Here is a 57,671-nt window from a genome sequence, read left to right as displayed (position 1 = left end):
TCTATTAAGATTGTATCGTGATACGTTTTATTATTAACCTGTTGATACGCGCTTTTTTAGCAACTGGTTTTTTATCATATTCTTATATTTTCTTATCTTGCTTTTACACTTCTATAGTTCATTGGCCTGTTTACAATGGCTTTTTTATCATGGCTTGTCCACAATAACTAGGGCAGCCTAAAATCTTAATGCTCCCTAGTTTACCCAACTGCTTAACACTTGACCACCCTTTACGTTACGGATAGCACTCCCACAGAGTACAGATTTGTTAAAGACCTCACGAGGTAAAAACAGCCTTTATTTAACGATTTATTGGTGCAGCACACGTTTGTCAAAGATAGCGTTATCCCTTATGATAAATGGGTTATCTATTTTTTATAAATTATCGCCTGTTAATTTTGTTACTATTTTGCCTCTTTCACTATTTTGCCCCTTCTAGCCAGCGGACCTTTTATGACCCAGCATTTTATCGTTATCGGCAATCCGATTGCCCACAGTAAATCCCCTGAAATCCATACGCAATTTGCAGCGCAGGCGGGTATCGAGATTAGCTATCAGCGTCAGTATTGTCCTGATGAGGCGGCGAGTTTTACGGCGGTGATTGAGGCGTTTTTTCAAGGTGGCGGCGTCGGTGCCAATGTGACCGTCCCTTTTAAACAAGTTGCTTATGATTGCTGCGTGGCGCGTGGCGGCTTGTCTGAGCACGCCAAGGTCGCTGGCGCCGTCAATACATTACTGCTCAATACAGCACTGTTAAAAACTGGCACGCCGATAGCTGAGGCCATATATGGTGATAATACTGATGGCCAAGGTTTGGTTAATCACATCACAAGCTTGGGCTGGCCACTAAAGGGTGCACGCGTGGCAATTATCGGCGCAGGCGGCGCGGCGCGCGGCGTTATACTGCCATTGATTGAAGCCGGTATCACAGAGCTAACCCTTGCCAATCGCACATTGAGCAAGGCGACAAACTTGGTCAATGAGCTTAGCGCAGCAAGTGAGACGATTGCTAAGCAGCAGATTAAAACCTGTAGCACCGATGGGTTAAGCGGCACGTTTGATATCATCATCAATGCCACCTCGATTGGTTTATCTGGCGATACGCTGCCGCTTAACGACGAGCTCAGCGGTCATTATGCTTACGATATGATGTATGGACGCGCGTTGCCATTTTTGCAGCATTTTGCCGAGCGCGGCGCACAAACATCAGACGGTTACGGCATGCTTATCGGTCAAGCGGCGTTAAGTTTTGAGCGCTGGACGGGACATACGATTGATGTGGTAAAAGTCACTAAAACCTTACAAGCACTTTGATTGCTATTTTTAAACGTTTTTAAAGTATTGAAGGTATTAAATGTGACGATTAAAAAGGCCGTATAAATATTACTTATACGGCCTTTTTTAATCATGTATATCTTCTTTTATAAAGGTATTTATTTAGCCAAAACGCGCCAATAACCAATCTTCCATCCGGCGCAGCGGCACGCGCAAATTGGTTGAATGCATCACCACGCCGCCGCTTAGGCCGACCAAGCAACCAATAATAGTATCAAACAAACGTGCCAAAATGACTTCTTGATAAGCTTGCTCAGAAAACGGTAAGCCACTGCCGTATTCAGCAATAAATATCGTCAGCGGCGTAATAAATATCACGGCTAAGCCATAATGGCGGTCAACCAAGGTTTCAATACACAGCATCAAGCCCAATATCGCCAGCGCCACGCCCCATATCGGCAAACCCCACGATAGCATCCAACCCGCCAGCCCCACGCCTAATATCGTCCCAAGCAAGCGATGTATCTGCTTAATCCACATGGTACGCAAATGAATACCTTGGATAATCAAAAAGCAGCTGACCGCCGCCCAATACGGATTTGATAAATTTAAAGTCAACGCGATAACTAGCGCTAAACTGACAAAACCGGCGACAATCACACTTTCCGTGATGGTATCGGGCTCATAACGATAAGTGGGCGTTGGGGTCGCCGGACGCGTTGCCAATAAAAACAGCGAATATAACAGCGACATCACTAAAGCAAAACCACTACCAAGCATCACCAGTCCCGTGGCGGGCATGATGTCTTCTAAAGGCAGCGGTATAAATAACGCAATCGCACCCGCCATCAGCACAAACAATCCTGCCGGCGGCGGCTGGCGATAATAACGCCCAAAAATCACGATACCAAAAGCCATCAAGGTAAATATCGGCAATTTTAATATTGGAATCTGCTGCGCTATCAAGCCGAGGGCAAAACACAGCGACATTGCAAAGCCCCACGCCATCACCGTCACCAACCGATACGGCAGCTTACCCACTAGCGGGGTATTTAAAATAACCATCGCCCCCAAAGACGCCTTGATACCGGACGGTAAGGCGTCAAAGTAAGCACCCGCAAACACAGGGAAGCTAATAGCAATCGCCGCGATAATTGGCATATGCCAAGGTCGCTTGCTGCGGTTTACAGTAAGTAAGTGATTGAGCTCACCGTCGATAAGGCTTTTGAGGCGAGCAAATAGTGCTGTTAGCCAAAATGCTGGCGTTGCCTTGCGCTTTGATGCGCTCATAATTGGCTTTCTTTTATTCATTCATCATTCATCTTATTCATTCATGTAAATCATATTCTTAAATATTTTTGCTACTATCATCTATCTTTAAACCCCATTATACGAGTTATAGACAGTTCAAAATAAAAAGGCTCATTCAAAACAATATTCTACACTTATAACCAAATGTTTTGTTTTTATTATCTAATAATGAATATTAGTTATTAGTTGTATATTTGTCGCTATAGAAGATTTATACTGACATCAATGCTACAACAGCTGTTTTTTATCAAGGACGCCTTAACGGTTCTCTAAATGGATAAGCTGTTCTTAATAAAACTGCATGACAATCTATAATCTTGTCAACCTTTACCCCAAATAATTGAACAACCGTTTACATAAGCCGTGGCTCACATATTGAGCTGACCGTCTATGATAGCGAATAACCAAAGAGAGCGACTATGTTAACTTACAAAGCACCTTTGCGTGATATCAAGTTTTTGATAAATGATGTTTTCGACTTCCAAACGCATTATAAAGATTTGGACAATGGCGAAAACGCTGACCCTGAAACGGTCGATATGATTTTGCAGGGCATGGCTGATTTTGCCGAAAACGTCCTTGCACCACTTTATCAGCCAGCAGATGCAGAAGGCTGTCATTTTGAAAATGGTGTGGTCACCACGCCAAAAGGCTTTAAAGAAGCTTATGATCAGTTCGTTGAAGGCGGCTGGCAAGGTATCTCGTACCCTGAAGAGTACGGCGGTATGAACTTACCGATGTCAATTAACCTTATTAAAGCTGAGATGATTGGTACGGCTAACTGGCCATGGGCGATGTATCCTGGTCTATCAACGGGTTGTATCAATACTTTACTACAGTATGGTACGGACGAGCAAAAAGCGACTTACTTACCTAAATTGGTTGAAGGCACTTGGGCCGGTACCATGTGTTTGACTGAGCCACAGTGTGGTACCGATTTGGGACAAGTTAAATCAAAAGCCATCCCGCAAGATGATGGTACTTATAAAATTAGCGGTACAAAGATTTTCATCTCAAGCGGTGAGCATGACTTAACCGATAACATCGTCCATATCGTTTTAGCCCGTCTACCAAATGCGCCAGAAGGCACGCGCGGTATCTCACTATTTATCGTACCAAAATTCTTACCAACTGCTGAAGGCGAATCAGGCGAGCGTAATGGTGTGGCTTGTGGTTCTATTGAACACAAAATGGGTATCAACTCATCATCAACCTGTGTCTTAAACTTTGATGACGCGGTTGGTTACTTAATCGGTGAGCCAAACAAAGGCCTAAAAGCCATGTTTACCTTTATGAACACCGCCCGTATCGGTACTGGTATCCAAGGGTTGGCGCACACTGAGCTGTCTTTCCAAAACGCCCTACCTTACGCAAAAGACCGTCGTTCTATGCGTACCTTGTCAGGTACCAAAGACCCTGAAAAAGTTGCTGATGCGATCATTCATCATGCTGACGTTCGTCGTATGCTATTGACCCAAAAAGCCTTTGCTGAAGGTGGTCGCTCGATGATTTATCACTCAGCGCGCTATGCTGATAAAATGTCGCAAGGCGTTGCCAACGGTGATGATGCTGAGTTTGAAAAATGGGATGATAAATTAGGCTTCTATACGCCTATCCTAAAAGGCTTCTTAACTGAGCTAGGTATCGAAGCGGCAAAACACGGTCAGCAAATCTACGGTGGTCACGGCTATATCAAAGAATGGGGCATGGAGCTTATCGCTCGTGATGCTCGTATCGCCACTATGTACGAAGGGACCACTGGCGTCCAAGCGCTTGATTTGCTAGGTCGTAAGGTTATCTTACAGTCTAAAGGTAAAATCATCCGTGATTACACCTCAAGCATCATGAAATGGTGTGGCGAGTATGCGCTTGATAAAGACATGCGTAAATTCGTTTGGGCACTGACCAAACTATGTGCTGAGTGGAATACTTTGACGGTACGCTTGATGCTGATGGCACGTAAAGACCGTGAAATCATCTCAGCGGCTTCAGACGATTTCTTGATGTACTCAGGCTATGTAATGATGGGTTATCACTGGGCGCGTATGGCGGCTGTCGCTTATGACAAGCTTAAAAATGGCGGCACTGAATCTCCAGAATTCTATAAAGCCAAAATCCAAACCGCTGAATTCTATTTCGATAAATTGTTGCCACGTACTTCAGGTCACGCTGAAGCCATGGTCGCACCAAGCGATAGCATGACAGCGATGAAGATTGAGAACTTTGCTTTCTTAGATTAAGATTGCAAACGTATTAATTGACTGATTAATTGCTTAATAATTAATAAGAAAAGCGCCTATTATTTAGGCGCTTTTTTATGTTTAATTAAAAGTCAGAATATCCTAAAACTGGAAATACTAAAGCTAGAAATACAGTCAATTCAAAATACAGTCAATTCGTTAATATCCTCGTGCTGTTGGGATAAATTTTTCTTGCTTGCTGTTCGCAAGCGTGACAGAGGAGAGGCTACAAAAAATTTATCCCACCAGCAGTTTGCTTCGGTTTTACATCGAATAGACTACAGCGAATAAACTTAGTTAGGAGACGACGATGTTTGCCATTAATAACAAAACTACTTTATTAAGCGCACGAGTGATAAAAACACTGTTGCTTAGTGTCACATTGATAGGCGTTAGTGCAAATAGTACGTTGGCTAAAAGTAGCGACAGCCCTATTCATTTTGCGAAAGGCGCTATTAGTAGTACGGTGACTGGTAAATTAAAACCCAATGAAAACGAACGCTGGTATCGCTTTGATGCCAACAGTGGGCAATATGCCATTATTAATATTGCGCCACTTGCTGGCACGCCTGAGACGGCCAATGTCGGCGTATTGCATATGCCAAACGGTACACAAGATGGCACCAAAGGCGGTATCATTTATCAAGGTTGCTTACCCACAACCGGAAAATATCGCTTACGTATCGCCCGTAATCTAATGGCCACTCAAGGTAAAACGGCAGGTTATAAGGTTGAGGTGATGATATTACCTAAATATGCCAGTGAATCCTTATGCGAGTCTTTATAAGTTTATCAAAATACTAACAATATACTAGCGACGGAAAAGCGCGTAGTAAATACTCGTAAACAGTCATAAGCAGCCATTAGTCATCAAGCATTTTCTTATGATAAATCGCGCTGATTTCTTCCACCTCAACACAGATCTGTATACCTACGCGCCCTGATTGCTCGGCATCTAATGCCTCTTCTATAGCAGCCGTTAATAACTCGGCGAGCTGATGGCGTATGACCTCGTCACGGCCGCTCATTATTTTTAGATACGCATAAACAAAACCATTAACTTGCTCATCGTCTGCAATACCAACCAAAAACGTCTCAATCGGTACGATACGCGCTTTGATATCAGCTGGCTTAGCAAAGTGCCCACTGTCCCATAATGCTTGATTTAATGCTTTAAGAAATGACGCTTCATGAGCAATCGTGACATTTGGCGTTACTTGAATGGTTAAATGCGGCATCGGTAAAATCCTTAAAAAAGTAGCAAAACTTGTTAAACACTAATCGTCAACAATATCCGCAAAGCGTGCCGCAAGGGTGGTTGCCAATTGCTCAGGCGGCAGTTCAATCTCCAAACCTCGGCGGCCGCCACTGACATAGATAGTGCTTTGCTCTTGCGCAGAAGCATTGATGACCGTTGATAGGCGCTTTTTTTGCCCTAAAGGGCTGACGCCGCCGAGCACATAACCAGTAGTTCGTTCGACTTGTTTGGGGTCGGCCATTTGCACTTTTTTGCATGCCAGCATTTTATGAGCAGATAGCGCCTTGGCCATTTTTTTGAAATTTAAGGTTTTATCCACGGGTAAAATAGCCACCGCCAGCACGCCAGTATCGGTTGTGACCACCAAGGTTTTAAACACACGCTCGGCAGCAATGGCCAGTTTTTCAGCGGCTTCCAAACCAAAAGACGCAGCATTACTGTCGTGAGTATATTCGTGTAATTTATAATCAAGGTGACGTTGTTTGGCAAGTTTGATAGCAGGAGTCATAATATTTTAGCTTCGATACAGAAAGGGTAAAGAATAAATTTTAAAAAGATTTAAACAACAATGTACGATTTCATTTTAATTCCGGCTTAATCTTATCGCTAGTTTAGCAGATATAGTATTGCGCGAAATGGCTGATATTTCTACCTATGACTTCAAATAATTGCGCCTCTTAATAGCTATCTTAGCTGATAAACTCTCTGGTGATATTATTAATATTAACAGTATATACAGACACCATATATCGCTTTGATGGCTTTTATGGCATCATAAGCGCAACACATTTGACTAATTTTGATACTCATTATGATACCGAAGTTCTTAAAAAAACGGATTTTTAAAGCGCCCGTAACGACTGGCGACACGGCAACTACTAAAGACTTAGACAGCGCTATCAGCCCAGTCGTGCCAAAGCCTTATTCTAATGCCCCGATTAATCAGCTATATCGCAAGCTCTCGGGGCAGATGCTTGATGTTGCCGTCAAGCCAAAGCTATTGGGCGAGTTGCCTGAGTTTGATGACGACGACAACATTCTCAGATTTTATGTGCTGCAAGACTATTCGCGCTCCAACAGTATTTTGATTGACCTGCAAACACAAGAGCATAATCTGCCACCAGCGTTAGTCGGGGTACAAGATATTGCTCACGATATTAAAGAAAACGCGGCGATTATATTTTTACATCATCCGCATGCCAAAGACAGCCAACTGTCACCTCGCCTATCGCGCTTGGTCTCTGCCGTTTTACAGCATCCAGAATTAAAGGTGCGTTTGGTGCCAGTCTCCATCCTGTGGGGACGCGCGCCAGAAAAAGAAGACTCGTTATTTAAGCTTTTGACTGCTGACAACTGGCAAGACCCTAGTATCACCAAGCAGTTATTTAATATCGGCGTGATGGGACGCGATACCTTTGTTCAATTCCATCCACCGCAAGATTTGCGTACCCTTATTAATGATAGTCTTAAAGGCGATGGCGAAGGATTCTCTGTCTTTGATTCAGTAGCCAGCGATTTAAAAGACAGTCTTGCACAAGATACTTTATTAAAAGACCGTTTATTAGACGACACTTTATTAACAGAAGGTGCTTTAGAAGATAGCGAATTAACAGCTAATATTCTAAATAACAGTGCTGCAAAGAATAGCAACAGTATCACAAATGAAGTCGACGAAGCGCCAAGCTATGCCATGGTTGCCGCAGCGGATGGCAACCGTGAACTGGTGCGCTCGTTGCAACAACAGCTTAATATCTATTTAGACAAACAGCGTGCCAGTATGCTTGGCCCTGATTTGTCAGACAGACGCAACTTGGTCGATAAATTGGTATATTCGCCAGCCATCAAGAACGCCATAGAAGCCGAAGCTGAGGCCTCTGGTATCAGCGTCCGTGAAGCCCGTGCCTTGGCAAAAGGCTATGCCAATGAGATGGTCAATGACTATTCGCACTCTATTGTGCGCGGTTTTTATAAGTTCCTTACTTGGCTATGGACGCAACTTTATGATGGCGTCGAAGTACATCATTTTGAGCGTGTACGCGAGCTGGCAGCAGATTACGAGCTGGTTTACGTACCTTGTCACCGTAGCCATGTCGATTACCTGCTGCTGTCTTATGTCATCTATAAGCGTGGCCTGAGTATTCCTTATGTTGCCGCTGGTGACAATTTAGATGTGCCAGTATTAGGGCCGTTATTGCGCGGCGCGGTTGCTTTTTATATTCGTCGTAGCTTCCGTGGCAATGCGCTTTATACCGCGGTACTCCGTGAATATATGCACACGCTGATTACCCGTAACACGCCGATTGAATACTTTATCGAGGGCGGACGCTCGCGTTCAGGACGTCTATTACCGCCAAAAATGGGTATGCTGGCGATGACTGTCCATAGTCAATTACGTCACTCTGAGAAACCGGTGGTATTTATACCGACTTATATTGGTTACGAGCGCATCATGGAAGGCGGCACCTATGTCGGTGAGCTAAAAGGTAAGCCAAAAGAATCTGAATCATTAATAGGCTTATTGAAAGTTGGGCGTAAGATTGAGCGTATCTTTGGCAATGTACATCTAAGCTTTGGCACGCCGCTGCATCTTAGCGACTTTATGCAAAAGTTTGACGTACCAGCCAATAGCTTGCCTGCCGATCGCACCGATACGCCGCTTGATGATAAAGCCAGCGCCATGGTCGATAATATCGGCGTCAAAGTCATGCAGCATATTAATAAAGCAGCGGTTATCACCCCTGTATCACTATTGTCGTTGGTACTATTATCCGCACCGAAATCGGCGCTTGACGAAGATATTTGCCGTGAGCAAATTGCCCTATATCAAGGTCTGGCTCAGCAGCTACCTTACTCAGCTGATACCGTCATCACCGATATGTCGCCGCAGCAAATCATCGATTATGGTATTAAGTTGAAGCTTATCGAGCGTAGACCGCATATCTTGGGTGATATTATTCAGATTGCCGGTAAGCAAGCTGCTCTGCTTAGCTATTTCCGTAACAATATCCTGCATGTCTTTATTTTATTATCATTCCTATCGGCCTTGGTAGCACGTAATGGTCGCATCGAACGCAGTCGTCTAAATAGCATTGCCGAACAATTATATCCGTTCCTTCAAAGTGAGCTGTTCTTATACTATCCAGCCCATGGTTTGACAGAAACGCTCAACAAGAAAGTCGATAGCCTGCTGGCAAATGGCCTGATTGTAGAATTGAGCGATGGCATGCTGAGCGTCCCTGAGACAAATAGTAAATGCTATCAGCAGCTACAAGTGCTGGCGACGCCTGTTGAACAAAGCCTTGAGCGCTACTTTATGACCCTTGCTTTACTTGCCCAGCAAGGCTCAGGCAATCTGACCGAAAATGAAGTCGTTGACCTTTGTCATCTGCTTGGACAGCGTTTGTCGGTACTGTATGCCGATGATATTCCTGACTTCTTTGACCGTGCTTTATTTACCAGCTTTATCAGTGCCTTGACTCGTCTTGACTACTTGCAGAAAAACGAAGAAACGGGCATCTTAACCTTTGATCAGCGTATCGACCTTATTGCCCATCATGCAAAATATGTATTAAGTCCTGATATGATGCAAATTTTACAGCAAGTAGCTAGCCTCAATGAAGAAGAGATTGCCCACGCCATTACTGAGATTAGTAATAAGAAGCAGCGTAAATTTGGTCGTAAGCGTTAAGTTATATCTCGCAACACTCAATCATTTAGCAAAAAAAAAGACCTCTAATCAATTAGAGGTCTTTTTTATATCAGTTTTAAATTCCTAAACAGCCAATTTTTTATCAGCTGTTAGATAGCTATCTGACAGCTGTCTTAGGTAGATGTTCTAGGTAGAAATTTTCTTATACTTCATACGCTTAGGACTGGCGTCATCACCCATGGTCTTTTTGCGATAGGTTTCAAACTCAGAATAGTTACCATCGAACCAAACTGGGCCTTCATCTTCGAATGCCAAGATATGAGTGGCGATACGGTCAAGGAACCAGCGATCATGCGACACCACCATGACGGTACCTGGGAATACTTGAATCGCATCCTCTAGCGCACGTAGGGTTTCGATATCCAAATCGTTTGAGGGTTCATCAAGAAGCAATACGTTTGCGCCCTGCTTTAGCGTCTTAGCAAGCTGCAAGCGGTTACGCTCACCACCTGATAATTGACCAACGTGCTTTTGCTGGTCTGAGCCTTTGAAGTTAAAGCGACCGATATAAGCGCGGCTTGGCGTCGTATAGTCACCAACGGTGATGATATCTAGGCCGTCAGACACTTCTTCCCAAACGGTTTTGTTATCGTCCAAGTTATCACGTACCTGACCAACATAGGCAACCTTGACACTTTCACCTAGATCAACTGAACCAGTATCTGGCGTATCACGTTCGGTAATCATGTTAAATAGCGTGGTTTTACCCGCACCATTTGGACCAATGATACCGACGATAGCGCCTGCTGGCACGTTAAAGCTTAGGTTTTCATAAAGCAAGCGATCGCCAAACGATTTAGAGATATCGTTGACTTCGATGACTTTATTACCTAGACGTGGACCTGGTGGAATGTAAATCTCTGAGGTCTCGTTACGCTTCTGGAACTCTTGTGAGTTCAATTCTTCAAAGCGCTGTACACGAGATTTAGACTTGGCCTGTTGGCCCTTTTGATTTTTACGAATCCACTCAAGCTCTTTTTTCAGCGCTTTAGCAAAGGATTCTTCTTGCTTATTCTGCTGCTCTAGACGGGTATTCTTTTGCTCGAGCCACTCAGTATAGTTACCTTCGTACGGATAGCCATGGCCACGGTCAAGCTCCAAAATCCACTGAGCAACGTTATCCAAGAAATAACGGTCATGGGTAATGGCAACGATAGTACCGCTATAGTTCTGCAAGAACTGCTCTAACCATGCTACGGACTCAGCGTCCAAATGGTTAGTCGGTTCGTCTAGTAATAGCATATCTGGGCGTGACAAGAGCAGACGACATAGTGCCACACGGCGTTTTTCACCACCTGATAGTTTGCTAACATCCGCATCCCATGGTGGCAGGCGCAAGGCATCAGCCGCTTTTTCTAGCTGGGTATTTAAGTTATGCGCATCCCATGCTTGGATGATGTCTTCCATCTTGCCCTGTTCTTCAGCAAGCTTATCAAAGTCTGCATCAGGCTCAGCGTACTCAGCATAAATGGCATCTAAACGAGCAAGCGCATCTAACGCTTCACGCATACCGTCTTCAACGTTACCACGCACGTCTTTGCTGTCGTCAAGCTGTGGTTCCTGCGGCAAATAACCAATTTTGGTGCCAGTTTGCGCACGTGCTTCACCACTAAATTCCGTATCCACGCCCGCCATGATGCGTAGCAAGGTTGATTTACCTGAACCGTTGATACCTAGGACACCGATTTTGGCACCAGGGAAAAACGATAGGTTGATGTTCTTTAAGATTTCACGCTTAGGTGGAACAAGTTTTGACACGTTGTTCATCGTGTAAATATATTGAGCCATTAACACTCCGATAGACTGCATAGACGAGGCTGGCAAACCCTACTCAGCAATAATGCCAAATGGACTGCGCCTCAAAAATCAGGGTTATAAATTGTCTGTCATTATCGCATTGTGGCGCAACCCCTGCAAGCTAACAGGCTGTTTTACCTGTCGTTTTGCGCCTTTTAACTTTTTTTGCGGTCTTTTTGCTGATAGCAGCCCATTTTATTAACTATCTACGCTAAAACCTTGATTAAAAAATCATTCATTACAAACCCTTGTAGCAATACTTAAGGTAAAGTAAATCTATTAACATTTACCCTATCTAGCCTTACGGTTGATAACTAGAAAATTTGCTTAAAAAAGCCCACAATAAGCAGAGTAAGCTACTAATGATAAGAGCTAACTTGATAAAAAATAGCTTAGTCATACAAATTAGCAAGTACAAGTTTAATAAGCACAGTTTAATAACTACCATTAAATTAATAAGCGTAAAAGCACTAGCTACGAACAATTATAAATATTAATAACGGAGATTTTTTATGAGTAATAATAATAGCAAACCAGTAGATATCACCCATGACGAGCAAGCAAAGCGTTTTGAGACCTCAATCGATGGTCATACCGGATATATCAGCTATCAGGAGCGTGACGATAAATTGGTCTACGACCATACCATCGTTCCGCAAGAATTGGGCGGTCGCGGTGTCGGTTCAGCCTTGGTCAAACACGCCTTAAATTATGCACGTGATAATAATAAAAAAGTCGTGCCACAATGCTCGTTTGTTGCTTCATATATTGATAAGCACCCTGAATATCAGGACTTGCTTTAACCTAAGATGAGTCAGTAAGTTAAGTCCATCACTAAGGCTTTATGACTAGAGCGATGCTATAAAATTGAGCGTTAAAAGCGATCGTTATTTATCGCTACAACCTTACGATATTTTAAGCATTAATGACCTACTATTACCCTCCTATTTATCTGATGTTCTTTATTATATTTTTGCCTACAAATATATAATAAGAGATTAGAAATAGGTGGGTTTTTTGCCCTATACTGCTTATATTATTGACGGCTGATATTGTTTGCTACTTATATCAGTTATCAGTCGTTAACATAAGACGGCTATCATAAAGTAACTGGCATAAAGTAATTAGGATAAAACAGTTCCTAGACAGCAATCTTGTCATCAAACCCTCCACTATAATAATAAAGGATATCACCATGAGTAGTTTATCTAATCAACAAGTTGATTTGCAGTTGGAAGAACTGCCAGGCTGGCAGCGCGATGGTAATGCTATCGTAAAAACCTACCACTTTGGCGATTTTGTTGAAGCCATGAGCTTTATGAATCAAGCAGCTTTTCATGCTGAAGCATTAGAGCATCATCCTGAATGGAGTAATACCTATAATGTGGTCGAAGTTCGCCTGACTACTGGTGATACCGGCGGCATTACTAGCCATGATGTTCGTTTGGCAAAACGAATGGAGCATATCATCCAGCCTAAAACCTTTTAGCATTTAACATTTAGCATTTAACAATATAGTCCAGAGCGCATACAGCATTTGAAAGCACTTAGCATTTGAAAGCACTTAACTTTTGAAAGTACTTAAATTTTGACCATAAAAAAGTCCTCTATTGAGGACTTTTTCTTGTTATGAGCATGAATACTTAAAATCTAAGCAGTCACTGTTCTCTATTACATGCGGCGACTAACAAATGCGACAATGAATAGAATCACAGCAATAGCTAGTAGAATGTAGGCAAAGTTTGCAGATAGGCCAGCAACACCGCCAAATCCTAGGAAACTTGCAATTAACGCGATTACGGCAAAAATAATAGCCCAACGAAACATAATAATTCTCCTCAAATAATAGTTTAAAAACGAAATACTAAGACCGCTTTGGTAAACACCAACAATCCCTTTATCAGTTAAATCGTCTTACCTTAATAGTCTTAATCATCCAATATTTTACTTTTTGTTTTAATACTGAACGGCTTACGAATATAGATTAGCAATGATTGGCTGTAGAAAACGTTCATTTTGGTAATAATGTCGATAGGTTATGTAAACTTTGTAGCAAATCTTACCATTTTGCAGTTTTTACTTGGCTTTTGAAGACTTATGTGTAGAGATAGTGAACGTTTGCTTACACTCAGCTGTTTTTATAAGAAAATTGGCAGTAATTTTCAACTCTATACTTTAGTATTTTTTACAGGCTGTCACTTAAAGCCATTAATTAGTAAAGCCGTTAATTAATAAAACCGCTTCCTAGTAAAAGCCACTTATTGAAAATGAATTAGCAAAACCACTTAGCGATATTTTTTAGAACAAGCGTTTCATAATAAGCATTTAATAGACAACATCTAACAACAACGACCTAATAAGGAAGATAAATATGAATACGGATACTTCAAACCCTAGCAATGCAGTAAATGATAAGCAAGCAACCTCTAGCGAAAAACGCCCTTATGCAGTGGTTCTTTATGGAGCAACCAGTTTTGTTGGACAGATTACAGCGCACTATCTAACAGAATTTTTATCAAATGCTAAAGACAAAAATGGCGCAAACGTTACTTGGGCGATAGCCGGTCGTGATAAAGAAAAACTCAATGAGCTGCAATCTAAACTTGCTAGCAAAGTCGATATTATTATTGCGAATAGTGACGATGCAGCTAGCCTCGATAAAATGACCAAGCAAACCCAAGTTATTATCTCAACCGTTGGCCCTTACCTAAAATATGGCGAGCCTTTGATTAAATCTTGCGCGGAAAACGGTACCGATTATGTCGATTTGACCGGTGAAGCTATCTTTATTAAAGACATGATGGATAAGTATCAGGATACGGCAAAGCAAAGCGGCGCGCGTATCGTCAACTCATGTGGCTTTGACTCTATCCCATCTGACTTGGGCGTTTACTTTACCCAGCAGCAAGCAGAAGAAAAATTTGGCAGCACCTGTGATGTGATTAATATGCGTGTCAAAGCAGCAAAAGGTGGTTTATCGGGCGGCACGATTGCCTCGATGGCGACTATCTTTGAAGAAGTCGGCCAAGATAAATCCCGCCGTAAGCAAGTAGCAAATCCTTATTTACTCAATGATGATAAAGATGCGCCAAACGTGCGCCAAGCCAATGTCAGCAAACCTGAATACGATGACGAGCATAAACGCTGGCTGGCACCCTTTGTGATGGCAAGTATCAATACTCGCATCGTGCATCGCAGTAACCAACTGCTAGGCTATGAATATGGTCGCGACTTTAAGTATGACGAAGCAATGTGGATGAAAGATGGCCTTAAAGGCAAGCTATCAAGCTATGCAATGAGTGCAGGCTTATTAGGTTTTGCCACTGCCATGATGATTACGCCAAGTCGCGAGCTTTTATCTAAGCACGTATTGCCTAAATCAGGCTCGGGTCCTTCTAAAGAAGAGCAAGAAAACGGTTATTTTGATATTCGCCTATTTGGCCAGACCGCCGATAAAGATAGCATCAATACCAAAGTCACCGGTGACAAAGATCCTGGTTATGGCAGCACCTCGCGTATGTTGGCCCAAGCAGCATTGTGCTTAGCGCAGGATATTAGTAAAGAAGAGGTTGGCGGCGGTTTTTGGACGCCCGCTTCCGCCATGGGCGATAGCTTATTAACGCGTTTAGAAGCGCACGCTGGTCTTAGCTTTGAAGTCGTCGATGCTTAATAACATTCATGATTAAAACCAAAGTAATGTGATTTTAACTAATATAGTAATGACCGCCTCTTAGTAATAAGAGGCGGTTTTTTATTGTCTATACTTTTTCGGCTTATTTTTTATCTGACAATAACCATACAGTAGTTGCACAAAATCACCTATAAACATCCATCTGTTAGACTTTTAATTTATGTACTACTGAATCAACGCTTGTTTAGTTGGTATTCTCCCCTCTAGATTTTATAACTGCTTTAATTTGGCTTATAAAACTCTTTATCCAAATCGATCATGATAATCGCTTACTGGTTATCATGATTTTATTTTTCCTATAGATTAGATGTTAGTTATATTAAATATATAGATTCGAAATATTAAATAAATCTCGATATTTGGCTGTTATATACCTCTGTTATATACAGCACACAAAATAAGCGTCAAGTTTGAAATGCTTTAAACTGACATGATAAGACTATAAATTAAGGAATTAATTCATGAAAAAAAGTACTTTATCTTTATCGCTACTCATTGGCGCTGCACTCACTATCCCAAGTTTGGCTATGGCAGCACCTGCTGATAAAGCAGCAGCAGAGAAGCAAACGGCGGTTGCTGCAACCACACTTGAGCCTGCAAGCGAAAACACCAGTAGTAAGTCAGTAGCCAATCAAGCTAATCCAATTCAAATTAGCGAAACTCAAACTATCTCAAGATCAAAGGTCAGTGTTAACAATAGCGCTAGCCAACAGCCGATGACCACTGAGCTACAAGCTGAGCAAGCGGCTATGCAAAATCCAGAAGATACGCTGCAGCCACAAGCACAAGATGAAATGCTAGAAGAAGAAGCTGTATTAGAAGAAGATTCATTAGAGACAGAAGAAGACGTAGAAGTAACGGAAGATTTATAAATTATAGGTCAAACGCTTGTATGAGTAGATAAAACCTTAAAGTTCTTTATTACCAACAAAGCTATTATCAACAAGCCAAACCACTCTTAAAGGGACTCCTCCAATATATCCCCAATAAAAAAGGCAGCCATCGATGGCTGCCTTTTTTAGTTGTTTATCGTTAAATAAAACCCTTATAACCATAAACAGTCATTACTTTAAACAGACACTACTTTTTAGCTTTGGTCACGCCAGCTTCTTGTAATAATGCCCCAAGCGTACCCATTTTACTAGGTGCTTCTGCTTTCTCAGCTCTAGGCGCTTTACGGCGGTTATTGGCGCTGTCTTTATCTTGACGATTGCCACGCGGTTTTGTTGCACGCTTATCAGCAGCTGGACGGTTACTAGCTGGACGATTGCTGCGTGGACGGCTAGCCTTATCGTCATTGCCTGTACTTTCTGCAGTCGACTTCGCAGCTGGGCGTACTGGTTTTTCAGACTCAGGCTTCATACTAAAGCCGATACGGCCGCGTTTTTCATCGATAGAAATCACACGTACCAAGACGATATCGCCTGGTTTGACGCGGTTCATTGGGTCAGCGACGAAGTCATTGGCCATCTGAGAGATATGCACCAGACCATCTTGATGGACACCGACATCAACAAAGCAACCAAAGGCTGTGACGTTGGTCACCACGCCTTCAAGCTGCATACCTTCGCTCAAGTCTTTAATACTATTAACGTCTTCACGGAAGTTAGCAGTTTTAAACTCAGGACGTGGGTCGCGTGCAGGCTTGGCAAGCTCTTCAATGATGGCTTTGACACTGATATTGTCATCGTTAGCAGCAAGCGCAGTGGTATCGATAGTATTTAACACACCATCGTTACCAATGACTTCTGGCAACGTTTTACCGGTTTGCTCAAGTAAGCTGTCAACCAGCGCATAGCTTTCCGGATGCACGCCTGTCGCATCAAGAGGATTGCTACCGCCATGGACGCGTAAGAAACCTGCGGCTTGCTCAAAGGTTTTTACCCCTAAGCGTGGGACGTTCTTTAATGCTTCACGGCTATCAAAGGCGCCGTGCTCTTTACGATAGGTAACGATTTGCTGAGCGACGTTTTTATTCAAACCAGCAATATGCGCCAAGATAGCAGGACTTGCCGTATTTACATCAACACCAACGGCGTTCACGCTGTCTTGGGTGACTTTATCTAGACTGTCTGCTAATTGAGTTTGATTGACGTCATGCTGATATTGACCAACGCCTATCGCTTTTGGATCAACCTTAACCAATTCTGATAGCGGATCTTGCAAGCGACGGGCGATAGAAACTGCACCGCGTACAGAGACATCTAAATTAGCAAGCTCATCACTGGCAAGCTCACTCGCCGAATAAACTGACGCGCCTGATTCATTAACGATAACGGCTTTGGCTTTTAATTCAGAGTTGGCGGCCAAAATCTCTTTAATCATCGCATCTGTTTCGCGGCTAGCCGTACCATTGCCGATAGCGACCAAATCAACCTTATAAGTGCTTAATAATTCATCGATGACTTTTTTGGCTTCATCCATCTTATTATCAGGGGCGAATGGATAAACGGTTGCAACGACAGGCTTGTCTTCGCTGTCTAGCATGACATGGCCTTGAGCATCGACAATCGCCATTTTGACGCCATGACGGATACCCGGATCAACACCTAAGATCACTTTACGGCCAGCAGGCGCTGACATAAGTAAATGCTGTAAATTATTGGCAAATACATCAATCGCATCGGCTTCAGCGGACAGACGTTTTTCAGTCAATAAACGATGCTCGATATGCGGACGCCATTTTTCTTTCCATAAACTGGTCGCAGCCTCCACTAAAAATTCTTGACGTTCTGCTGGCGCTTTGGCATCAATCTCAAAGTGCTTGACGATTTTTTCGATAAATGGAGCGTCTTCGCCTTCGATTTTAAGACCTAAAACGTTTTCTTGGCGACCGCGCAGCATCGCTAATAGGCGATGATTTGGCAGACGCGCCAAGCTTTCACTATGCTCAAAGTAGTCTTTGAATTTTTCGCCAACTTCACGTTTTTCTTCACTAGCAACAGCAGAGACGATACTCGCCGTTTTAGCAAAGCCACTGCGCAGATTATCGAGTAAGTCTAACGCTTGCGTCCATTCATCAACGATGATGGCTTGTACGCCTGCCAATTGCTTGTCGATATCGCTGAAGTCGACTTCAATCTCATTACCGCTATCATCGGTAATGCTAGATTGTGCTTGATAGTCGGCCAGCGCCTCTGTCGGCGTAATCTCTTGCGTTAAGACCGCTTGTGCGGCCACATCAAGACCGGCGGCACGGGCTTTAGCAGCTGGTGAACGGCGACGTGGACGGTATGGCAAGTAGATGTCTTCAAGCTCAAGTTTCGACGTCGCATTATCAATGCGCGTCTGTAGCTCTTCAGTCAAATTGCCCTGCGTGCTCAGCAGCTCGGTAATTTTGAGGCGACGGGTTGCCATATCGCGCTCATAATTGAGCGACTTCTCTAAAGCTCGCAGCTGCGCATCGTCAAGATTCTGCGTCTTTTCTTTACGGTAACGGGCAATAAACGGAACGGTCGCGCCTTCATCGTAAAGTTTGACAAACGCATTGACTTGAGCAGTCTTAATGCCAAGCGCGCGAGCAAGCTTGTCGTGAATATTCGCGTGTGTGGTTGCATCCAAAACCTGTGCATTTGTCGAGGTTTGAGATGGCGTTAAGGTATCAGTGCTACTCATAGACGTATCAATCGTTGAGAAATGTAGTTTTGCATTATAGCAAAAGCTGCATGAATAAAAATCCTTTTTATCTTTTCGTTATTTATCGCCTGTTTTATGGCAAAAATCGTCTGATATCGTTCTTTCTAACGCCTTGTTAAACAAACGCATACAGCATTTATCCGTATCAGTGATGCAATTGCGCCTGCAATCTTATACACTAAAGTATCAAGGGCACAAATATGGCTAAGCCCTGCTATATTGAACAAAAGTCTTTATTTTTATAGGTTTTTTCCACGACTATATTTTTTATGACAACTAATGGTTTGCTAATCATGATTTACTTATCAACGGAATGATCATTAAATAATAATAAGATTTTTACCCGCGTTTTTAATGGTATTTTTATAAACGTTTTTTACTAAAAACTGCTACTAATAATAATTTTTATAAGAGGATGACTGTATGACAGATAACAACAGCCCTGACACCTTAAACCAACGCATTTTGGTCGTTGATGACGATGCACGCTTGCGCTCTTTATTACAACGCTTTCTAGAAGACGATGGTTTTGTCGTCCGTACGGCGCATGATGGCAATCAGATGGACAAATTGATGCAACGTGAGCTGTTCTCATTGGTGGTTTTAGATTTGATGCTACCAGGCGAAGACGGTATTAGTATCTGTAAGCGCTTGCGCGAAGACAATGGTGATATCCCGATTATCATGCTTACCGCTAAAGGTGGCGATGCCGATCGTATCGCTGGCCTCGAAGCCGGCGCTGATGACTATTTGCCAAAGCCATTTAACCCAAAAGAGCTGTTGGCCCGTATCAAAGCGGTGCTGCGTCGTCAAAATCGTGAGCTACCGGGTGCACCAAGCCATCAGCTTGAAGTGGTTGAGTTTGGACCATGGACGCTTGATTTATCGACCCGTACCCTTAAACGTGATGGCAATGTGGTCACTTTGACGACCGGTGAATTTTCAGTATTAAAAGCTTTGGTACAGCATCCACGTGAGCCATTAACGCGTGATAAATTGATGAACCTTGCCCGTGGTCGTGAATGGGGCGCGATGGAGCGCTCTATCGACGTGCAAGTGTCACGTTTGCGCCGTTTGATTGAGGACAATCCTTCACAAGCGCGTTATATCCAAACCGTTTGGGGCGTGGGTTATGTATTCGTGCCCGACGAAGCAGAAGTTGAAGCGGCCAAAAATGAGTCGTTATAAACTCATAAATGCTGCTTGCGGCTATTGATACCTCAGATGGTTAATATTTCATCCTATTAATATCACGGGCGCAACATTGAAATCACCTATTATGCTTCAAAACATACCCTGCACCTTGGTGACAGGGTTTTTGGGTTCTGGCAAAACCACACTCATTAATCAATTAATTGCGACCAAACCACTGGGTGAGCGCTGGGCATTATTAATTAATGAGTTTGGTCGTATCGGGATCGATGGCGCACTACTAACCAGCTCGCAAGATAGCCATACGAAAAATGATATCGCCATTCGTGAAGTGAGCGGCGGCTGTATTTGTTGTACCAGTCAGTTGCCACTACAAATCGCTCTGAGTCGCTTGCTCAGTGACCATCATCCAAAGCGTCTGCTTATCGAGCCAACAGGACTTGCCCATCCGCGTGAGCTTATCCAACAGCTGAGCGCGCCGCATTGGCAAACGGCTTTAAAGATGCAAGCGGTCATCACGGTGCTTAGCGCCCTGCAATGGCAACAAGAAAAATATCGTACTCATGAGGGTTTTCAGGCGCATGTCCGCGATGCCGATGTCTTAGTCATTAATCGCTATACTCAATTAAGCGCTGACGAAAGACAAGCGCTTCAAGCATGGGTAGCCAAGCTCAATGCACAAATTTCTATTATTTGGGCAGAATCTGACAAGCAGATAACTACTCATAAGATAAATACATCAACAGGCTATTCAGCAGCATTAAGTGCACAGCTCGGCAAGCCCAGTTTTGTCATCTCAAAGCAGCAAAGAGTCAATATCAATGAGCCATACATAGCGGTTGTAGGCTTAAAGCCGCTGAGTCATTCTTTAACAGCGAATACCTTCCACAATCCTGAAAGCAATGACGATAATAAGCCCGATACAAGTGTAGAGCTGCCCTATCGTTATCATGAGCAACAAAAAGATATTCTACTGGCAGGGTGGCGACTACCAGCAGAATATGTATTAGATGCCGATAAGTTACAGGATTGGCTGTTAAAGCTGCCAAATTGGCAACGTATCAAAGGCGTTGTGCAAACCTCTCATGGCTGGCTACAAATCAATTTTACTCCTGATAGCTTGTCCACAAAGATAGTGAGCGCACAAGCAGATAACCGACTAGAGATTATTTTGCAAGCAAGTACTGAGCAAGAAGATGCGACAGCGGTCAAGATAGATTGGGAAGTGTACGACCTTGAGCTGATGGCATTGATGTTATAGATAGTTATAGTTATTGATTGCCTAGCCAGCTATCGGCAGTGATAGACAGATTATTGATAATAATTGACAGTAATGATAATGCTGATGAAGATAAAACCGATAAAAAAATCCCCCACTATCAACATAATGGGGGATTTTTTATTAACGCAATTGGCTGTCTTTACTACCGCGGCGATTAAATAGCTCAGTCGCCTTTGCTTCTTGTTCAAGCTCCGTTTGACAGCCGACGCAGTGTTGCACACCCGGCACGGCAATACGCCGCGCCTCTGGAATCGGGTTGCCGCATTCATCACAGAACTCAGCACTTTTACCCGTTGGCAGCGCACGACGTGCCCGCTCTAACGCATCGTTGACAGTCGCATCCATTTGCTCATGCTCTGCCCCATCTCTTGACCAGCCACCTGCCATAATCCCATCCTATTTTTTATTAACGATATTTAAATCATAATTTATAAAAGTCTTTAATAACAAATAGATGGGGTTATAAGTCGCTTATTTCAATAAATACGCAATTTTATAAATACTATTAATAGTTATAAAAATTCTAAGCAATAGGAATACAGCTGCTTATTAATCTTTTGGTTGTAGCTCAATCACTTGACCGCGCACACCGATGCTCTCATCACTCATTAAAAACACATAACCGCCCATAATATCTTCCGGGGTTTTAAGGCTCATCGGATTTTCGCCGGGAAAGGCATGGGCGCGCATATTGGTACGGGTGCCACCAGGATTGATACAGTTAAAGCGCAAGTTAGTGGTATTCTGCGTTTCTTGGGTAAAGATATCGCTCATGCCTTCTACCGCTTGCTTAGAGAGTGCATACGCGCCCCAAAACGCGCGAGGGTGAGTACCGACGCTACTAGAAGTAAAGACAATCGAACCATGTGCTGCGTCCTTAAGTAAAGGAAGCAGCGCTTGTGTGAGCATAAAGGTGGAGGTAAAGTTGACCTTCATCACTTGGGCAAACATATCAACATCGTACATCTCAAGGGGCGTCAAAGCCCCAAGCATGCCCGCATTATGCAAGATGCCATCAAGCTGACCGACTTCTTTAGCAATCAGATTTTCTAGCTTTTGCATCTCAGCATAGGTTGCGCCCTCTAGATTCATCGGTAGCATGGCTGGCTGCTTACCGCCAAAGCTCTCAATTTCATCATAAACGTATTCAAGCTTACTGCTAGTACGCCCCAACAATAATACCGTCGCGCCATAGCGCGCATAGGTTAAGGCGGCGATACGCCCGATACCATCACCGGCACCCGTTACCAAGATAGTTTTACCATCTAAACAGTCATCAGGCGGTATAAAATTACGAATATCGTCGTGCGATACAGCTGGCACAGAAGCTTGCGCCGCTGATGGCATCTGTTGTTGGCTAGTAGGCTGATTAGTATTGTCACTCATGGCATTACTCACTGCTTATTATTTAATAGGTAGGGTGCTTAATAGCTATTTCGTTAAATGGTTTATTTGCTTTATAAATAGTCAAACTTGCCAGAAGAAAGCAATAACTTATTCAAGTCTGCAGGGGTTTCGGTAATATAATCTGCGCCCCATTTCTTCAGGTTTTTTTGATCTTCAGGCGGAATATAACCGTAAGCGGCTAAGATAGTCGGCATGCCTGCAGCCTTGCCAGCTTCGATGTCACGTATATGATCGCCAACATAAAGCACGCTTTCAGCGGCACCACGCGGGATAGAGAGTCTTTCTAATGCTGCATACATTGGCTCTGGATCGGGTTTAGAGCGCGATACATCATCTGGGCACACCAGTACCGAACAACGCTCATTTAACTGCATTTTTTCTAATAACTGCTCAGCGAGATAACGCGGCTTATTGGTCACAATACCCCATGGCACGCTTTTTTCTTCTAATACGCGCAGCACCTCTTCAAGCTCATCAAAAACACAACTATCGACACATATTTCCGCTTCATAATCGTCTAAGAACTGCTGACGAAACTCCAGCAACTCAGATTCGCTGACCTCAAGTTGGTCGTTGTGGCGCAGCATCAGCTGCACCATCGCCGAGGCACCGGCAGAGACTTGCTCACGAATTTCGGCTTCAGGTGGCGCTTGCCAATCATTTTCGCCGCTCATTTTACCAATAATGCGGACGAAGTCCGCGGCAGTATCGATTAATGTGCCATCAAGGTCAAACAAGACAGCTTTTACAAATTGGCTCATAACAGGCGCTCTTAATATTAATTTAAAACATTGATTTAAAAAGTGGTCAAAAAGGAATGCTTATAAAAGGCGATTTACGCCAGTGGCTTTTGTACCGCCATCATATAATTAACATCGACGTTTTGTGCCAACCAATAACGCTTGGTCAATGGATTATAATGCAGTCCAATGATGTCTTGACGGGTAAAGCCTGCCGTTATCGCCATTTTATCCAACTCAGCTGGGGTGATAAATTTGGCGTAATCATGGGTGCCGCGATCAAGCAAGCGCAATACATACTCTGCCCCAACGATGGCAAACAGGTAAGATTTAGGATTGCGGTTAATCGTCGATAGCACGCAAACGCCGCCCGGTGCCAATAGTGTAAAGCACGCCTCGACAATAGCAGCTGGGTCTGGCACATGCTCAAGCATCTCCATACACGTCACGACATCGAACTGACCAGCATGGGTAGCCGCTAACTGCTCAATAGGAATATGCTGATAACGCAAGGTATCATCTAAGTTGCTTTGCTCAGCATGTAAGGCCGCCGCTTTGAGGTTTTCGGTACCGAGGTCGATACCGGTCACATCAGCGCCGCGACGTGCCATTGATTCTGCCAAAATACCGCCGCCGCAACCGACATCAAGGACTTTTTTACCCGCCAAGCCCATCTCTGCCGTTTTACTGCTATCAGCACTCATAAAGCCGCGCTTCACGTTTTCTTCTATCCAGTTAAGGCGTAGCGGATTGATTTCGTGCAAAGTAGCAAAAGCGCCAGTTTTATTCCACCATTCACTCGCCAAGTTATTGAATTTTTCCACTTCACTGGCATCGACATTGATAGCAGTGTTTTGGTCAAATTTGCTAGCAGCATTGTTATCTAGCTCGTTATTTGCGTAATCGTTTGAATCGTTGTTTGACTGATTATTCATAGGCTGGGCAGAAGAGAAAGCTTGGCTCATAGGGTTTTTCCTTTATGGGTATTATAGTTATTATCATTTATAGGCATGCTGACATGCTGACATGCTGACATGCTCAATAGCAGTATGCCCAATATTAGCATGAGAGCGGCGACTTTGTCGTGAGTACATCGTCACCGATTGTGAATCGCGGCAGTAAATACTTAAATTTTAATGAACATGTCAGCGTTATGATTATTATTAAGCAGCAGACTTTTATACAAGCGAAAAATTTGAAACTGTTTTATAACTTTGAATATTCTTAATAAGTCTTTCTTAACAAGCCTTAGTGAATAAGCAAGTCTTAGTGAATAAATAAGTTTCTCTGTGAAAAAAATTAATAGCTGTCAGCTTAAAACTAGCAGCTTAAAAATGATAAGTAAGATACCTTAAATAATAGCTCACAGCTTTACAACCGTTAGTTAAGAATCGGGTTCACAAGTGCGGGCATTTTACGCTATTATAGTCCGTACTCTATTATAGGTCGATTTAGCGAAGACAATTTAGATAATGCATTGTCGTTTATCTACTTTCAAACCTATATAAATGCGCTAAGCAACTTTTGATCTGAAAATTTGCACCAAACATTTTAAATTTTGACACCTCAAGGAACAAGTATGAAACGTATCATCGCATTGACTGGTCTGGCTTGTGCTATTGGGCTGGCCAATATGGGCGCGCAAGCCGCCAATTATGTCGCAGGAAAAGATTACCGTGTGCTAGACAATCCAGAAAAAATCAGCGGTGATGCTATCATTGTGCGTGAATTTTTCTGGTATGGCTGCCCGCATTGTAACGTCCTAAATCCGCATATGGAAAAATGGGCAAAAACTAAAGATAAAGACGTGGCCTTCTTTAAAACCCCAGCAGCGCTTAACCCAGTTTGGGAAGCCAGTGCCCGTGGTTTTTATGCCGCGCAATTACTAGGTTATGAAAACAAGACCCATGATGCGCTATTTGATGCGGTACATAAAGACGGCAAGCAATTATTTGACCAAGCGTCATTGAGCAAATGGTATGCCTCACAAGGCGTCAACGAAAAGAAATTTAACAGCCTATATAACTCATTTGCGGTTGGAACAAAAATTGGTCGCTCACAAGCAGGCGCTAAGCGTTATCAGCTCTCAGGTGTCCCAGCGGTTGTTGTCCATGGTAAATATGTGGTGACCGGCGAAAGCGCCACTGTCCCTAAAGTAGTTGATTATCTGGTCGATAAAGTACGTGCAGAGAAAAAATAAGTCAGTCTGCACAATTGATTAACCAGTATTAGTTTATAGAAAAATATAAAAAGCCAATCATCACTGATTGGCTTTTTTATGGGTCGTTATTATGAACGGCAACGCCGCTTTATAGCCAGTATAATTGGCTACATCTTTAGCTGTGACAATATCGCCACTTCCCGAATATAACTGGCCAAATCCTCTTTAGACTCTGCCATCAGCTCATCGTCTTGCATATGCTTAGCATATTCAATCCAAAGCAACAGCTGATACATACTATTGCGCTCAGAGGCTTTATATTGTTTAACAAACTGCTTAAGCGTGCCTTCATCATTGATGTTTAAGCGCTCAAACCAACTCTCGATTTTAGAAACTTGCTCTTTTGGGAAAAAGGCATCAAACAAGGCTTTGACCAATTCATGGCGGTTTTCTTCACTGATAAGTTTACCGACACGCTTGGTTTGGCGATTGCGCGCATTGGCACTGGTGATATCAGCAAGCGCCATCAGCTCTGCCATAAAATAATCACTTGCTGGCAGGTTTTTGAGCTGTTTTTTCGATAAGCTGGCAAGCGGTATCGACAGTGCTTGCAAGCGCTCATGAGCTTTTTTGAGCTCTGTGCGCGAGACGCGCATATCATGTTCTGACCAGTCAATCATAAAAGCTTTCCATTTTTCGAGATAATAAATAATAGATAATAGATAGTAAATAATAAAGTTAATCGCATTTTTGCCATTTATACCTTGCAGCTTATAAGTTTTAGCTACAAAGAAAGCATCACCAACGATTCTTTTCACGGTGTTTAGCAACAACGGTCAAGCCTTCAGGCAGGCCAGCGGTCAGCTTATCTTGCAAATGCTTGGTGATAAATACCGAGCGATGTTTGCCGCCCGTACAGCCAATAGCGACCGTGACCGTATGGCGATTGTTATGCAGAAAATCAGGTAACCAACGATTAAGAAATTTTGCGATATCTTCAGTCATCTCAGACACTTCTGGATAATCGGCAAAAAATTCAGCAACCTCAATATCAAGACCGGTCGCAGCTCGTAGCGTTGGGTTCCAATGCGGATTGGGCAAAATGCGCACGTCAAAAACAAAATCTGCATCAATTGGGCTGCCGTATTTAAAGCCAAACGATAGCAGGTTAATCACTATTTGATTATCAACCCCAACATAATCACGCAAGCGCTCTTTCAACTGATGGATATTCAGCATAGTGGTATCGATTTTGACATCCGCATGCTTAAATATCGGCTGCAAAAGCTGAATTTCTCTTTCAATCGCTGCTGGCAGATTATAAGTGGTATTTTCTATGCCTTTAGTATCTTGCACCATCAACGGATGAATACGGCGGGTAGCATTAAAGCGCGCAACCAAGGTTTCTTCTTGCGCCGTCACATATACCACGGTGACAGCCTCTTCGCCATATCTTTGCTTTAACGCATCATGTGTTTCAGCAAAATTGGACAAATCCGCACGTGGTGTACGAATATCGACACCCAGCGCGATGCGTTTAATCCCACTATCACAGACCAGTTTTTGCGCCGCTTCAGGAACCAATGACAAAGGCAAATTATCAATAGAATAATAGCCCAAATCTTCTAAGATATTGAGTACTGAGGTTTTACCTGAACCTGAGCGCCCTGATACTACTAAGATACTTAGTCTATCTTTATTTTCTACTTTCGCGTTTATAGGCTTTGCTAAATTGTCATTTGCCTGTGCTTGCTTATCATCCTTACTTGCACTCATGATCCGTCATCCTAATAATTGCGTCTGGCGAATTACTCTGTCAGCACGGCAGCTTGACCGTCACTAACTGATTGTCTAATAAACGTGCACGGCCCAACCAAGCCGCAACCAAAATCACCAAATCCTGCTGATTCCCATTGAAAGTTGCAGATGCAGCATCTGTCTCTAAAGAATCGAGCTGAGCCGTTTTAACTTCTAAATAATCAATCTTAAAGCCCGCCTCAGTGATGCGTGCCCGTGTTTCTGTTAACAAAGGCGCAAGACCTTGTTCGAGATGCTGACCCTGCATTAACTGCTCAGCTAAGCGGAGCAATTCTTTATGTAGCACAGGAGCAACATTACGCTCAGCTTCAGTTAGATACTGATTGCGCGAAGATAATGCTAAACCATCAGCAGCACGTACGATAGGCGCACCTATAATTTCAATTGGATAGCTTAAATCACGCACGATTTGCTGGATAATTGCCAATTGCTGATAGTCTTTTTGGCCAAATACGGCCACCTCAGGCTGGACAATATTAAATAGCTTAGAGACAACGATGCCGACACCATCAAAGTGATTGGGGCGCGATTGACCACATAGCTGGGTGGTAATTTCCCCAGCACGGACTGACGTTGGTGGCGGTAATACTGGATACATCTCATCAATGCTTGGGGCAAATACATAATCAGCACCAACAGTAGCAAGCTTGGCAACATCTGCATCTAAGGTACGTGGATAACTGTCAAAATCTTCACCGACGCCAAATTGGGTAGGATTGACAAAGATACTCACCACGACAATATCAGCATGCTGCTTGGCAAGCTTTACCAGCTCAAGATGACCGTCATGTAGATTCCCCATGGTTGGTACTAACGCAATACGCTGCTGGCTATCTTGCTGACCACGATAAGGCTTTAAGGCGGCGCGCAGTGTTGAGATATGATGATGAATAATTGGCATAGTAAATACTCTTATCCTGATAGCTTTTTCTACTGATAATCGTCAAAACACTAAATTTAAAGTACTAAATTCAAAGCATTAAATTCAAAGCGCTAAATACTAAGCACCAAATTCAAAGTTTTAAATTAAAGACCACTAGCTAAATTGGTGCTGCTCAGTCGGAAAACTACCATCGCGTACCGCTTGCTGATATAGGGCAAATGCGCCTTCAATACTACGCGCGCTATTACGCTCATCGGTTAAAAAGTCATGAACAAAGCGTGGCACGCGACCATGCACCATACCAAGCATGTCATGCATGACTAAGACTTGACCATCAGTATCGGCACCAGCGCCAATACCAATTACCGGCACGGCAACCGCTTGAGTCACAGCTTTTGCAAGTTCAGCAGGTACGCATTCTAATACCAAAAGTGCCGCACCGGCAGCAACCACCGCTTTGGCATCAGCAAGTAGCTTATGAGCCGCCTCATCACCGCGCCCTTGAATTTTATAACCTCCGAAGACATTAACCGACTGCGGTGTCAGCCCTAAATGTACACAAGTGGGCGTACCTGCTTGCGCTAATGTCGTGACTAAATCGCAAAGCTCACTACCGCCTTCAATCTTAATCACATGCGCGCCCGCCTGCATCAGTTTTCGGCTATTGGCAACCGCTTCTGGGAGCGTCACATAACTCATAAACGGCAAGTCGGCTAAAATCAGTGCGTGCTTATTACTACGGGCAATATTGGCCGTATGATAAGCCATATCATCGACGCTGACCGGTAAGGTTGAATCATGACCTTGCACCACCATACCCAGACTATCACCAATCAATATCGTATCGATTTGTGCTTTATCCATCATGCGCGCAAACATCGCGTCATAGCAGGTCAGACAGGTAAATTTGGTACCGTCTTTTTTAAATTTATTTAAAGTCGATAACGTCGTCATATCATCCTCAATGCTTTCAATCATCAATACGTTTAACAATCAATGACTGGAAATTCTGCTAAATGCCAATTTGCTGCTACTTTTTAGTAGTTAATAAGTCTATTTAACGGTTCATACGTCAATCATCTGATAACAACTTTAACCCTGTCCAATCGTTACTCAGCGGATAATGCTTGATTGGCTTGCCTGCAATAATCAACTCTGGGGCTAACTCTCGCAGCGGTATCAAAACAAAATTACGTTCAGGCAAGCCAGCATGCGGTATGGTTAATTGCGACTCCGCTATTTGCGCGTCACCATATAATAAAATATCGACATCAAGGCTACGCTCACCCCAACGGCGCAAACGAGCGCGTTTTGCGTGCTGCTCTAACGCTTGGCAAAAATCAAGCAGCTCAAACGTAGTCAAAGTGGTCTCAAAACCTGCGACCGCATTGATAAAATCAGGTTGGTCTTGCGGTCCCATCGGTACTGAAGCATAAAAGGAAGACACCCGTACCGCGCGTATCTGCTCGTGCTTTTGCATAGCTGCAACGGCTTGCTGCAAATGCTCTACAGGTGAACCTAACTCATTTGTCAGATTACTACCCAAGCCCACATAGCAGGTAACCCAAGTTGCATCAGCATGGCTTTCATTGTCATCGCTAGCATCAAAGTGCGTATTCATAGTTATCACTTTACTCTATTGTCCGCTCATAAGCTTAAACGTTATTAATGCTTGGCTGACGGCGGCGACGCTTTGATGGTACAGGGCCTTTTTGCTCATTCATTTTACTAGCAGCTGTTTGATGCTTAGCTGACTGACTTTGACTGGTCTGGCTCTTAGTATCTTGACTGGTTTTAGTAGGTTTGGCTGCTGTAGCTTTGGTTGCCTTCTTAGCCTTATTTTCAACGTCACTCGTTTCAGTTTTACTAACAGCTTCAGTCGCTAGCTTCGGCGCTTTTTTTGCATATCTCGCCGCTTTTTGCGCTTTGCTATCGACTGCTTTAGCCTCTACTACGCTATTGCTATCAGCTGAGCTATTTCCATTGTCATTTTCTACAACAGTAGGCTGACGACGGCGACGCTTATGCGGTATCGGCTCGTTATTCATACTGACAAGCGCCGGTGTTCTGGCTACCGTGCGCGTAGCATACTCTGTCGTATGCGCTTTAGCAGAAGCTGAGTCAGTACTAACATTGGCATCAGCTTGCTTTGGTTTTGTATGATGCTTTGCTGCTTGATTGCCAGACTGCTCTTTAGGCGCTGCGTTGTCAGTAACGGCGTTTTTTTCTACAAACGCTTGGCTAGCCGGTTTAGATTTAGAAGGCGACTTAGATGACGATTGCGACTGTGCATCACTTGGCAATTGCTTGCGTAATGGCGGTACAACCTTCTCATGCTCTATGACAAATAACGGTGCAGGCTTGGCATTGTGGCGTTTAGTTGCCGCTTGATGACCTATGTTAGCAAGTGATAACTGCTGCAATTGCGCAAGCTCATTATTATCTTGTGTCGCTTGCTGCTTATCATAGCTATTATTACGACCATTCTCATTACGACCGACATTGCTGCTACTATTACTGACACTGTTATTAGCATGCTGAGCCGACTGACTGGCAGCACGGCGGCGGCGTGATGGCACGTTTGAGGCATCATTAACCGATTGCTTGGTATGAGCATTACCGTTTACTTTATCTTGCTGATCGTTTTCTATGTGATTCACCTTGCCATTATCGTTCGAGGTTTGGGGTTTTTGACGATTACGCCCGCGACCGCGCTGCGCTTGCTTATACGCACCGCGACGAATGTTTTCATCAAAGTCATCAATCGCTTGTTGCTGCTGCTGTTCGGTCAAGGTTTGATAGTTGTGCCACCACTCGCCCATACCATTGGTCGATTCTGATAGCGGATGTTCGGCATCACCGCACTGCTCGCGCAATAACAAGAAATCAAAACCGGCGCGGAAACGTGGGTGCTCAGACAGCTGGACAATTTGTTTACTACGTGGCGCGGCCAATTTTGGCTGCAATATCCAGATATCACGAATAAACTGTTCAGCAAATTTTGGAATGGCGGTTTTGATACGCTGACGGTCGATGACTTTGCCCGCTGCATGCATTTGTGCATCCGCAAAAGGCATATTGCGCTTTTTGGCTTTTTCTAATTGATGTAAGTAGTTTTCCCACAGCAACGCGGCATAAAAGAAGGCAGGGTTAATGCTTTTGCCAGCGCCGATACGTTTGTCAGTATTAATAGCGACTTGTTTCACTAAAGCACTTGGCTCAGCAGGTGGGTAAATGATTAAACTATCAATCGCACCCGACTCAAACAATAGCGGCAATAATGGCACTAAATAGCCACCAGTAAACATCTTTTGCGTTTCATCATATAGACGATGCGGAGAGATTTGCTCAAGTAGCGCCCAATTACCATCATGGAACTGTGCGGCTAGTTCGCTATCAAAATCAAAGCCCAACTTGGCTTTAAAACGTAAGGCGCGCAGCAATCTGACCGGATCTTCTTCGATACGAGTCGGCGCATTGCCTAACAGGCGAATAATTTTATTATCAATATCTTCAAGGGCACCGCAAAAATCATGCACCACGCCTTTAAGCGGTTGATAATAAAGGGCATTGATAGAAAAGTCGCGACGGGCAAAGTCTTGTTTGATATCGCCCCAGACATTGTCGCGCAGAATCATACCATCTTGATTGGTATTGGAATCATTAAGCGGTGGTCCACGGAAAGTGGCCACTTCGATAAGCTCGCGCCCAGAGTAGACATGCGCCAATTGAAAACGGCGACCGATAATACGGCAGCGCTTACCAAAGACGTCTTTAATCTCATGGGGCTTAGCATCAGTGACCGCATCGAAGTCTTTTGGACGCAGGCCTAGCAAGGTGTCGCGCACGCCGCCACCGACGATATAGGCATCAAACCCAGCTCGGGTTAGGGTTGCAATCACTTCGGTAATGGAATTTGGTAATTCAGATTTATTCAGTTCTAACTGCTTGGCGGCACGCTCGGCCATGCATCTACTCCTCGCCTTTATTCTTAACCACCCCTGACGAACACAGCGTCTATCAGGCGGATGTACCTGCTAGTTTAACAAATTTTGGCCATGGTGGGTGTGTTATGACATTTACTTACATGCTATTTTGTCAATATTGGGGTTAATTAATACAAAATATCCTGATTAATACCGTGATTAATCCTGCACGCTTAAACGTCTGCGATTCTTCTCAACGGTTTTTGCACCGATGCCTTTTACCTTGGTTAATTCATCAACGCTCTTAAAGCCGCCAAACATCTCACGATATAAAATAATCGCCTGCGCTTTACTGCTGCCAACACCGTCTAATGCCACCAGCTCGGCTTCGGTCGCGCGATTGATATTAATACTGGTCTGCGTACGCGCTTGGCTTTGCGCTGCTTCTTGCGTTAAGAGATAATTATAAGCACTTTGGGGGTTATCAAAACAAGGGGCGGCAAGGACAGGATGAGACAGCATCGCCATGATAGAAACTATGCCTACTAAAAAAATGGCTGCACTTTTAAACAAATTAACATGTTGCCATTTGATAAACGAGTATTTAGTAAGTAAGCTTTTATTAGTCGCGTTCATGTTGTTTAGCCGCTTCCCATAACGCATCCATCTCATTAATATCGCTGTCTTCTAAACGCTTGCCAGCGGCAGCTAACTGGTCTTCAATATAGCCAAAACGTGATTTGAATTTATGCACACAGGTCAACGTCGCAGTTTCAGCGTCGAGGTTTAGTTTACGGGCGACATTGACCAGCGCAAACATGCAATCACCAAGCTCCTTTTCAATCTCTCTGATATTGGTTTTGATTTCAACTTGGGGCTTATCTAAAATCTCGGCCTTTAGCTCGGCAATTTCTTCATCCAGTTTATCAAATGCGCCGCTGACGCCTTCCCAATCAAAACCCAATTTTGACGCCTGTTTTTGCACATCCTGCGCTTGCATCAGCGCGCTGCCTGCTTTGGTATTGTCCAAACGGCGCTGTGGTTTACCACGTGCAGCGCGGGCTTGTTGCTCCTCCACCTTAATCTCATCCCAGCGTTCTTTTACCGCGGCTTCATCTTGTAGCGTTTCTGCTTCAAACACATGCGGATGCCGGCGAATCAGCTTTTCTTGTAAAGTGGTAATGACATCGCTCATATCAAAGCGCCCTTGCTCAGCGTACATCTGACAATGAAAAACCACTTGCAGCAACACATCACCAAGCTCGCCTTTGATGTCTTCATCATCATCGCCTTGTACCGCCTCGCCAAGCTCATAGGCTTCTTCAATCGCATAAGGAATGAGACTATGGTTGCTTTGTTTTTTATCCCACGGACAATCTGCTCGCAGCCGTGCCATTAAGGATAATAAATCCGCCAACTCGCCACTTGCTTCTGGCGTTCCTGGTACCGGTGTAGGCGCTGTTATTTTATTTTCTAAGCTATTCATAAAAAACACTCTTATATTTTTATTGGTTATTCAATAGAACCCTATTAAGTTTATAACGATTTTGTCGTTAGTGTAGCATTGAAAACTGATTAGCTTATAATTGGGTAACCTACTTAATTATCATCTCACTGCTTAAACGCAAGGATTTTATCGTTATGCCCACATCCGATACCAATAATGCCAGCTATGCGACTCAAACCCAGTTCGCGCCGATTAAAATTGATTCATTTAAAGCTTATGATATCCGCGGCGAGCTTGGCGTCAATCTCGATGAAGCTATCGCTTACCGTATCGGCCGTGCCTTTGCCCAAATTTTATTTCAGCGTTATAACAGTGCCGATAATGATGCTACCGCTGAACTGAAAAACTTAAAACCAGCTATCGTTATCGGTAGCGATATCCGCCATTCAAGTGAGCAGTTAAAACAATCAACAATCAAAGGTATGCTAGATGCTGGCGTCGATGTGATTGATTTGGGAATGACAGGTACGGAAGAGGTGTATTTTGCCACCAGCTACTATCAAGCGTTGGGCGGTATCGAAGTCACTGCCAGTCATAATCCGATTAACTATAATGGCTTAAAATTGGTCAAAGAGCACTCAAAACCGATTAGCGCCGATGATGGTTTGGCAGAGATTCAAGCATTGGCAGAATCGGGACAATTTACCCCTGCTAACGCCTTAGGCAATTTACAATTAATGACGGATAAAAGCGCCTATATCAATCATGTGATGACTTTCATCGATATTGATAAATTAAAACCGCTGAAGCTGGTTATTAATTCAGGCAATGGCAGCGCCGGTCCCGTGGTTGATTTATTAATCGAAAAGTTAGCACAAGCTGGTGCGCCGATTGAAGTGATTAAATTGCATCATGAGCCTGATGGTAGTTTTCCAAATGGCATCCCTAATCCGATGATTTTGGCTAATAGAACCGCCACCCAGCAAGCGGTGTTAGCACATAAAGCCGACCTTGGCATTGCCTTTGATGGCGATTTTGACCGTTGCTTTTTATTCGATGAATACGGCGAATTTATCGATGGTAGCTATGTCGTTGGGATGCTGGCGCAAGCGTTTTTAAATAAGTATACGGGCGAGTCGATTGTTTATGATCCACGGGTAATTTATAACACCGAAGCCGTCATCCATGAGCATAATGGTAAGGCGGTTATTAGTAAATCTGGGCACTCATTTATCAAGCAGGTGATGCGTGATTCTGGCGCGGTTTATGGTGGCGAGATGTCGGCACATCACTACTTTCGCGATTTTTTCTACTGCGATAGCGGTATGATTCCTTGGCTGCTGACCATTGAGCTATTATCGATTACCGGTAAAACCTTGTCAGAATTGGTCAGCGGTTATATTGCAGCCTATCCAAGCTCAGGCGAGCTGAACTTTCATCTGACCACGCATGATGCGCAGACGATTATTAAGGCAATTGAAGATAAGTTTAGTACCGAAAATCCAACTAAATCGATGCTTGATGGTTTGAGCTTAAACTTTGGCGAATGGCGTTTTAACTTACGCGCCTCAAATACTGAACCATTAATTCGGTTAAATATTGAAAGTCGCGGTGATGAAGATTTACTACAGACCAAAACCCAAGAGATCCAACAATGGCTTGCCAGTCAAGGTGCGGTACCTGCTTAATATGAATAGCTGCAATACTGAATAAAGTAAAGACATTCTAAACCTGTGAAAATAAAAAAAGCGCCGATCAATATAGAAATTAACCGGCGCTTTTATTTAGCTTTAGTCTAACAACTTTTTGTCTACTGAGCTTATTTTATACCTAATAGAAAGCCTTATTTGGCGCGACCAATTCCCATATAGTCGCCGACTAGACCATCTATCTGCGTTGGCGACAAGGCATTTTGCGCATCAAATATGGGCATCGCTTGCTCATTAAGTTTGGCAATATCTAGTCGGTTCTCTGGCAACCAGCTGATAATAAAGATTGCCTGCGCCTCATTAAGCTGTTGATACGGATTGTTTATCAACTGAAGTAATGGCTGCTGCTTATAAAGGGCGGCAAGCTCGGTTTGCGCTTTATCGCTATAAACCAGTGTACGGATATTATAAGACCATAATAATGCCAATAAAGGATGAATCGCTGACTCTGCTGTCCGTCCCGAGCCTGCTTTATAACTACCGCCCCAAATCATGACGGTTTTATTATCGATAAAACCATCAAAATATTGCCAAAACTTACGGAAGATCAGCTCTTTTTGGTCTTCATTAATATGGATAACCGATTGCAATAGCGGCATAGCCAAGCTCTGCGCTTGACTTGACTGCTGCAGCTGAAGTAATTCCGTCGGTAGCGTATTACCACCAAACCCCCAACCCGCTTGCAAGTAGCTACTGCCCACGCGCTCATCGAGTCCCATAATGTGGCTGACCTGCTGAATATCAACCTGATGACTATCAGCCAAGCGCGACATCTCATTCATAAAGCTAACTCGCGTTGCCAGCATCGCCATGATGCTACTACGGGCAAATTCTATCGTCGCAATATCGGCATGATGCGTTGCACGCGCATGCTGCATTAATGGTTGGAGCATATGTAGATGATAGCTGCTGTTTGACGTTTTTTCACCGAGTAACCATAATGACGGATTCAACATCGAGCTATAGGCATCACCGTCTTTTAAAAATACGAAGGGTAGATAGTATACCCAAGCGCGCTGCAAACGTTTAGACAGTGCGGCAACCGCACCCAACTGTTTAATACCACTCATGATGAGCGGTAATGCTTGCTGATGACTATGATTAAAGGCGGTAATCCAACTGTCCTCTAGCCATACCGCGCTAATACTTTCTAAAAATAGCCAATATAGCGCAACTGATTTTTTCTCATCATTATCATTCGCCACTTCATAACGCTGTATAAGCTCATCAGCACTCTTTGGTAGCACATAGCTGACAATTTGTTGCTGCTGATCATACATCTGCCAAAGCGCTTGCAAATGATGCTCAAAGCCATATTGCTGCAACTGCTCCGCCAATATATCTTTATCGGCATAGAGGTGAACCGCATGACCGAGACTTGCCAGTACCACTGCACTGGTAATCGCTTCAATACTATGACCGACAAGGACACAAACGTTAGTATTTATCGCCGTATTATGAAACGGATTGGGTGCAGATTTATGCTTATGTGTATTTATGGCATCAGCGCTCATGAGTTTACCTTTGATTATTGGTGAATTAGCAGCATGAATAAATTAACAGCAGGCACTCTTAAGAGAACAGCTTAATATGCTGTAATAGCTGATTGGTAGAGCTGTCGAACTGCTCACCACCCTCTTGCTGCATAGCGGCATGCACTGACTCTGCCATCTGCTTACCCATCTCGACACCCCACTGGTCAAACGGATTGATATCCCAAATGCTGGCCATCACATAAACCTTATGCTCATAAAGCGCAATTAATGCGCCCAAACTATGCGGGGTCAGCTCGTCAATCAATAAGGTTGTTGATGGCTGATTACCGCGGTAGTATTTATATTTATCAGCGTCAGAAGCGATTTGTATATCAGCATCAGCAATAGCCGCATTGCCAAAAGCCAGTACCCGACTTTGCGCTAGACAGTTGGCTAAAGACAATTCATGCTGCTGCTGTAGCGAGGCATTGGTCGCTTTATCACTATAACGACGCACACAGGCGATAAAATCACAAGAGACTTGCTGCGTCCCTTGATGCAAGAGCTGATAAAAAGCATGCTGCGCGTTTGAGCCAATCTCACCCCATAAAATCGGACACGTATCATAATCAAGGCACTCACCATGCAGCGTCACCGATTTACCATTACTTTCCATTTCAAGCTGGGTCAAGTAGCTTGGCAAATACTCTAAACGCCCATCATAAGGCAATACCGTATGAGCATTTACCTGTAAAAAGGTACTGTTCCAAACGGCAAGCAAACCTAATAATACTGGTAAATTCTCTGCAAAATCCGCTTGCGCGAAATGCTCATCCATACTATGAGCACCGGCCAATAACGCTTTAAAGCCATCGATACCGATACGAATGGCAATAGCAAGACCAATCGCTGACCATAAAGAAAAACGGCCGCCAACCCATTCCCAAAGCTGCAATTGGTGCTGAGGATGAATACCCCACGCGCTCATTTTCTCACTGTTGGCTGAAATACCAATAAAATGACGACGTAATACACTGTCCTCTGTACCTGCCCGCAGTTTTGCGGTTGCAAGCAGCCATGAAAGCGCGGTTTTGGCATTGGATAACGTATCAACGGTACCAAAAGACTTAGAGGATATAATAAATAAGGTAGTTTCAGGATTTAAGTGCTTGAGCAAATTATCAAGCTGGGTGCCGTCCATATTGGAGACAAAATGCACTTCAATAGCAGTATCTGCCCACTCATCAAGCGCAGTGGTCGCCATCAGCGGCCCTAAATCAGAACCACCGACGCCGATATTAACCACATCGGTAATTGCCTTGCCGGAAAATCCACGCCACGTACCACTGCGTACACGCTCGGATAATCTGGCAACGCGTGCCAAGCTCTGATGTACGTCAGTAACAACATCTTGCGTACCAACTTGCAGTTTCGCGGTAACTGGTAAGCGCAGCGCTGTGTGCAACGCCGCACGCTCCTCACTGGTATTGACCATCGCGCCTTGCAGCAAAGATTGAATCCGGCCTGATAAATCACAACTATTCGCCAAATTTAATAAATCTTCTAGCACAGCATCATTAATACACTGCTTGCTATAATCCATATATAGCGCGCCAGCTTGCGTGCTAAAACGGCTCGTACGCTCAGCATCTTGGGTAAATAGCTTATCAAGCGACCATGGCTGTGCCGCCAACTCCTGTAACTGCTGCCAGTACTTAGAATTACGCGCGCTGCTATAGCGATTATTGCCTTTTATATCGTTCATGCATTACTCTTCATCTGCTAATTGCTGCTGAGCGAAATAAATAAACGCCTGCATATAAGAGCGCATATCGCCGGCATCATAACTGGCACCGCGCATCGTCGTGACATTGACGCCATATTGACTAATCAAAGCATCGATAGCATCAGTCAGCTGAATCTCACCGCCAACCGACGCTTTTGTATTGGCCAGATAGTCAAAAATATGGTTGCTAAAAACATAGCGCCCAACGACGGCCAGTTTTGAGGGTGCATCTGCTAAACTTGGTTTTTCTACAAAACCGGCAACCTTAAAGCTCGTATTTGCATCTGCTTTATTATCTATATCGTGCGCACCGTTATCAGATTCACTTAACTGAGCAATACCGTATTTATGCACATCTTCATCGGCGACAGTATCGACCAATATCTGTGAGTGCTTGTCTTTAGCAAAGGACTCAATCATAAAGGCTAAATTGTCAGCAGTCATATCGGTGGCAAAGGGATCAAGCACCACATCGGGCAGCAGTACCGCAAAATCATTCATACCTATAATTGGGCGCGCGGCAAGTACCGCATGCCCTAAACCTAATGGCTTGCCTTGGCGTATCATTGATACCGTTACATCATCTGGTAGCCAATTTAAGCTATCGGCTAGCTCATTTTTACCTTTCGCTCTAAGCTGATTATCCAGCTCAGCATTGATATCAAAGTAATTTTCAATGGCACTTTTTTGCGCATGACCGACCAACACAATATGCTTGATACCAGCTGCGATTGCTTCTTCAACGACATAGTGAATGGCCGGACGATTACCAAGCGGCAATAGCTCTTTTGGTACGGATTTAGATAATGGCAACATACGGGTGCCAAAGCCTGCAACGGGGATAACGACGTGGGTAATTTTTTTCATAATTTTTAAACTGTGTTAAGAGGTGTGAGATAAAAGCTAGGTTTAAACATAGTTTTTATGCAATTTAAGCGATGTTATACCCATTCGGATTCATACTCTGCCAACGCCAGGTATCTTGGCACATTTCAGTAATAGACAGCTTAGCTTCCCAGCCCAATAATTCTTTCGCCTTATCAGCACTGGCATAGCAGCTGGCAATATCTCCTGCGCGGCGAGCAGAAAACTGATAAGGAATGTTTTGTCCTGATACTTCGGAAAAAGCCGTGACCAATTCTAAAACAGACGTTCCTTTACCTGTTCCTAGATTAATGGGCAAAAAACCTATTGAGCTGTATTTATCTTGACCTACTCGTTTCTGCAAATAATTAAGCGCAGCAACATGCCCTTGGGCAAGATCAGTCACATGGATAAAATCGCGTACCCCCGTACCATCGACGGTAGGATAGTCATTACCAAAAATACTAAGCTTTTCAAGCTTACCGACTGCCACTTGCGAGATATAAGGCATCAAATTATTAGGAATATCATTTGGATCTTCGCCAATCTGTCCTGATGGATGCGCACCTACGGGATTAAAGTATCTAAGCGGAATAAGATTCCAGCCATCATTGGTTGCCGCTAAGTCTTCTAAAATATGCTCGACCGTAAGCTTACTTTGCCCATAAGGATTGGTACAAGAACGTGGCGATGTCTCATCAATAGGCAGTACTTCAGGATCACCGTAAACTGTCGCTGACGATGAAAAAACTAAGTTTTTAACGTTGGCTTCAGCCATGACTTCCATTAAAGTAATGGTGCCGCTGACATTATTATTATAATACAGTAGTGGCTTGGCAACGGATTCACCAACGGCCTTTAACCCCGCAAAATGAATCACACCAAAAAACTCATGTTCTGTAAATACTTGTCTGAGCAACTCAGTATCGCGAATATCGCCTTCGATAAATTCAATAGTCTGACCAATGAGAGTAGAGACGCGATTGATCGCTTCACGGCTACTATTAGATAGATTATCATATATCACGATATCATAGCCTGCTTGATGCAACGCTATACAAGTGTGTGAACCGATATATCCAGCGCCGCCGGTAACCAATATTTTGTTTTTCATAATTGCTACATTTTAGTCGAAGAAAAGTTATTTTTAGAATAAAAAAAGACACCCCATTGTAGGGGTGCCTTGTATTTTTTTCAACGACGTTTCGGTATTAGATTATTGATTAATATCTAAATTACCAACCAGTAACTTCTTTTAGCTTGTCACCGATTTTTGATGGATCGCGAGTGTAAGCAATACCAGCGTCTTCAAAAGCTTTAAATTTCTCTTCAGCAGTACCTTGACCACCAGAGATAATCGCACCAGCATGACCCATACGCTTACCAGCAGGCGCGGTAACACCAGCGATATAACCAACAACCGGCTTAGTTACGTGCTCTTTGATATAAGCAGCTGCTTCTTCTTCAGCCGTACCACCAATCTCACCGATTAGGATGATAGCTTCAGTTTGTGGATCGTCTTGGAACAGTTTTAGCGCGTCAATCTGATTCATACCAGGGATAGGATCGCCACCGATACCGATACAAGTTGACTGACCAAAGCCAAGCTTAGTGGTCTGTGCAACCGCTTCATAAGTCAACGTACCAGAGCGTGAGATGATACCCACTTTACCTGGCAAATGGATATGACCTGGCATGATACCGATTTTGCACTGACCTGGAGTGATAACGCCTGGGCAGTTTGGACCGACCATACGTACGCCGTCTGCTTCTTCGATATAACGCTTAGCTTTTAGCATATCGATAGTCGGTACGCCTTCAGTGATCACAACGATCAACTTTACACCGGCATCGACCGCTTCAACGATAGAATCTAGTACAAATGGTGCCGGTACGTAGATAACTGATGCGTCAGCTTGGGTCGCTTCCATCGCTTCCGCCATGGTGTTAAATACTGGCAAACCTAGGTGCGTTTGACCGCCTTTACCTGGTGTTACGCCGCCAACAACTTTGGTGCCGTATTCAATTGCTTGTTCAGAGTGGAATGTACCGTTCTTACCGGTAAAACCTTGTACCAATACTTTGGTATCTTTATCAATTAATACACTCATTATTTTTTTCCTTATTCGGTTGTCTTGCAATAGCAGTTTACTAGCTCATCTGCCGTTAAATGTTAACGATTGATATTCATACTAAAAACTGCCATCACGCTTTGACTATAATGCTTAATCGTTTTTTAGGCGCCTATTAATAAAATAGCACTTATTTTAACGACTTATATTAAAGACTTACGCTTTAACCGCATCGACAATTTTTTGCGCCGCGTCTGCTAGGCCTTGGGCTGAAGTCAATTTCAGACCAGATTCTTCTAGAATCTGTAAGCCCAATTCAGCGTTGTTACCTTCTAAACGTACAACCACAGGTACTTTTACGTCGACTTCTTTAACCGCAGCGATAATGGCTTCGGCAATCATGTCACAACGTACGATACCGCCAAAGATGTTGATTAGAACACCTTCAACACTGCTGTCTTCTAGAATGATTTTGAACGCTTCAACAACACGATCTTTAGTTGCACCGCCGCCAACGTCCAAGAAGTTAGCAGGTTTGCCGCCATACAATTTGATGATGTCCATGGTCGCCATTGCAAGACCAGCACCGTTGACCATACAACCGATGTTACCTTCTAGCGCAACATAGTTTAAGTCAAATTCAGCCGCTTTAAGCTCACGCTCATTTTCTTGCGTTTTGTCTTGTAGCGCAGCTATTTTAGGCAAACGATATAGGGCGTTTGAGTCGATACCAATTTTGCCATCGACACAAACGATTTCGCCATTTTCGCGAACCGCTAATGGGTTAATCTCTAGTAACGCAAAATCATTGTCAATGAATGCTTGATAAGCACCGCTCATCAATTTTACAAACTGGTTGATTTGTTTGCCTTCAAGGCCCAGTTTAAATGCCACTTCACGTGCTTGATAAGGCATTAGACCGACTAATGGATCAACGCTTACTTTAAAGATTTTTTCTGGTGTCTCGCTTGCTACTTCTTCGATATCAACGCCGCCTTCGGTTGATGCCATAAAAGTCACGCGACGCGTAGAACGGTCAACAACCGCGCCAAGATATAGCTCAGTTTGTACTGGGTACATATCTTCTGCAACCAATACAAAGTTTACTGGTTGGCCATCAGCGTCAGTCTGGAATGTAACCAGATTGGTACCGATAAGCGCTTCAGCAACTTGCTTAGCTTCTTCACGAGTCTTAACCAATTTAACACCGCCCGCTTTACCACGGCCGCCAGCATGTACTTGCGCTTTGATAACCGCAATGTCTGTAGGCGTTTTATCAAAAGCAGCGGCAGCTTCGTCGCCGTTATAGGCGATGATGCCTTCTTGAATGGGCAAACCGTAGCTTTTTAATAGCTCTTTTGCTTGATACTCATGTAAATTCATTGATTGTATCCTTTATTTTTTACAATTAATAAAAAGTGAAATCAAGTGCGTAGAAGAATATATCTGAGCACTTATGATGGTGGCGACCAGTATCTCAATAATGATAGCGGTCGCCCCATCCGGTTAAACTTGATATTTACTTAAATTGTCTTAGCTTTAACTTTTTTAGCTTTAATCATTTTAACTTTAAAAGCTACTTGCGCTTTTTACGCTGGATGGCGTGAATCGCGCGACCATCTGCAGAAAGAGCCGCTTCGTGAACCGCTTCAGAAATGGTTGGATGCGCAAAGGTCATTAACTGCAAGTCTTCGATACTAGAAACAAATTCCATCGCAATCATACCTTGATGGACGATATCGCCAGCACCAGCAGAGATAGCATGCATACCTAATAAACGGTCTGTTTTAGCATCAGCAACGACTTTGATAGAGCCTTGTGCTTCACTTTGCGCAAGCGCACGGCCGTTAGCTGCTAGGTTAAATGAACCGGTTTTTACTTCATAACCCGCTTCAGTCGCTGCTTGCTCAGTCAAACCAACCCATGCGATTTCTGGATGAGTATAAATGACGTTAATAATCGTGTCATAGTTAACTTGTGCTTTTTCGCCATGAATGCGCTCAACCGCCATCATGCCTTCTTCCATTGCTTTATGCGCAAGCATAGGGCCACGGACCAAGTCACCGATAGCGTAAACGCCATCAAGGTTGGTTTTGCATTGGTCATCAACATCGATTAGACCGCGTTCAGTCAAGGTGATACCGCTGTCTGCGCCCAATAGTTTTTCAGAGTAGGCACGGCGGCCAACACAAACGATTAGCTTATCAAAGCTTTCCTCGCTCGACTCGCCTTTAGCTTCACTAGTAACGACAACTTGATCGCCTTTCACTTCCGCATTGGTCACTTTGGTATCGACACGGATATCAAGACCTTGCTTCTTCAGCATTTTGCCCGCTTCTTTAGCAATATCTTTGTCAGCGGCGGCTAAGAAACTTGGTAGCGCTTCATAAACCACCACTTCTGAGCCCAAACGACGCCATACTGAGCCAAGCTCTAAACCGATAACACCGGCACCAATCACGCCTAAACGCTTAGGAACTTCAGTGAAATCAAGCGCGCCAGTAGAATCAACGATGCGATCGCCATCAGTTTTTACCACAGGAATATCGATAGGAACAGAACCTGCTGCAAGAATCACGTTTTTAGCCGTAATAATGGTTTCTGCTTCGTCAGCAAGGGCGGTAAATTTAACTTTTTTATCCACGCCTTTACCATCTTCCAACGTGCCCCAGCCTTGAAGCCAGTCAACGCCATTACCTTTTAACAATGCCGCAACGCCGCCGGTCAATTGCTTAACGATGCCTTCTTTACGGGCAATCATTTGCTCGATATCGATAGCAACGTCGCCGGTGCTGATACCATGTTCAGCAAGGTCATGCTTAGTCGCTTCATAACGGTGTGATGAGTCAAGCAAGGCTTTTGATGGGATACAACCGACGTTCAAGCAAGTACCGCCAAGAGCTGGCTCACCTTTATAAACGCGTTTTTCGATACAAGCAACGCTCATACCCAGTTGGCCTGCACGAATAGCGGCTTCATAACCACCAGGACCGCCGCCGATGACGACTAGATCATAATTGTCTTTCATAGTACGTTCCTATTTCTAATTCTAATTTCAGTTAGGATTTGAATGATTAATTAAGCTCATGATAAATAAAGGCACATTTTATTCTGTCGTTAATACACGCTAAGAACAAAGGTTTATCCAGCATTTATCAATAAACCACAATCACCTATTCCAAAGTTAAAAAGCTTGTATCAGTGGTTACCGATACAAGCTCATAGGCTTAAAGGTCTAATAGCAACATGGTTGGATCTTCGACCAACTCTTTGATAGTTACTAAGAACTGCACTGCCTCTTTACCATCAATCATACGGTGGTCATAAGACAATGCAAGATACATCATTGGTAAAATCTCAACTTTACCATCGACTGCCATCGGACGATCATTGATAGCATGCATACCCAAGATAGCGGTTTGCGGTGGATTCAAGATTGGCGTTGACATGAGTGAACCAAATACGCCGCCGTTTGAGATAGTGAACGTACCACCAGTCATCTCATCTAGACCAAGCTTACCTTTCTGTGCTTTACCACCCAATTCACGAATCTTAGCTTCAACATCAGCCATGCTCATGCGATCGGCATCACGTAGTACAGGAACAACCAAACCACGATCTGAAGATACAGCAACACCGATATCATAGTAGCCATGATAAACGATATCATCGCCATCTAGTGAGGCGTTAACCGCTGGGAAGCGTTTCAATGCTTCAGTCGCCGCTTTTACGAACAACGACATAAAGCCTAGACGTACGCCGTGACGCTTTTCAAACTGCTCTTTATACTTAGCACGCATGTCCATCAACGGTTTCATGTTGACTTCGTTAAACGTGGTTAGCATCGCTGTTTCTTGCGAAGCAGCTAGCAGACGATTGGCAACTGTTTTACGTAGACGCGTCATTGGTACGCGTTTTTCAGTGCGCTCACCTGTTGACTCAGCGACTGGACGACCGCTATCAGATTTGATAGAGCTGTCAGCTTTTAGCGTTGGGTTTGCCATATCGGTTTTGGTCACACGACCGCCGCGGCCACTGCCTTCGACGTCTTTAGGATCAACGCCAGACTCTTTCGCCGCTTTACGTACCGCAGGGCTTTGATCTTTATGATCAGCTTCGTCTTTTTTATCTGTCGCTTGAACTGGCTCGCCGCCATCAGTACCTTGCTTTGCTTGTACTGGCGCTGCTGGCTGGTCTGGATCAACTGCAGGAGCATCACCTTTATCAGCGCTACCACTATCTGTACTACCGCTGGCACCTGCTTCAAACTCTGCGATTAACTCGTCAGACAAAACAGTATCGTCAACTTGCTTAACGATTTTAGTCACAACACCGTTATCAGGTGCAACAACTTCTAATACCACTTTATCAGTTTCGATTTCAGCCAATAAGTCATCACGGCTAACTTCTTGACCTTCAGTGACATGCCATTCCACGATGGTGCCGTCGGCAACCGATTCTGGAAACACGGGGGCTTTAATTTCAGCCATCGATATACTCCTTAGATGTTGATATTACTATTTATTATTAAGTCGTGATAAGCAGTCAGTACCGTTTTAAATTGTCTTGCTGAAATGGTCATACCGAGTACTGACTGTTATCGCCTGATTCATGTATCTTGAATAATCTGTTACGTAAACGAGTCGCTATTTAGACAGCTCATCCACACTGATGCCAAGGCTACCAGCAATCAAATCTTGTTGCTGCTTGACATGCAGTTTTGCCGAACCTGTCGCTGGTGCTGCACTAGCAGGACGCGCCACTGGCTCCATGACTTTCGCCTTGGTTGGATGCGGCACGACAATGCGGAACATGTGCGGCGCTAAATAATACCAAGCACCTTGGTTCAATGGCTCTTCTTGCGTCCAAACAATCTCAGCCAAATTGCTATATTTCTCAATTTCAGCAATCAAACGTTTCTCTGGCAATGGATAAAGCTGCTCAATACGCACAATCGCAACATGGTCAAGACCTAGCGCACGGCGCTGCTCTAGCAAGTCATAATAAACTTTACCGCCACATAGCACCATACGAGTCACGTTGTCCGGATTTTGCTGATCCATCTCTGGCAATACCGTTTCAAACTTACCGTTTGCCAACTCTTCAAGGTTTGACGTCGCAAGCTTATGACGTAGCAAACTCTTCGGTGACATAACGATCAATGGCTTACGAATCGGACGTACTGCTTGACGGCGTAGCGCATGATAAATTTGCGCTGGTGTCGTTGGCGTAATGACTTGCATATTGTCTTCAGCACATAGCTGTAAGAAGCGCTCAAGACGAGCAGATGAATGCTCAGGACCTTGGCCTTCATAGCCGTGTGGTAACAACATGGTTAGACCACAAACACGCTGCCATTTGGTCTCACCACTTGAGATAAACTGATCAATAACCACTTGTGCGCCGTTGACGAAGTCACCGAACTGCGCTTCCCAAACGATTAGAGCATTTGGCACAGTCGTTGCGTAGCCATATTCAAAGGCCAATACCGCTTCTTCTGACAACAATGAGTTATAAGTGGCAAAACGCGCTTGTTTTTCACTGATATGTGACAGTGGCACATACATGCTGCCGTCATTAACGTTATAGATTTCACTATGGCGATGCGAGAACGTACCACGGCCAACGTCTTCACCGGTAATACGAACCAATACCCCATCATGATCAACCAATGAGGCATAAGCCAAGGTTTCAGCTGCACCCCAGTTGAGAGGCTCTTCACCGGTTTGCATGGCTAAGCGCTGCTCGACCATTTTTTGTACTTGGCGTTGCAGCTTGTAGCCTTCTGGCATCTCGGCCATACGGCGACCATAACCTTTTAGTATTTCGATATCGACGCTGGTATCCCAGTCATCAACCAAGTCATGACCCAAATAAGGTTTCCAATCGACAAACAGCTCTTCGTTAGGTTGGCTAACTAAAGAGTTGGCAACATAATCACCACGGTCTAACGACTCACGATATTCATCTTCGTAGCGTTTTTCATCTTCTTGGTTAAGCAGACCTTCTTCAATCAGCTTTTGCGCATAGATAGTACGCGTCGTTGGTAGCTTCTTAATAACGGCATACATCAATGGCTGAGTTGCAGATGGCTCATCGGCTTCGTTATGACCGTTACGACGGTAGCAGAACAAGTCAATGATAATGTCTTTATCAAACTCATGACGATAATCTAATGCCAATTGAGCGGCAAATACTACTGACTCAGGATCATCACCGTTTACGTGTAAGATAGGTGCATGCACCATTTTTGCCACGTCAGTACAATATTCCGTTGAACGCGCATCTTCTTGACGGCTGGTGGTGAAACCAACTTGGTTATTGATAACAATATGAACCGTACCGCCCGTGGTATAAGCACGAGTCTGTGACATCTGGAAGGTTTCTTGTACCACACCTTGACCAGCAAAAGCGGCGTCACCATGGATAACGATTGGCAGTACTGAATTACCAGTTTTATTGTCTTGTAATGGCTGATCGTTACGACGAACTTGACGTGCGCGTACCGACCCTTGCAGTACAGGTGCCACAATCTCAAGATGCGATGGGTTAAACGCCAATGCTAAATGCACCTCGCCACCTGGCGTCATCACGTTTGATGAAAAACCGTTGTGGTATTTAACGTCACCTGAGCCTTTTTCTGGCTGTACTTTACCATCGAACTCATCGAACAAATCGGCAGGGTTTTTACCCAAGATATTAACCAGTAAGTTCAAGCGTCCACGGTGAGCCATACCAATGACCATCTCTTTAGTGCCATAACCGCCAGCACGTTGGATGATTTCATTGATAGCAGGAATAAAGCTCTCGCCACCTTCTAGACCAAAACGCTTAACGCCCGTATATTTACGAGCCAAGTATTTCTCTAAGCCTTCAGCAGCAGTCAAACGCTCAAGAATTGATAAACGTTTTTCTTTATCAAACTCGATGTAACCTAAATTGGTCTCTAGATATTTTTCCATCCAGCGTTTTTCTGTGCTGGTGGTCACGTGCATATACTCGACACCCATGTAACGACAGTAAACGCGCTCCATGATTTCGATAATTTCACGTAACGTCGCTTCATCCTTACCAATATTTAAATCATTGGTTGGGAATACCGTATCAAGGTCAGCTTCTGACAGGTTGTGATAAGCAAGGGTTAAATCTTCCACTTCTGCACGTGGATGTAGTTCTAAGGGATCAAGCTTAGCGCGGCGATGACCACGGCGACGGTACGCTGAAATCAGCTGCTGCACGCCCATTTGTTTCGGGTCAGCACAGTTACCTGGATCGTTAGCGGTTGCGCCAGACGTATCAGCACTCACTTTATTAGCAGTCTGATTACGTGCTAACAATAAGAACTGGTCTTTAATCGCATTATGCGCGGCATCGTTTGGTGATTTGTATTGTTCAAAATACGCTTGCCAATCGCCATCAACGCTACTAGGATCTTCTAGATATTGCTCATAGAGCGCTTCGATGTAACTGGCATTATCAGCGGCCAGTTCAGTATGATCTACGCTCACTGCTTCTTTAGTTATACTATTCATAATAATCGTCTATTTGATAGATAAATGAATGGAATCGTGCTTATTATTGTGTCATGCGTTGTAGATTGGCGATATTTACCATCAGTTTTTAATATTTACTATTAGTTTTTAAAACTAAAGCGTTGACACCAAAAGCTATCTAACGATAAAAAAGCCTGATTGCAATACCAATCTTACAATTACAATTATTTGTGAACGGCCGGTTTTCTTAATCGTCTCGTTTCACAACATTAATTTATATATAATGCTGTCAGCTATAACCAAATTGTTAATGATAAGGTTTTTAGCCCAGCATTTTTCTTTCAGTTAGCCTATCAATTGGCTATTTTTACTGAAACGTCTTCCTATGGTAGAAAATTGGCGTATATTCCGCCAAACATACATTGCCGTATAGAGTAACATGCCTACCCTATGGGCCATAGTTTGTTTGTTCAATACTAGGTATTTACGTAATGAATATCTATTATCATTTTTCGCAACTTTGTTCTTAAAATTGCTTAGTATTTGTAAAACCTTCATCTTTGCAACACCTTCATCATTGCAACTCTAAGTCTCTTTAACACTAAACAATATTACCATATTCAATTATATAGGGAGACGCGCGATATAGCATGTCTTCTTACATACAAGCAACGTATTGTTAATACAGCCTTACTTACCCTCACGGATTTGCCACTGGCCCTCAACAATACCGCTCACGATATCAATATGGTCGTGTTAATAAGAAAAACAATGGCTTATCACTTAAAAAATAGCTAAATGCTAATATTTTTTAATAAAAAACACCACCTAATGATAGGTGGTGTTTTTGATGGCGCTATTATAAAGCTAATTGACCATAAAAGGTAGACTAACCTGCATGATCAAGCAGTAAATTACGTAGATGACCAATGGCTTTGGTTGGATTCAAACCTTTTGGACAGACTGAAACACAGTTCATAATACCGCGGCAACGGAACAAGCTAAACGGATCATCTAAACGTGCTAAACGCGCACGCGTATCAGTATCACGGCTGTCAGAAACGAAACGGTTGGCATTCAATAGTGCTGCTGGACCCAAGAACTTATCAGGGTTCCACCAGAACGATGGGCAGCTGGTTGAACAGCATGCACATAAGATACACTCATACAAACCGTTCAATTTTTCACGTTGCTCAGGTGACTGCAAACGCTCTGTTGCTGGCGCTGGCTGGTCATTGATTAAAAACGGATGAACTTTTTCGTACTGCTCGTAAAACTGGTTCATATCGACGACCAAATCACGAACAACCGGTAAACCTGGTAACGGACGAACCGTTACTTTTTCTGGCAAGGTATTCATGTTGATTAGACAGGCAAGACCATTTTTACCATTGATGTTCATGCCGTCAGAACCGCAAATACCTTCACGGCATGAGCGACGGAAGGTGAGGGTTTCATCTTCCTTTTTTAGGCGTAATAACACGTCAAGCAACATACGATCTGAGTCTAACAACTCAACCGTATAAGTTTGCATGCGCGGCGCTGCGTCCACATCAGGATCGTAGCGATAGATTTCGATGGTGCGAGTACCTCGGCTCATAATGCTAAACTCCACACGTAGATGATGGCGGGCTGACAAACCTTACAATCTAAAGACTGTAAACCATCAGCGCTGGTATGTCTAAATCTCAGCGCTGATAGCGGCCTGTCGCTGGCGGTCACCTTTTTAATAAATTAATAAGGGATAAAACGTTTTTTACAGTGCGTAAAAATCATGCGCACCCAGTCTAGAATTAATAGACGCGGACTTTTGGCTCGATATAATCGACCGTCAATGGCACTTTACGAACCGGCTTATAGATAATTTTATTGCCTTCAGAATACCATAAGGTATGCTTCATCCATTCTCTATCGTTACGGCCGTTTGGTGCGTATTCATCATCTTCTGGACGATCATAGTCAGACACACTGTGTGCGCCGCGACTTTCGTGACGCTTAGCCGCTGATATCATCGTAGCTTTTGCCACTTCATACAAGTTAGCAACTTCGAACGCTTCAATACGCGCGGTGTTAAAGACTTGTGATTTATCCGCCAAATGGATTTGGTCGATTTTTTCACCAAGCGCTAAGATTTTCTCAACGCCTTCGTCCATCATCGCTTGCGTACGGAATACGCTGGCATGCGTTTGCATGGTTGCACGAATCTCGTCAGCGACGTCTTGTGCATTATAGCCCGAGGTTGATTGTTGCAGTTTGTCTAAACGACGCACGGTAAAATCAAGAACGCGTGGATCTAATGGCTTATAGTTGTGGTCAGCATGATGGAATTCATCAACGATATGCTTACCAGCAGCGCGACCAAAGACTAATAAATCAAGCAGTGAGTTAGTACCTAAACGGTTAGCACCATGAACACTCACACAAGCACACTCACCGATAGCATAAAGACCTTTAACGACATTGCCTTTAGCATATAAACCGTCTTCATCGGTACCCGCTTCTAGATCCGGAACAATCACTTGACCATGAATCGTGGTTGGAATACCACCCATCATATAGTGAATGGTTGGGATAACGGGAATTGGCTCTTTAGTGATATCAACGTTGGCGAAGTTCTTACCAATCTCAAATACTGATGGTAGACGCTTCATGATGGTTTCAACGCCTAAATGCGTCATATCCATTACGATATGGTCAGCATTTGGACCACAACCACGGCCTTCTTTGATTTCTTGGTCCATAGAGCGCGATACTAAATCACGTGGTGCCAAGTCTTTTACGGTTGGCGCATAACGCTCCATAAAGGCTTCGCCATCTTTATTACGTAAGATAGCACCTTCACCGCGGCAACCTTCGGTCAATAGTACGCCAGCACCATGAACGCCCGTTGGGTGGAACTGCCAGAACTCCATGTCTTGTAGTGGAATGCCTGCGCGAACCGCCATGCCAATACCGTCACCAGTATTGATGTAAGCGTTGGTAGATGCGGCAAAGATACGACCTGCGCCGCCTGTCGCTAATACAGTGATTGGCGACTGGAATACCGCAACAGTACCCGTTTCTTGCTCAATAGCGATGACGCCATTGATGTTACCGGCGTCGTCTTTGATCAAATCAAGGGCAATCCACTCGATAAAGAACTCAGTACCTTGCTGTAGGTTTTTTTGATATAGCGTATGTAGTAGCGCGTGACCGGTACGGTCAGCAGCAGCACAAGCACGCTGTACAGCTTTTTCGCCATAGTTTGAGGTATGACCACCGAATGGGCGCTGATAAATCGTGCCGTCTTCGTTACGGTCAAACGGCATACCCATGTGCTCAAGCTCATACACCACTTTTGGCGCTTCACGGCACATATACTCAATAGCGTCTTGGTCACCTAACCAATCTGACCCTTTAACGGTGTCATAAAAGTGAAAGTGCCAGTTATCATTGCTCATGTTACCCAAACTTGCACCGATACCGCCTTGAGCAGCAACGGTGTGCGAACGGGTCGGGAATACTTTGGTCAAGACTGCAACCTTCATGCCCGCTTCCGCTAAATGCAATGAAGCACGCATACCTGAGCCGCCGCCACCAACGATGACCGCGTCGTAGTTCAGGGTTTTGATATTACTAATGGTATTATCTTGTCTAGTTGCCATTACGGTTTTCCTAATGCCTGTTAATGCTTAGAAGTAAATAAAAAGGGTGGTCTGCATCTTATTGTGCGCTAACGCTAGCAAGCTTTTGCTGCAACGCTACTGACAATAATCAAAATACAATACAAACAGCCTTCAACCACTTAATTTGCATATCTATCGTTATATTGGGCTTGCTCACTTGTTCACAGCTTTATCTATTGAATAAGCGTCATTTACCGTATCAGTAATTGTGAATTTAGTGGGCGCCCAACGCTATGATTAGCTATGACTATTTTGGCTACTAACGGATTTCTTATCGCCTGAGCACTTTAAAGTACCTTGTTTAAAATAAACGCTTTCAAAAAGTACGTTATTTAAAATAAACGCTTTAAAATAAGCGAATCATCACCAATGCTGTCAGCTTTATCCGTTGTTATGGTTAGATATTCAATTTATAAAAATCAGATAAATCAATATCTAAACCTATGATTAATGGTTAAACCGCAACAACACCGAAGCCGTTACCCCAAAAAATCATAATGCCCCAAAATAGGAAAACTAAAATAGCGATAATCATTAATGACTGTAGCACTAAACGTAGACCTGCTGCGCTTGAGCCCAGTTTGCCAGTGGTAATATAGTCAGTAAATACCGTCCACATACCAACCCAAGCATGACCAGCCAACGCCAAAACGGCCAATAAGCTGAACAGACGCATCGGTAAACTGGTCATAAATTCTGACCATTCAACGAAGCTTACATTGCCATGAGTTAAGAAGAAGCCCAGTAATACCACACTGTATACGGCTAAAACCACACCACTGATACGCTGGATAATCCAATCACGTGAACCTGAGCCGGTTAGACCAGTAGCGCTTTTGATTCCTGAATCATTTTTCATTAGAACATCACCCATACAAATGACGCGACAATTAAGATTGCTGCAATTACAAAGCTAATCATAGAAGCGGCACGGCCAGATTTTAGCTCCTCATTCATGCCCATATCAGCAAATAAATGCTTGATACCCATCACAAAGTGATAAGCGATGGCGGCGACAAAAATCCACGCCAAAAAGCGAACAAGGACATTGTCAAATATGGCTTCAAAACTCTCAGGCGACGCCAAAGAATTCTGTAATATCCATAACATGACAGGAATAAGTAGAAATAAAATAATGCCAGAGATACGATGCAAGATTGAAGCTATCGCAATCGGTGAGCGATTAACGCTAATCACTTGGCTTAAGGGCAGATCAATAGGTCGGTTGCTTTTCACAGCGGGCATCCTTTTTGCGGTTATACTCCTGTATCTGCTATCAACGCTTGGTACAAATACACTTCTATAAGCGGCGAGCAACACATGAGATGAATAAGGTAAGGAAGGGCTAGCTGACGTTATTTCATTTGCGCTAAATTTGATAGATAGATTTTATATAGAAAACACGCTCTCTATATATCGTTTCTATGAGACCTTTTTCTATAAGGCTTCTATAGATTCCTATAAGGACCCTATAGACTGCTCAACCTCGCTTGTGGAACAGACAATCCCTACCAATAACAAGCTGTCTGCGTGTTTTATAATAGTAAGCACGCAGCATGGGATAAATCGATTAACTAGTCTATTTTTACTGCTTGCCATCAACAAAAAAAGATAACGCCAGGGTGTCATCTCTATATTATCATTTTTTATTAAGGTAAACTTCACTGTTGGATATCTAAAAATAGAACAGTTAACAAGAATATTTAAGCGATAAGCTGGGTTCTGGTCTATAAAGCGAACGTCCAATCGTAAAAAAGCAGCAGTAAAGCTAGGCTTTATCAGCGACTTAATTACGTTGATTTATCAATTTGCGCAAAGCTAGTGCCAGTTAAATCCCTCTAATTATAAAATGACTGGCCGCTAATTACAAATTTATCCCCTAAATAGTGGTTATTAGAGATTAAATAACAAAAAGCTGGCTATTAGTAAGATGAATTCATTAGTATTACTCAATCAAAATAATTCGTCGCATTAAGCCAATTTGTCGGTTACGCATACTCTCTCTGTTTTATAGTATAGCGCCTTAAAGATTAAAATGGCTTATCTTAGCAAAAACACTGTAATATTATAATGTTAATGATAATCATTACTTTCATATTAGCATGATGCTTTACAGCCAAATTACTAAGCAGACATATTTTGATACAAAGTTTACAGTCGCTAATGACGACTACAGCACCCCTATTACAGACATTACTGCTAAAAGTCTTTTCAAAACTTAGCTAATAACTGCTAATATAGCCTGCATCTTAAATGGGTTAAATTTATTTAACCCTTTAACTGTTTTACCGTTTGATTAGTGATGACGCGAGGGTGTGCGTCGATATATTTTTATTCTAACAAGTTAAAAAATGGAGAGCAATTTATGGCTGACAACAATGCCAAACTAACCGTAAATGGTGAAGAATACGAACTTCCTATTATTGAAGGTACTTTAGGGCCGTCAGTTATCGAAGTTGCTGCTTTTCAAAAAGCGGGCTACTGGACCTACGATCCAGGTTTTATGGCAACTGCGCCTGTTGAGTCAAAAATCACCTTCATTGATGGCGGTAAAGGCGAGCTGTTGCATCGCGGCTATCCTATCGATGAACTTGCAAATAATGCTGAATACTTAGAAGTGGCGTATGCGCTGATTCATGGTGATTTACCAAACGCTGAGCAAAAAGCGGATTTCTATGAAAAAATCCGTAAGCATACTGGCGTTCATGACCAATTACGCAAATTCTTTGAAGGCTTCCGCCGTGACGCCCATCCTATGGCTATTATGGTTGGTGTCGTTGGTGCTTTATCAGCTTTCTATCATGAAAATCTAGATGTGAGCAATGAAGAGCATCGTGAAATCACCGCTATTCGCCTAATCGCTAAAATGCCAACGCTTGCGGCCATGAGTTATAAATACTCACAGGGCGAACCGTTCATGTATCCACGTAATGATTTCAATTATGCGGAAAACTTCTTATACATGATGTTTGCAACGCCTGCTGATGTTGACTACAAAACCAATGACGTTATCACCCGTGCAATGGACAAAATCTTTACCTTGCATGCTGATCACGAACAAAATGCTTCAACGTCTACCGTACGTCTAGCGGGTTCTACTGGCGCAAATCCTTACGCTTGTATCGCTGCTGGTATTGCGGCCCTTTGGGGACCATCGCATGGCGGCGCCAATGAAGCCGTACTCACTATGTTAGATGAAATTGGTACAGTTGAAAACGTACCAGCATTCATGGAAAAAGTGAAAAGCCGTGAAGTGAAATTGATGGGCTTTGGTCACCGTGTTTACAAAAACTTTGACCCACGCGCACAAGTGATGAAAGAGACTTGTGATGAAGTATTGGGCGCATTGGGTATCAATGATCCTAAGCTTGAGCTTGCAATGGCACTTGAGAAAATCGCTTTAGAAGACCCGTTCTTCGTTGAGCGTAACTTGTATCCAAACGTTGATTTTTACTCTGGCATTATCCTTAAAGCCATCGGTATCCCAACGTCAATGTTTACTGTTATCTTCTCATTGGCACGTACCTCTGGTTGGATTAGCCATTGGCTTGAGATGCACAGCGCACCGTTCAAAATCGGTCGTCCACGTCAGTTATATACTGGTGAGACAAAACGCGAATTCGTTAAAGTCGAAGACCGCAAGTAGTCAGTCTTTTGTTTTAAAAGTATAAAAATTAGACAGATAAAAAATCCCGCTATCGTAGCGGGATTTTTTATGGTTTGCCTTTAATAAGAGGCATTAAGCAAAACAGCTTTAATACTCTAAACTTATAAAGCTTTACTGAAATTCTTTTAAAGTTTGCTCGTATTTGGCAATTTGTTCATCATAGCCTTTAATGGTTTCGTTAAATTTCGCCATCAGCGTTTCAAACTCTTGCTGCTGGGTGATTTTCATCTGCTGCATATCAATGACTTGCTGGGCTTCTATTTGTTCCCAAACCTGATGCTGAATAATCAAACGCGCCAGCGCTGGACTTTTTGCACTAAGTCTACCGGCGATTTCTGCATGTTCAAAGACCTGCGGCACCAAAGTCGCAATATTAATCAAGGTATCAACATCTTCAGCACTAAGTGGCGTGGCCACAGGTTGATAAAGGGTTTCCATCGCTTGCTGATAACTGTCTATAATCTGCTCATCTGTCAACATCACTGGTTTACGCGGCTCAAGGCTAATACGCTTAAGCACGGTTAAATCGCGCTCGCCAACCTCGGTACTGGTATTGATATCAGTCTCTGCAGTAGCATCGATATCAGAGTTACTATTAGCATTAGACTCACTATTATTATTCGCCGTGGCGACTGCTGCTGAATCCGTGGTGGCTGGTTTGGCTATTTGCTCAGAAGCTGTATTATTTGCAACTGGATTAGCGGTATTAGACGGCTTAGCATTGTCTACTGACACAGCATTTGTACTATCAGGTAACAAATCATTGCCACTGTCTGACGCATCTGCCGCTTGTAGCGATTCATACTCTGCTTGCAAGCGCTGCTGCAGTCCTTTCGCTTGCGCAAGATACAAAGGCTGGAACTGCTCTATACGGGCAGCAGCCGAATCGCTTTTGCGCATAGGCTGACTGTCTTCAGCGCTGGTTTGCTCGCTGGTTTGGTTGGTATCAGGTACTGGCTCTTCTGCTTGCTGCTGACAGCCGCTCACTAACAATACGCCAGTCAATGCTGCCGCAAGCAATGTCGGTGCTTTATAAGGGCGAATCATCGTTTTATTGATAGAGCAACGACAGGTATCAGTGTCAATGTCAGGTTTTACTGGTAAAAGTTTAAACATCCGAATTCATATCCTTATTAAAAGCAGAAAGAGTAAAAGCCAACGTGATAACACTATCCATGAATGATGATATTTCTAGAAGCGCTATTGA

At 43.5% G+C, this 57,671-nt stretch carries 45 protein-coding genes; 13 read left to right on the top strand and 32 right to left on the bottom strand.

Going from position 1 to position 57,671, the window contains the following annotated elements:
- Positions 1-453: 453 nt before the first annotated feature.
- On the top strand, positions 454-1,314 hold the full coding sequence (aroE, locus tag PG901_RS05435; RefSeq protein ID WP_271133788.1) for a shikimate dehydrogenase: 861 nt from the start codon (positions 454-456) through the stop codon (positions 1,312-1,314).
- A gap of 123 nt (positions 1,315-1,437) precedes the next feature.
- On the opposite strand, the gene PG901_RS05430 is transcribed toward aroE, so the two are convergent.
- Positions 1,438-2,565: an FUSC family protein gene (locus PG901_RS05430; RefSeq protein ID WP_271133787.1), complete on the bottom strand. Its 1,128-nt coding sequence runs from the start codon at positions 2,563-2,565 to the stop codon at positions 1,438-1,440.
- 440 nt (positions 2,566-3,005) lie between these two features.
- Here PG901_RS05430 and PG901_RS05425 point away from each other — a divergent pair, with 440 nt between their 5' ends.
- Positions 3,006-4,826 (top strand): acyl-CoA dehydrogenase C-terminal domain-containing protein, encoded by a 1,821-nt coding sequence (locus PG901_RS05425; protein WP_201629243.1) that lies wholly within the window; start codon positions 3,006-3,008, stop codon positions 4,824-4,826.
- 310 nt (positions 4,827-5,136) lie between these two features.
- The gene (locus PG901_RS05420) at positions 5,137-5,613 is read left to right on the top strand and encodes a hypothetical protein (protein ID WP_271133786.1); all 477 of its coding nucleotides are present in this window, start codon (positions 5,137-5,139) and stop codon (positions 5,611-5,613) included.
- Positions 5,614-5,689: 76 nt separating this feature from the next.
- Here PG901_RS05420 and PG901_RS05415 read toward each other — a convergent pair whose 3' ends face one another.
- The gene (locus tag PG901_RS05415; RefSeq protein ID WP_271133785.1) at positions 5,690-6,064 is read right to left on the bottom strand and encodes a 5-carboxymethyl-2-hydroxymuconate Delta-isomerase; all 375 of its coding nucleotides are present in this window, start codon (positions 6,062-6,064) and stop codon (positions 5,690-5,692) included.
- A gap of 39 nt (positions 6,065-6,103) precedes the next feature.
- Entirely contained in the window at positions 6,104-6,592 is a 489-nt protein-coding gene (ybaK, locus tag PG901_RS05410) for a Cys-tRNA(Pro) deacylase (RefSeq protein WP_271133784.1), read from the bottom strand.
- A 303-nt stretch (positions 6,593-6,895) separates the two neighbouring features.
- On the opposite strand from ybaK, the gene plsB reads away from it, so the two are divergent.
- The gene (gene plsB / locus PG901_RS05405) at positions 6,896-9,772 is read left to right on the top strand and encodes a glycerol-3-phosphate 1-O-acyltransferase PlsB (RefSeq protein WP_271133783.1); all 2,877 of its coding nucleotides are present in this window, start codon (positions 6,896-6,898) and stop codon (positions 9,770-9,772) included.
- Positions 9,773-9,919: 147 nt separating this feature from the next.
- On the opposite strand, the gene ettA is transcribed toward plsB, so the two are convergent.
- A complete protein-coding gene (gene ettA / locus PG901_RS05400) occupies positions 9,920-11,581 on the bottom strand; it encodes an energy-dependent translational throttle protein EttA (protein WP_271133782.1) in 1,662 nt (553 codons plus the stop codon).
- A 521-nt stretch (positions 11,582-12,102) separates the two neighbouring features.
- Here ettA and PG901_RS05395 point away from each other — a divergent pair.
- Entirely contained in the window at positions 12,103-12,393 is a 291-nt protein-coding gene (locus tag PG901_RS05395; protein ID WP_201618948.1) for a GNAT family N-acetyltransferase, read from the top strand.
- Between the two features lie 392 nt (positions 12,394-12,785).
- Positions 12,786-13,079 carry a 4a-hydroxytetrahydrobiopterin dehydratase gene (locus PG901_RS05390; RefSeq protein WP_183619515.1) on the top strand — a complete coding sequence of 98 codons (294 nt, stop codon included), beginning with the start codon at positions 12,786-12,788 and terminating at the stop codon, positions 13,077-13,079.
- 182 nt (positions 13,080-13,261) lie between these two features.
- Here the strand turns inward: PG901_RS05390 and PG901_RS05385 are convergent, their stop codons facing one another.
- Entirely contained in the window at positions 13,262-13,417 is a 156-nt protein-coding gene (locus tag PG901_RS05385) for a DUF1328 domain-containing protein (protein ID WP_068407724.1), read from the bottom strand.
- 544 nt (positions 13,418-13,961) lie between these two features.
- Between PG901_RS05385 and PG901_RS05380 the strand changes: the two genes are divergently transcribed.
- Positions 13,962-15,260: a saccharopine dehydrogenase family protein gene (locus PG901_RS05380; RefSeq protein ID WP_271133781.1), complete on the top strand. Its 1,299-nt coding sequence runs from the start codon at positions 13,962-13,964 to the stop codon at positions 15,258-15,260.
- A 482-nt stretch (positions 15,261-15,742) separates the two neighbouring features.
- Positions 15,743-16,153, top strand: coding sequence for a hypothetical protein (locus PG901_RS05375; RefSeq protein ID WP_271133780.1), 411 nt, complete (start codon positions 15,743-15,745; stop codon positions 16,151-16,153).
- A 208-nt stretch (positions 16,154-16,361) separates the two neighbouring features.
- Here PG901_RS05375 and PG901_RS05370 read toward each other — a convergent pair whose 3' ends face one another.
- Entirely contained in the window at positions 16,362-18,896 is a 2,535-nt protein-coding gene (locus PG901_RS05370; RefSeq protein ID WP_271133779.1) for a Tex family protein, read from the bottom strand.
- 444 nt (positions 18,897-19,340) lie between these two features.
- On the opposite strand from PG901_RS05370, the gene ompR reads away from it, so the two are divergent.
- Positions 19,341-20,105 carry an osmolarity response regulator transcription factor OmpR gene (ompR, locus tag PG901_RS05365; protein WP_201565950.1) on the top strand — a complete coding sequence of 255 codons (765 nt, stop codon included), beginning with the start codon at positions 19,341-19,343 and terminating at the stop codon, positions 20,103-20,105.
- A gap of 91 nt (positions 20,106-20,196) precedes the next feature.
- Positions 20,197-21,330, top strand: coding sequence for a CobW family GTP-binding protein (locus PG901_RS05360; RefSeq protein ID WP_271133778.1), 1,134 nt, complete (start codon positions 20,197-20,199; stop codon positions 21,328-21,330).
- 141 nt (positions 21,331-21,471) lie between these two features.
- On the opposite strand, the gene PG901_RS05355 is transcribed toward PG901_RS05360, so the two are convergent.
- From PG901_RS05355 to ubiG, 4 genes are all read right to left on the bottom strand, one after another.
- Complete coding sequence (locus PG901_RS05355; protein WP_183619498.1) at positions 21,472-21,738, bottom strand: DksA/TraR family C4-type zinc finger protein; 267 nt, start codon at positions 21,736-21,738, stop codon at positions 21,472-21,474.
- Between the two features lie 162 nt (positions 21,739-21,900).
- Positions 21,901-22,698 (bottom strand): YciK family oxidoreductase, encoded by a 798-nt coding sequence (locus PG901_RS05350; protein ID WP_271133866.1) that lies wholly within the window; start codon positions 22,696-22,698, stop codon positions 21,901-21,903.
- Positions 22,699-22,808: 110 nt separating this feature from the next.
- Positions 22,809-23,519 carry an HAD family hydrolase gene (locus tag PG901_RS05345; RefSeq protein ID WP_271133777.1) on the bottom strand — a complete coding sequence of 237 codons (711 nt, stop codon included), beginning with the start codon at positions 23,517-23,519 and terminating at the stop codon, positions 22,809-22,811.
- Between the two features lie 74 nt (positions 23,520-23,593).
- Positions 23,594-24,463, bottom strand: a complete 870-nt coding sequence (ubiG, locus tag PG901_RS05340) for a bifunctional 2-polyprenyl-6-hydroxyphenol methylase/3-demethylubiquinol 3-O-methyltransferase UbiG (RefSeq protein ID WP_271133776.1) — start codon at positions 24,461-24,463, stop codon at positions 23,594-23,596.
- A 614-nt stretch (positions 24,464-25,077) separates the two neighbouring features.
- Between ubiG and PG901_RS05335 the strand changes: the two genes are divergently transcribed.
- On the top strand, positions 25,078-25,698 hold the full coding sequence (locus PG901_RS05335) for a thiol:disulfide interchange protein DsbA/DsbL (protein WP_183619492.1): 621 nt from the start codon (positions 25,078-25,080) through the stop codon (positions 25,696-25,698).
- Positions 25,699-25,826: 128 nt separating this feature from the next.
- Here PG901_RS05335 and yjgA read toward each other — a convergent pair whose 3' ends face one another.
- From yjgA to mazG, 8 genes are all read right to left on the bottom strand, one after another.
- Positions 25,827-26,339: a ribosome biogenesis factor YjgA gene (gene yjgA, locus PG901_RS05330; RefSeq protein ID WP_201564375.1), complete on the bottom strand. Its 513-nt coding sequence runs from the start codon at positions 26,337-26,339 to the stop codon at positions 25,827-25,829.
- A gap of 118 nt (positions 26,340-26,457) precedes the next feature.
- Complete coding sequence (rapZ, locus tag PG901_RS05325) at positions 26,458-27,435, bottom strand: RNase adapter RapZ (RefSeq protein WP_271133775.1); 978 nt, start codon at positions 27,433-27,435, stop codon at positions 26,458-26,460.
- A gap of 40 nt (positions 27,436-27,475) precedes the next feature.
- Positions 27,476-28,378, bottom strand: coding sequence for a pantoate--beta-alanine ligase (gene panC / locus PG901_RS05320; protein ID WP_271133774.1), 903 nt, complete (start codon positions 28,376-28,378; stop codon positions 27,476-27,478).
- Positions 28,379-28,513: 135 nt separating this feature from the next.
- On the bottom strand, positions 28,514-29,314 hold the full coding sequence (gene panB, locus PG901_RS05315; protein WP_271133773.1) for a 3-methyl-2-oxobutanoate hydroxymethyltransferase: 801 nt from the start codon (positions 29,312-29,314) through the stop codon (positions 28,514-28,516).
- A 118-nt stretch (positions 29,315-29,432) separates the two neighbouring features.
- Positions 29,433-29,981 (bottom strand): 2-amino-4-hydroxy-6-hydroxymethyldihydropteridine diphosphokinase, encoded by a 549-nt coding sequence (gene folK, locus PG901_RS05310; RefSeq protein WP_271133772.1) that lies wholly within the window; start codon positions 29,979-29,981, stop codon positions 29,433-29,435.
- 34 nt (positions 29,982-30,015) lie between these two features.
- On the bottom strand, positions 30,016-32,328 hold the full coding sequence (gene pcnB / locus PG901_RS05305) for a polynucleotide adenylyltransferase PcnB (protein WP_271133771.1): 2,313 nt from the start codon (positions 32,326-32,328) through the stop codon (positions 30,016-30,018).
- Between the two features lie 177 nt (positions 32,329-32,505).
- A complete protein-coding gene (locus tag PG901_RS05300) occupies positions 32,506-32,814 on the bottom strand; it encodes a ComEA family DNA-binding protein (protein WP_271133770.1) in 309 nt (102 codons plus the stop codon).
- Positions 32,815-32,908: 94 nt separating this feature from the next.
- Positions 32,909-33,772 carry a nucleoside triphosphate pyrophosphohydrolase gene (mazG, locus tag PG901_RS05295; protein ID WP_271133769.1) on the bottom strand — a complete coding sequence of 288 codons (864 nt, stop codon included), beginning with the start codon at positions 33,770-33,772 and terminating at the stop codon, positions 32,909-32,911.
- A gap of 155 nt (positions 33,773-33,927) precedes the next feature.
- On the opposite strand from mazG, the gene PG901_RS05290 reads away from it, so the two are divergent.
- On the top strand, positions 33,928-35,421 hold the full coding sequence (locus PG901_RS05290) for a phosphomannomutase CpsG (protein WP_271133768.1): 1,494 nt from the start codon (positions 33,928-33,930) through the stop codon (positions 35,419-35,421).
- Positions 35,422-35,576: 155 nt separating this feature from the next.
- On the opposite strand, the gene PG901_RS05285 is transcribed toward PG901_RS05290, so the two are convergent.
- The 13 genes from PG901_RS05285 to sdhC form a co-directional block, all read right to left on the bottom strand.
- Complete coding sequence (locus tag PG901_RS05285; protein ID WP_271133767.1) at positions 35,577-36,956, bottom strand: UDP-glucose/GDP-mannose dehydrogenase family protein; 1,380 nt, start codon at positions 36,954-36,956, stop codon at positions 35,577-35,579.
- Positions 36,957-37,014: 58 nt separating this feature from the next.
- Positions 37,015-38,682, bottom strand: a complete 1,668-nt coding sequence (pgi, locus tag PG901_RS05280; protein WP_271133766.1) for a glucose-6-phosphate isomerase — start codon at positions 38,680-38,682, stop codon at positions 37,015-37,017.
- A 3-nt stretch (positions 38,683-38,685) separates the two neighbouring features.
- Complete coding sequence (locus PG901_RS05275) at positions 38,686-39,570, bottom strand: UTP--glucose-1-phosphate uridylyltransferase (protein ID WP_271133765.1); 885 nt, start codon at positions 39,568-39,570, stop codon at positions 38,686-38,688.
- A gap of 64 nt (positions 39,571-39,634) precedes the next feature.
- Entirely contained in the window at positions 39,635-40,681 is a 1,047-nt protein-coding gene (gene galE, locus PG901_RS05270; protein ID WP_271133764.1) for a UDP-glucose 4-epimerase GalE, read from the bottom strand.
- Between the two features lie 121 nt (positions 40,682-40,802).
- Positions 40,803-41,678 carry a succinate--CoA ligase subunit alpha gene (gene sucD, locus PG901_RS05265; RefSeq protein ID WP_201629265.1) on the bottom strand — a complete coding sequence of 292 codons (876 nt, stop codon included), beginning with the start codon at positions 41,676-41,678 and terminating at the stop codon, positions 40,803-40,805.
- A 177-nt stretch (positions 41,679-41,855) separates the two neighbouring features.
- Positions 41,856-43,022 (bottom strand): ADP-forming succinate--CoA ligase subunit beta, encoded by a 1,167-nt coding sequence (gene sucC / locus PG901_RS05260; protein ID WP_201564349.1) that lies wholly within the window; start codon positions 43,020-43,022, stop codon positions 41,856-41,858.
- Positions 43,023-43,215: 193 nt separating this feature from the next.
- The gene (gene lpdA, locus PG901_RS05255; protein ID WP_271133763.1) at positions 43,216-44,667 is read right to left on the bottom strand and encodes a dihydrolipoyl dehydrogenase; all 1,452 of its coding nucleotides are present in this window, start codon (positions 44,665-44,667) and stop codon (positions 43,216-43,218) included.
- Positions 44,668-44,866: 199 nt separating this feature from the next.
- Positions 44,867-46,129, bottom strand: coding sequence for a 2-oxoglutarate dehydrogenase complex dihydrolipoyllysine-residue succinyltransferase (gene odhB, locus PG901_RS05250; protein ID WP_201564345.1), 1,263 nt, complete (start codon positions 46,127-46,129; stop codon positions 44,867-44,869).
- Positions 46,130-46,285: 156 nt separating this feature from the next.
- A complete protein-coding gene (locus tag PG901_RS05245; RefSeq protein WP_201629266.1) occupies positions 46,286-49,171 on the bottom strand; it encodes a 2-oxoglutarate dehydrogenase E1 component in 2,886 nt (961 codons plus the stop codon).
- An 850-nt stretch (positions 49,172-50,021) separates the two neighbouring features.
- Entirely contained in the window at positions 50,022-50,732 is a 711-nt protein-coding gene (locus tag PG901_RS05240) for a succinate dehydrogenase iron-sulfur subunit (protein WP_183619461.1), read from the bottom strand.
- 193 nt (positions 50,733-50,925) lie between these two features.
- The gene (gene sdhA, locus PG901_RS05235; protein ID WP_201564341.1) at positions 50,926-52,776 is read right to left on the bottom strand and encodes a succinate dehydrogenase flavoprotein subunit; all 1,851 of its coding nucleotides are present in this window, start codon (positions 52,774-52,776) and stop codon (positions 50,926-50,928) included.
- 475 nt (positions 52,777-53,251) lie between these two features.
- Positions 53,252-53,638, bottom strand: coding sequence for a succinate dehydrogenase, hydrophobic membrane anchor protein (sdhD, locus tag PG901_RS05230; protein WP_227670405.1), 387 nt, complete (start codon positions 53,636-53,638; stop codon positions 53,252-53,254).
- A 17-nt stretch (positions 53,639-53,655) separates the two neighbouring features.
- Positions 53,656-54,042 carry a succinate dehydrogenase, cytochrome b556 subunit gene (gene sdhC / locus PG901_RS05225; RefSeq protein ID WP_191691306.1) on the bottom strand — a complete coding sequence of 129 codons (387 nt, stop codon included), beginning with the start codon at positions 54,040-54,042 and terminating at the stop codon, positions 53,656-53,658.
- Positions 54,043-55,162: 1,120 nt separating this feature from the next.
- Between sdhC and gltA the strand changes: the two genes are divergently transcribed.
- Positions 55,163-56,443 carry a citrate synthase gene (gene gltA / locus PG901_RS05220; protein WP_201564339.1) on the top strand — a complete coding sequence of 427 codons (1,281 nt, stop codon included), beginning with the start codon at positions 55,163-55,165 and terminating at the stop codon, positions 56,441-56,443.
- A gap of 132 nt (positions 56,444-56,575) precedes the next feature.
- On the opposite strand, the gene PG901_RS05215 is transcribed toward gltA, so the two are convergent.
- The gene (locus PG901_RS05215; protein ID WP_271133762.1) at positions 56,576-57,580 is read right to left on the bottom strand and encodes a hypothetical protein; all 1,005 of its coding nucleotides are present in this window, start codon (positions 57,578-57,580) and stop codon (positions 56,576-56,578) included.
- Between the last annotated feature and the right edge of the window lie 91 nt (positions 57,581-57,671).

The sequence above is a fragment of the Psychrobacter sp. ANT_H3 genome (assembly GCF_027919975.1).
Lineage (GTDB): Bacteria > Pseudomonadota > Gammaproteobacteria > Pseudomonadales > Moraxellaceae > Psychrobacter > Psychrobacter maritimus.
Note: the sequence above shows the minus strand (reverse complement) of the source record. Positions and strands in the feature narration are given on the sequence as shown.

What these genes read in the sequence shown, in the direction of transcription:
- PG901_RS05375 (WP_271133780.1), top strand. Translation starts at nt 15,743, where the DNA reads ATGAAAAAAAGTACTTTATCTTTATCGCTACTCATTGGCGCTGCACTC.
- PG901_RS05350 (WP_271133866.1), bottom strand. Translation starts at nt 22,698, where the DNA reads ATGCCATCAGCGGCGCAAGCTTCTGTGCCAGCTGTATCGCACGACGAT.
- PG901_RS05300 (WP_271133770.1), bottom strand. Translation starts at nt 32,814, where the DNA reads ATGGCGATGCTGTCTCATCCTGTCCTTGCCGCCCCTTGTTTTGATAAC.
- PG901_RS05240 (WP_183619461.1), bottom strand. Translation starts at nt 50,732, where the DNA reads ATGAGCCGAGGTACTCGCACCATCGAAATCTATCGCTACGATCCTGAT.
- PG901_RS05390 (WP_183619515.1), top strand. Translation starts at nt 12,786, where the DNA reads ATGAGTAGTTTATCTAATCAACAAGTTGATTTGCAGTTGGAAGAACTG.
- panB (WP_271133773.1), bottom strand. Translation starts at nt 29,314, where the DNA reads ATGACGACGTTATCGACTTTAAATAAATTTAAAAAAGACGGTACCAAA.
- PG901_RS05395 (WP_201618948.1), top strand. Translation starts at nt 12,103, where the DNA reads ATGAGTAATAATAATAGCAAACCAGTAGATATCACCCATGACGAGCAA.
- PG901_RS05370 (WP_271133779.1), bottom strand. Translation starts at nt 18,896, where the DNA reads ATGAGTAGCACTGATACCTTAACGCCATCTCAAACCTCGACAAATGCA.
- PG901_RS05380 (WP_271133781.1), top strand. Translation starts at nt 13,962, where the DNA reads ATGAATACGGATACTTCAAACCCTAGCAATGCAGTAAATGATAAGCAA.
- PG901_RS05285 (WP_271133767.1), bottom strand. Translation starts at nt 36,956, where the DNA reads ATGAGCGCTGATGCCATAAATACACATAAGCATAAATCTGCACCCAAT.
- galE (WP_271133764.1), bottom strand. Translation starts at nt 40,681, where the DNA reads ATGAAAAACAAAATATTGGTTACCGGCGGCGCTGGATATATCGGTTCA.
- pcnB (WP_271133771.1), bottom strand. Translation starts at nt 32,328, where the DNA reads ATGGCCGAGCGTGCCGCCAAGCAGTTAGAACTGAATAAATCTGAATTA.
- PG901_RS05275 (WP_271133765.1), bottom strand. Translation starts at nt 39,570, where the DNA reads ATGAAAAAAATTACCCACGTCGTTATCCCCGTTGCAGGCTTTGGCACC.
- PG901_RS05345 (WP_271133777.1), bottom strand. Translation starts at nt 23,519, where the DNA reads ATGAGCCAATTTGTAAAAGCTGTCTTGTTTGACCTTGATGGCACATTA.
- pgi (WP_271133766.1), bottom strand. Translation starts at nt 38,682, where the DNA reads ATGAACGATATAAAAGGCAATAATCGCTATAGCAGCGCGCGTAATTCT.
- PG901_RS05425 (WP_201629243.1), top strand. Translation starts at nt 3,006, where the DNA reads ATGTTAACTTACAAAGCACCTTTGCGTGATATCAAGTTTTTGATAAAT.
- ompR (WP_201565950.1), top strand. Translation starts at nt 19,341, where the DNA reads ATGACAGATAACAACAGCCCTGACACCTTAAACCAACGCATTTTGGTC.
- rapZ (WP_271133775.1), bottom strand. Translation starts at nt 27,435, where the DNA reads ATGAGTGCAAGTAAGGATGATAAGCAAGCACAGGCAAATGACAATTTA.
- PG901_RS05215 (WP_271133762.1), bottom strand. Translation starts at nt 57,580, where the DNA reads ATGTTTAAACTTTTACCAGTAAAACCTGACATTGACACTGATACCTGT.
- plsB (WP_271133783.1), top strand. Translation starts at nt 6,896, where the DNA reads ATGATACCGAAGTTCTTAAAAAAACGGATTTTTAAAGCGCCCGTAACG.
- panC (WP_271133774.1), bottom strand. Translation starts at nt 28,378, where the DNA reads ATGCCAATTATTCATCATCATATCTCAACACTGCGCGCCGCCTTAAAG.
- PG901_RS05335 (WP_183619492.1), top strand. Translation starts at nt 25,078, where the DNA reads ATGAAACGTATCATCGCATTGACTGGTCTGGCTTGTGCTATTGGGCTG.
- PG901_RS05415 (WP_271133785.1), bottom strand. Translation starts at nt 6,064, where the DNA reads ATGCCGCATTTAACCATTCAAGTAACGCCAAATGTCACGATTGCTCAT.
- PG901_RS05355 (WP_183619498.1), bottom strand. Translation starts at nt 21,738, where the DNA reads ATGGCAGGTGGCTGGTCAAGAGATGGGGCAGAGCATGAGCAAATGGAT.
- PG901_RS05290 (WP_271133768.1), top strand. Translation starts at nt 33,928, where the DNA reads ATGCCCACATCCGATACCAATAATGCCAGCTATGCGACTCAAACCCAG.
- ubiG (WP_271133776.1), bottom strand. Translation starts at nt 24,463, where the DNA reads ATGAGCCAAGCTTTCTCTTCTGCCCAGCCTATGAATAATCAGTCAAAC.
- ettA (WP_271133782.1), bottom strand. Translation starts at nt 11,581, where the DNA reads ATGGCTCAATATATTTACACGATGAACAACGTGTCAAAACTTGTTCCA.
- yjgA (WP_201564375.1), bottom strand. Translation starts at nt 26,339, where the DNA reads ATGATTGACTGGTCAGAACATGATATGCGCGTCTCGCGCACAGAGCTC.
- ybaK (WP_271133784.1), bottom strand. Translation starts at nt 6,592, where the DNA reads ATGACTCCTGCTATCAAACTTGCCAAACAACGTCACCTTGATTATAAA.
- PG901_RS05430 (WP_271133787.1), bottom strand. Translation starts at nt 2,565, where the DNA reads ATGAGCGCATCAAAGCGCAAGGCAACGCCAGCATTTTGGCTAACAGCA.
- aroE (WP_271133788.1), top strand. Translation starts at nt 454, where the DNA reads ATGACCCAGCATTTTATCGTTATCGGCAATCCGATTGCCCACAGTAAA.
- gltA (WP_201564339.1), top strand. Translation starts at nt 55,163, where the DNA reads ATGGCTGACAACAATGCCAAACTAACCGTAAATGGTGAAGAATACGAA.
- mazG (WP_271133769.1), bottom strand. Translation starts at nt 33,772, where the DNA reads ATGAATAGCTTAGAAAATAAAATAACAGCGCCTACACCGGTACCAGGA.
- sdhC (WP_191691306.1), bottom strand. Translation starts at nt 54,042, where the DNA reads ATGCCCGCTGTGAAAAGCAACCGACCTATTGATCTGCCCTTAAGCCAA.
- PG901_RS05245 (WP_201629266.1), bottom strand. Translation starts at nt 49,171, where the DNA reads ATGAATAGTATAACTAAAGAAGCAGTGAGCGTAGATCATACTGAACTG.
- sucC (WP_201564349.1), bottom strand. Translation starts at nt 43,022, where the DNA reads ATGAATTTACATGAGTATCAAGCAAAAGAGCTATTAAAAAGCTACGGT.
- lpdA (WP_271133763.1), bottom strand. Translation starts at nt 44,667, where the DNA reads ATGAAAGACAATTATGATCTAGTCGTCATCGGCGGCGGTCCTGGTGGT.
- sucD (WP_201629265.1), bottom strand. Translation starts at nt 41,678, where the DNA reads ATGAGTGTATTAATTGATAAAGATACCAAAGTATTGGTACAAGGTTTT.
- PG901_RS05360 (WP_271133778.1), top strand. Translation starts at nt 20,197, where the DNA reads ATGCTTCAAAACATACCCTGCACCTTGGTGACAGGGTTTTTGGGTTCT.
- PG901_RS05385 (WP_068407724.1), bottom strand. Translation starts at nt 13,417, where the DNA reads ATGTTTCGTTGGGCTATTATTTTTGCCGTAATCGCGTTAATTGCAAGT.
- PG901_RS05420 (WP_271133786.1), top strand. Translation starts at nt 5,137, where the DNA reads ATGTTTGCCATTAATAACAAAACTACTTTATTAAGCGCACGAGTGATA.
- folK (WP_271133772.1), bottom strand. Translation starts at nt 29,981, where the DNA reads ATGAATACGCACTTTGATGCTAGCGATGACAATGAAAGCCATGCTGAT.
- odhB (WP_201564345.1), bottom strand. Translation starts at nt 46,129, where the DNA reads ATGGCTGAAATTAAAGCCCCCGTGTTTCCAGAATCGGTTGCCGACGGC.
- sdhA (WP_201564341.1), bottom strand. Translation starts at nt 52,776, where the DNA reads ATGGCAACTAGACAAGATAATACCATTAGTAATATCAAAACCCTGAAC.